General features: G+C 42.1%; 51 protein-coding genes and 1 tRNA gene (2 of these 52 only partly in view). 42 read left to right on the top strand and 10 right to left on the bottom strand.

What is annotated here, in order from left to right; genetic code table 11:
- From CCC71_RS04375 to CCC71_RS04435, 13 genes are all read left to right on the top strand, one after another.
- A protein-coding gene (locus CCC71_RS04375; RefSeq protein ID WP_226974663.1) for a hypothetical protein crosses the window boundary here: on the top strand, positions 1-299 show its 3' end. The gene continues 5,572 nt to the left of window position 1, outside the view; 299 of the gene's 5,871 nt are visible here — the last part of the coding sequence; its start codon lies beyond the left edge, outside the window; it ends in the stop codon at positions 297-299.
- Between the two features lie 150 nt (positions 300-449).
- Positions 450-3,344 (top strand): YadA-like family protein, encoded by a 2,895-nt coding sequence (locus CCC71_RS04380; protein ID WP_296333079.1) that lies wholly within the window; start codon positions 450-452, stop codon positions 3,342-3,344.
- A 625-nt stretch (positions 3,345-3,969) separates the two neighbouring features.
- Positions 3,970-4,620, top strand: a complete 651-nt coding sequence (trmB, locus tag CCC71_RS04385; RefSeq protein ID WP_021840678.1) for a tRNA (guanosine(46)-N7)-methyltransferase TrmB — start codon at positions 3,970-3,972, stop codon at positions 4,618-4,620.
- Between the two features lie 2 nt (positions 4,621-4,622).
- Positions 4,623-5,909 (top strand): FtsW/RodA/SpoVE family cell cycle protein, encoded by a 1,287-nt coding sequence (locus CCC71_RS04390; RefSeq protein WP_296333081.1) that lies wholly within the window; start codon positions 4,623-4,625, stop codon positions 5,907-5,909.
- Positions 5,910-6,079: 170 nt separating this feature from the next.
- On the top strand, positions 6,080-7,360 hold the full coding sequence (gene uraA, locus CCC71_RS04395; protein WP_127059219.1) for a uracil permease: 1,281 nt from the start codon (positions 6,080-6,082) through the stop codon (positions 7,358-7,360).
- 219 nt (positions 7,361-7,579) lie between these two features.
- Positions 7,580-7,654 (top strand) — tRNA-Arg (locus tag CCC71_RS04400).
- 857 nt (positions 7,655-8,511) lie between these two features.
- Complete coding sequence (locus CCC71_RS04405; RefSeq protein WP_021840681.1) at positions 8,512-9,420, top strand: DUF6282 family protein; 909 nt, start codon at positions 8,512-8,514, stop codon at positions 9,418-9,420.
- Positions 9,421-9,473: 53 nt separating this feature from the next.
- Positions 9,474-10,211, top strand: a complete 738-nt coding sequence (locus tag CCC71_RS04410) for a PIG-L deacetylase family protein (protein WP_021840682.1) — start codon at positions 9,474-9,476, stop codon at positions 10,209-10,211.
- A 72-nt stretch (positions 10,212-10,283) separates the two neighbouring features.
- Positions 10,284-10,985: an RraA family protein gene (locus CCC71_RS04415; protein ID WP_247239987.1), complete on the top strand. Its 702-nt coding sequence runs from the start codon at positions 10,284-10,286 to the stop codon at positions 10,983-10,985.
- A 60-nt stretch (positions 10,986-11,045) separates the two neighbouring features.
- On the top strand, positions 11,046-12,527 hold the full coding sequence (locus tag CCC71_RS04420; protein WP_296333084.1) for a DASS family sodium-coupled anion symporter: 1,482 nt from the start codon (positions 11,046-11,048) through the stop codon (positions 12,525-12,527).
- Positions 12,528-12,767: 240 nt separating this feature from the next.
- Positions 12,768-13,214 (top strand): MarR family winged helix-turn-helix transcriptional regulator, encoded by a 447-nt coding sequence (locus CCC71_RS04425; RefSeq protein ID WP_021840685.1) that lies wholly within the window; start codon positions 12,768-12,770, stop codon positions 13,212-13,214.
- A 397-nt stretch (positions 13,215-13,611) separates the two neighbouring features.
- The gene (locus CCC71_RS04430) at positions 13,612-14,904 is read left to right on the top strand and encodes an SLC13 family permease (RefSeq protein ID WP_021840686.1); all 1,293 of its coding nucleotides are present in this window, start codon (positions 13,612-13,614) and stop codon (positions 14,902-14,904) included.
- A 15-nt stretch (positions 14,905-14,919) separates the two neighbouring features.
- Positions 14,920-15,735 (top strand): amidohydrolase family protein, encoded by an 816-nt coding sequence (locus tag CCC71_RS04435; protein WP_226973996.1) that lies wholly within the window; start codon positions 14,920-14,922, stop codon positions 15,733-15,735.
- Between the two features lie 272 nt (positions 15,736-16,007).
- Here CCC71_RS04435 and CCC71_RS04440 read toward each other — a convergent pair whose 3' ends face one another.
- Positions 16,008-16,868 (bottom strand): LysR family transcriptional regulator, encoded by an 861-nt coding sequence (locus CCC71_RS04440; RefSeq protein WP_021840688.1) that lies wholly within the window; start codon positions 16,866-16,868, stop codon positions 16,008-16,010.
- 133 nt (positions 16,869-17,001) lie between these two features.
- On the opposite strand from CCC71_RS04440, the gene CCC71_RS04445 reads away from it, so the two are divergent.
- The 4 genes from CCC71_RS04445 to CCC71_RS04460 all read left to right on the top strand — a co-directional run bounded on the left by CCC71_RS04445 (position 17,002) and on the right by CCC71_RS04460 (position 21,838).
- Positions 17,002-19,317, top strand: coding sequence for a hydratase (locus CCC71_RS04445; protein ID WP_226973998.1), 2,316 nt, complete (start codon positions 17,002-17,004; stop codon positions 19,315-19,317).
- A gap of 252 nt (positions 19,318-19,569) precedes the next feature.
- On the top strand, positions 19,570-20,517 hold the full coding sequence (locus CCC71_RS04450) for an ATP-binding protein (RefSeq protein WP_021840690.1): 948 nt from the start codon (positions 19,570-19,572) through the stop codon (positions 20,515-20,517).
- A gap of 186 nt (positions 20,518-20,703) precedes the next feature.
- Positions 20,704-21,240 (top strand): cyclophilin-like fold protein, encoded by a 537-nt coding sequence (locus CCC71_RS04455; protein ID WP_021840691.1) that lies wholly within the window; start codon positions 20,704-20,706, stop codon positions 21,238-21,240.
- Between the two features lie 85 nt (positions 21,241-21,325).
- Entirely contained in the window at positions 21,326-21,838 is a 513-nt protein-coding gene (locus CCC71_RS04460) for a lecithin retinol acyltransferase family protein (protein ID WP_021840692.1), read from the top strand.
- Between the two features lie 73 nt (positions 21,839-21,911).
- Here CCC71_RS04460 and CCC71_RS04465 read toward each other — a convergent pair whose 3' ends face one another.
- The 3 genes from CCC71_RS04465 to CCC71_RS04475 all read right to left on the bottom strand — a co-directional run bounded on the left by CCC71_RS04465 (position 21,912) and on the right by CCC71_RS04475 (position 23,149).
- Positions 21,912-22,331: a hypothetical protein gene (locus CCC71_RS04465; protein ID WP_295264582.1), complete on the bottom strand. Its 420-nt coding sequence runs from the start codon at positions 22,329-22,331 to the stop codon at positions 21,912-21,914.
- A gap of 129 nt (positions 22,332-22,460) precedes the next feature.
- Complete coding sequence (locus tag CCC71_RS04470; protein WP_295242922.1) at positions 22,461-22,613, bottom strand: metallophosphoesterase; 153 nt, start codon at positions 22,611-22,613, stop codon at positions 22,461-22,463.
- Positions 22,614-22,627: 14 nt separating this feature from the next.
- The gene (locus CCC71_RS04475; RefSeq protein WP_156705148.1) at positions 22,628-23,149 is read right to left on the bottom strand and encodes a metallophosphoesterase; all 522 of its coding nucleotides are present in this window, start codon (positions 23,147-23,149) and stop codon (positions 22,628-22,630) included.
- 131 nt (positions 23,150-23,280) lie between these two features.
- On the opposite strand from CCC71_RS04475, the gene CCC71_RS04480 reads away from it, so the two are divergent.
- Both CCC71_RS04480 and CCC71_RS04485 read left to right on the top strand, forming a co-directional pair.
- Positions 23,281-24,204: a M48 family metalloprotease gene (locus CCC71_RS04480; RefSeq protein WP_226974004.1), complete on the top strand. Its 924-nt coding sequence runs from the start codon at positions 23,281-23,283 to the stop codon at positions 24,202-24,204.
- Positions 24,205-24,388: 184 nt separating this feature from the next.
- On the top strand, positions 24,389-24,988 hold the full coding sequence (locus tag CCC71_RS04485; protein WP_296333089.1) for a LemA family protein: 600 nt from the start codon (positions 24,389-24,391) through the stop codon (positions 24,986-24,988).
- A gap of 546 nt (positions 24,989-25,534) precedes the next feature.
- Here CCC71_RS04485 and CCC71_RS04490 read toward each other — a convergent pair.
- Positions 25,535-26,200 carry a hypothetical protein gene (locus tag CCC71_RS04490; protein WP_226974005.1) on the bottom strand — a complete coding sequence of 222 codons (666 nt, stop codon included), beginning with the start codon at positions 26,198-26,200 and terminating at the stop codon, positions 25,535-25,537.
- Positions 26,201-26,558: 358 nt separating this feature from the next.
- On the opposite strand from CCC71_RS04490, the gene CCC71_RS04495 reads away from it, so the two are divergent.
- On the top strand, positions 26,559-26,765 hold the full coding sequence (locus tag CCC71_RS04495; protein WP_226974006.1) for a hypothetical protein: 207 nt from the start codon (positions 26,559-26,561) through the stop codon (positions 26,763-26,765).
- Between the two features lie 134 nt (positions 26,766-26,899).
- On the opposite strand, the gene CCC71_RS04500 is transcribed toward CCC71_RS04495, so the two are convergent.
- On the bottom strand, positions 26,900-27,289 hold the full coding sequence (locus CCC71_RS04500; protein WP_226974007.1) for a winged helix-turn-helix transcriptional regulator: 390 nt from the start codon (positions 27,287-27,289) through the stop codon (positions 26,900-26,902).
- A gap of 208 nt (positions 27,290-27,497) precedes the next feature.
- Between CCC71_RS04500 and CCC71_RS04505 the strand changes: the two genes are divergently transcribed.
- A complete protein-coding gene (locus CCC71_RS04505) occupies positions 27,498-28,169 on the top strand; it encodes an NAD(P)H-dependent oxidoreductase (RefSeq protein WP_295242929.1) in 672 nt (223 codons plus the stop codon).
- Positions 28,170-28,319: 150 nt separating this feature from the next.
- Here CCC71_RS04505 and CCC71_RS04510 read toward each other — a convergent pair whose 3' ends face one another.
- Complete coding sequence (locus CCC71_RS04510) at positions 28,320-29,060, bottom strand: LysE family translocator (protein WP_226974009.1); 741 nt, start codon at positions 29,058-29,060, stop codon at positions 28,320-28,322.
- Between the two features lie 267 nt (positions 29,061-29,327).
- Between CCC71_RS04510 and CCC71_RS04515 the strand changes: the two genes are divergently transcribed.
- Positions 29,328-30,518 carry a M20 metallopeptidase family protein gene (locus CCC71_RS04515; RefSeq protein WP_226974010.1) on the top strand — a complete coding sequence of 397 codons (1,191 nt, stop codon included), beginning with the start codon at positions 29,328-29,330 and terminating at the stop codon, positions 30,516-30,518.
- A gap of 201 nt (positions 30,519-30,719) precedes the next feature.
- Here the strand turns inward: CCC71_RS04515 and CCC71_RS04520 are convergent, their stop codons facing one another.
- The gene (locus tag CCC71_RS04520; RefSeq protein WP_226974011.1) at positions 30,720-31,688 is read right to left on the bottom strand and encodes a YihY/virulence factor BrkB family protein; all 969 of its coding nucleotides are present in this window, start codon (positions 31,686-31,688) and stop codon (positions 30,720-30,722) included.
- Positions 31,689-32,096: 408 nt separating this feature from the next.
- On the opposite strand from CCC71_RS04520, the gene CCC71_RS04525 reads away from it, so the two are divergent.
- The 18 genes from CCC71_RS04525 (at position 32,097) to CCC71_RS04610 (ending at position 53,757) form a co-directional block, all read left to right on the top strand.
- Complete coding sequence (locus CCC71_RS04525) at positions 32,097-32,792, top strand: helix-turn-helix transcriptional regulator (protein WP_296333093.1); 696 nt, start codon at positions 32,097-32,099, stop codon at positions 32,790-32,792.
- A 128-nt stretch (positions 32,793-32,920) separates the two neighbouring features.
- On the top strand, positions 32,921-34,126 hold the full coding sequence (gene dpaL, locus CCC71_RS04530) for a diaminopropionate ammonia-lyase (RefSeq protein ID WP_226974013.1): 1,206 nt from the start codon (positions 32,921-32,923) through the stop codon (positions 34,124-34,126).
- 99 nt (positions 34,127-34,225) lie between these two features.
- Entirely contained in the window at positions 34,226-35,536 is a 1,311-nt protein-coding gene (locus CCC71_RS04535) for a YgeY family selenium metabolism-linked hydrolase (RefSeq protein ID WP_156705160.1), read from the top strand.
- A 13-nt stretch (positions 35,537-35,549) separates the two neighbouring features.
- Complete coding sequence (ygeW, locus tag CCC71_RS04540; protein WP_226974014.1) at positions 35,550-36,743, top strand: knotted carbamoyltransferase YgeW; 1,194 nt, start codon at positions 35,550-35,552, stop codon at positions 36,741-36,743.
- A gap of 83 nt (positions 36,744-36,826) precedes the next feature.
- Positions 36,827-37,762, top strand: coding sequence for a carbamate kinase (arcC, locus tag CCC71_RS04545; protein ID WP_156705163.1), 936 nt, complete (start codon positions 36,827-36,829; stop codon positions 37,760-37,762).
- A 14-nt stretch (positions 37,763-37,776) separates the two neighbouring features.
- Positions 37,777-39,114: a putative aminohydrolase SsnA gene (gene ssnA, locus CCC71_RS04550; RefSeq protein ID WP_156705165.1), complete on the top strand. Its 1,338-nt coding sequence runs from the start codon at positions 37,777-37,779 to the stop codon at positions 39,112-39,114.
- 138 nt (positions 39,115-39,252) lie between these two features.
- A complete protein-coding gene (locus CCC71_RS04555; protein WP_296333098.1) occupies positions 39,253-40,941 on the top strand; it encodes a selenate reductase in 1,689 nt (562 codons plus the stop codon).
- A gap of 32 nt (positions 40,942-40,973) precedes the next feature.
- Complete coding sequence (locus CCC71_RS10930; protein ID WP_296333100.1) at positions 40,974-41,573, top strand: 2Fe-2S iron-sulfur cluster-binding protein; 600 nt, start codon at positions 40,974-40,976, stop codon at positions 41,571-41,573.
- A 15-nt stretch (positions 41,574-41,588) separates the two neighbouring features.
- Complete coding sequence (locus tag CCC71_RS10935) at positions 41,589-41,957, top strand: hypothetical protein (protein ID WP_296333102.1); 369 nt, start codon at positions 41,589-41,591, stop codon at positions 41,955-41,957.
- Positions 41,903-43,528: a selenium-dependent xanthine dehydrogenase gene (gene xdh, locus CCC71_RS10940; protein ID WP_296333104.1), complete on the top strand. Its 1,626-nt coding sequence runs from the start codon at positions 41,903-41,905 to the stop codon at positions 43,526-43,528. Before CCC71_RS10935 ends, xdh begins: the two co-directional genes overlap by 55 nt.
- 108 nt (positions 43,529-43,636) lie before the next feature.
- Positions 43,637-44,971: a nucleobase:cation symporter-2 family protein gene (locus CCC71_RS04575; RefSeq protein WP_295224020.1), complete on the top strand. Its 1,335-nt coding sequence runs from the start codon at positions 43,637-43,639 to the stop codon at positions 44,969-44,971.
- A gap of 482 nt (positions 44,972-45,453) precedes the next feature.
- On the top strand, positions 45,454-46,788 hold the full coding sequence (locus CCC71_RS04580; protein WP_021841247.1) for a nucleobase:cation symporter-2 family protein: 1,335 nt from the start codon (positions 45,454-45,456) through the stop codon (positions 46,786-46,788).
- Between the two features lie 388 nt (positions 46,789-47,176).
- The gene (locus CCC71_RS04585; protein WP_296333105.1) at positions 47,177-47,614 is read left to right on the top strand and encodes an MOSC domain-containing protein; all 438 of its coding nucleotides are present in this window, start codon (positions 47,177-47,179) and stop codon (positions 47,612-47,614) included.
- 19 nt (positions 47,615-47,633) lie between these two features.
- Positions 47,634-48,698 (top strand): GTP 3',8-cyclase MoaA, encoded by a 1,065-nt coding sequence (locus CCC71_RS04590; protein WP_363307074.1) that lies wholly within the window; start codon positions 47,634-47,636, stop codon positions 48,696-48,698.
- A gap of 114 nt (positions 48,699-48,812) precedes the next feature.
- Complete coding sequence (locus CCC71_RS04595; RefSeq protein ID WP_295223945.1) at positions 48,813-49,997, top strand: aldose epimerase family protein; 1,185 nt, start codon at positions 48,813-48,815, stop codon at positions 49,995-49,997.
- 110 nt (positions 49,998-50,107) lie between these two features.
- Positions 50,108-51,277 carry an iron-containing alcohol dehydrogenase gene (locus tag CCC71_RS04600; protein WP_021841251.1) on the top strand — a complete coding sequence of 390 codons (1,170 nt, stop codon included), beginning with the start codon at positions 50,108-50,110 and terminating at the stop codon, positions 51,275-51,277.
- A gap of 250 nt (positions 51,278-51,527) precedes the next feature.
- Positions 51,528-51,650 (top strand): hypothetical protein, encoded by a 123-nt coding sequence (locus tag CCC71_RS04605; protein ID WP_021841252.1) that lies wholly within the window; start codon positions 51,528-51,530, stop codon positions 51,648-51,650.
- A gap of 277 nt (positions 51,651-51,927) precedes the next feature.
- Complete coding sequence (locus CCC71_RS04610; RefSeq protein ID WP_021841253.1) at positions 51,928-53,757, top strand: carbon starvation CstA family protein; 1,830 nt, start codon at positions 51,928-51,930, stop codon at positions 53,755-53,757.
- A 252-nt stretch (positions 53,758-54,009) separates the two neighbouring features.
- Here CCC71_RS04610 and CCC71_RS04615 read toward each other — a convergent pair whose 3' ends face one another.
- Positions 54,010-54,930, bottom strand: coding sequence for a LytR/AlgR family response regulator transcription factor (locus tag CCC71_RS04615; RefSeq protein ID WP_127059357.1), 921 nt, complete (start codon positions 54,928-54,930; stop codon positions 54,010-54,012).
- A gap of 12 nt (positions 54,931-54,942) precedes the next feature.
- Entirely contained in the window at positions 54,943-56,658 is a 1,716-nt protein-coding gene (locus tag CCC71_RS04620; RefSeq protein ID WP_296333109.1) for a sensor histidine kinase, read from the bottom strand.
- Between the two features lie 227 nt (positions 56,659-56,885).
- On the opposite strand from CCC71_RS04620, the gene CCC71_RS04625 reads away from it, so the two are divergent.
- A complete protein-coding gene (locus CCC71_RS04625; protein ID WP_021841256.1) occupies positions 56,886-57,026 on the top strand; it encodes a hypothetical protein in 141 nt (46 codons plus the stop codon).
- A 230-nt stretch (positions 57,027-57,256) separates the two neighbouring features.
- On the top strand, positions 57,257-57,671 hold the 5' portion of the coding sequence (gene larA, locus CCC71_RS04630) for a nickel-dependent lactate racemase (protein WP_021841257.1). The gene runs 860 nt beyond the window's last position; only the first 415 of its 1,275 coding nucleotides appear in the window; the start codon lies at positions 57,257-57,259; its stop codon lies beyond the right edge, outside the window.

Below are 57,671 nucleotides of genomic sequence, written 5' to 3' on the forward strand. Positions count from 1 at the left end.
TAACAGTAACAGGCGGCATTAGCGATGCAAGTCTACTCACGGACAATAACATTGGTGTCGTTGCTCAAGACAAAGGTGGTTTAACTGTTAAATTAGCGAAAAATCTTGACCTAGCTGACGGTAGTGTACGTATAGGTGGCACAACCGGTGAAGACGGTGCTGTTACCGGTGGCATTTACATCGCTAACCAGAAAGCTGTACCAACGACTAAGGACGGTAAAACTGAAGATGGCTTGTTTATTACCGGTTTAGGTAATACTAAGTGGGATCCTGCGACTAACGGCATCGTAAGTAGCTGAGCTGCTACCGAAGATCAGTTAGAAAAAGCTATTGCTAAAGTATCCTCAGACGTTGGCGGCGCTCACACGGAACTTACTCTCGATGGTAAATCGGCAACAGCCGGTGCTGACGGCAAGTTAGGGGATTACATTGGCGATAACAACCTCACTATGGCTGTTAAAGATGTTAACGGTCAGAAGGTTTACGATCTCAAACTTAGTAACGAAGTCGTTATCGGCACACCTGGCAAGGATGGCAAAGACGGTACTCCTGGTAGCATCGGTTTAGTTGGTCCTCAAGGTCCTGCCGGTGAAGATGGTCAACCGGGTAAGAATGCTTACGGCGAAATCTCCGTGAAGAATGGTGCTGATGGTGTTGATGGCACGAATGGCAAGGACGGTATGACTCGTATCGTTTACGTAGATGAAAACGATAAAGAACATACGGTAGCTACTCTGGAAGACGGCTTGAAATTTGCCGGTGATACAAAAGATGTAACCATCGCTAAGAAAATCAATGAAACTTTAGAAGTTAAAGGTGGCATCAGCGATGCAGGCTTGTTAACAGATAACAACATCGGTGTTGTGGCCAAATCTGATGGTGGTTTAACCGTTAAATTGGCTAAGAACATAGACTTGGCTGACGGTAGTGTACGTATTGGTGGTACAACCGGTGAAGATGGCGTTGTTACCGGTGGTATTTACATCGCTAAGCAGCAAGGCATAGCAACAACTAAAGATGGTGTAACTGATGATGGTTCCTTTATTACAGGCTTAACCAATACTAAATGGGATCCGGCGACTAACGGCATAGTAAGTGGCCGTGCAGCAACCGAAGATCAGTTGAATGCAGCTATTTCCAACGTGGTGACTTCGGTTGGTGGAGCTCACACCGAACTTACTCTCGATGGTAAATCTGCTGAAGCCGGTGCTGATGGTGAGTTAGGCGATTACATTGGCGATAATAACCTCACTATGGCTGTTAAAGACGTTAACGGTCAGAAGGTTTACGACCTTAAATTGAAGAATCAAGTTGTTATCGGGCAACCTGGCAAGGATGGCAAAGACGGTAAACCTGGCAGCATCGGTTTAGTTGGTCCACAAGGCCCTGCCGGTGAAGATGGCCAACCTGGTAAAAACGCGTATGGCGAAATCTCCGTGAAAAACGGTGCTGATGGTGTTGATGGTACTAACGGCAAGGATGGTATGACTCGTATCGTTTATGTTGATGAAAACAATAAAGAGCATACAGTAGCTACTCTGGAAGATGGTTTGAAATTTGCCGGTGATACAGAAAATGTAACTATCGCTAAGAAACTCAATGAAACCTTAGAAGTTAAAGGCGGCATTAGTGATGCAAGTATGCTCACGGATAACAACATCGGTGTTGTTGCTGAAGAAAAAAGTGGTTTAACCGTTAAATTAGCGAAGAACCTTAACTTGAATGACGGTAGTATTCGCATTGGTGGAACGACTGCTGAAGATGGCACTCTTACCGGCGGTATCTACATAGCTAATCAGAAAGCAGTACCAACAACTAAGGATGGTAAGACCGAAGATGGTTTATTCATTACAGGTTTAGCCAATACCGATTGGAATCCGGACGCAAATGGCATTGTTGAAAACCGTGCCGCTACTGAAAAACAACTGAAAGCAGTTGCCGATTCTTCTGCAAGAGTGGATGCAGCTAACTTGTCAGATGATAATGTAGATAGCTGGAAGGCTAAACTAGGTATTACCGACACACTTCTTGGTGAAGCAGGTGCTTGGAAGTTAACAGTAAATGATACTGGTGAACGTTCTATTAAGAAAGACTCTGTAATTAATTTCGTTAACGGTTCTAACGTTCAGATTACCCAAGAAGATAATGACATCAAGGTAGGTCTAGACTCTAAATTCGTAGAGCAAGTTACAAATAATACGAAGAATATCACTAATTTAGACAACCGCGTAACAAAAGTTGAAGGCGATGTAACCAATGTTAAGAAAGACATTACTAAGATTAACAATGACATCACCAATATCAACAAGGATATCACAAATATTAACACTAAGATTGAAACAATCGAGGGTAAAGCAGGCGTAGCCAATGTAGTCGGCGATCCGGAAACCGGTGTTAAGGCTGAAAAAGTTGATGCAAATGATGCTACGAAGGGCGTAAAAGTTAGTCTTGAAGAAAAAATCAAAGTAGGTGGTATTACAATTGACGGCACAACTCCAAGCGAAGGTGAAACGGCAAATCGTACAATTACAGGCTTAACTAACACAACTTGGGATGCTGAAAAGGCTGTCGATAACCGCGCCGCTACGGAAGGTCAGTTGAAGGACTTTGCTAAGAGTATTGCCGGTACGGCCGGAGCTACTACGATTAATGGTGATGATAATATCAACGCTGTTAAAGTGGAAGGCAAAAACGAATACAACTTATCCTTAAACGATGACTTAAAGGTTGGTAACAGCATTGCCGTTAATAACATGACGTACATTTCCAAAGATGGCATCAATGCTAATGATAAGGAAATTAAGAATGTGAAAGCTGTTGAGCTTACAGCGGATGGCACGAACGCTGCTACAACCGGTCAGGTTTACACGGTTCGACAAGAAATGGCAACTGCAATCGGTGGTGTAGCTACAGCCGTTCAGAACAATGCTCGTCAAATCTCCAAATTGGACTCGAAAGTCAATAAATCCGGCGCCGGTGCCGCCGCCTTGGCAGCCTTACATCCATTGGATTATGATCCTGACAACAAATGGAACTTCACGGCCGGTATGGGTACTTACCACGGTTCTAATGCAGTAGCTTTGGGTGCCTTCTATCGTCCGAATGAAAATACATTGTTCAGTATCGGCGGCTCTATGGGCAATGGGGAAAACATGATGAACGTCGGCGTCAGCATGAAGTTCGGTAACTCCAATCCGTATGCGGGCATGAGCAAAGGCCGTTTGATTGAGTATGTTGAAAAACAGACCAGTGAAATCGACGAATTGAAAGCGCAGAACGAAAGTCAGAACGAACGCATTCAAAAACTGGAAGAATTGGTTCAGTCCTTAATGGCTGCCCGATAGTTTAAAGAAGTTAGTTTTTAAAAACTTGGGAATGTGTAAGTAGTTAAAAGATGTTAAGCGAACAAGTGCTTAAAAGATGTTAAGTGTACAAGTAGTTAAGCTTTTTGCAATAGGCAAAGCAAAGTAGTTGGCAGTACCTTTAATGTAAGGGTGTATATAGCATTTACTCTATGGTTAGTGTTAAGGCGGGAGGTGAATCGGAGGAGCCAAAGTAAGTGGTTCCTGCAAATGTAGATTTAGTTAACCGTGGCAGTCATTGGCTGCAGGGGACACTGGTTGACTTTAAAATCTGCAGTAATAACTATTCTTCTCAAACAAATGAGGCTGTATCTAAAATGTGGGTAAATCTACATTTTGATACAGCCTCATTTGTTTTTTAGTTTTTTTTAAAAAAAGAAATCACCGGAAGGACGCAACCCATGATTAGACAAGGCACTCTTCATATTAAGGCAGCAAATGTGATTTTCTGCTATCGGTGATTTCAATTTAATTGTATCACACAACTCTAAAATAATTTAGTCGATTAAGGGAATCATGTTTTTCCCTTGTTCCGTTGAGTATTTTAAAGCAATACTATATAATTAATTAGATAGAGAATTTTAACATAAGTTGTGAAGGAGACAATATGCGATTACGTAGAAAACCTTGGATTGACGAGGCTATTCATGAATATGATTCCCACGTGATTTTAGAAAACCACGAGGCGCACAAAGGTAAGTGGCGAGAGATGTTCGAAGACCCGACAAAACCTTTGTACTTTGAACTTGGCACCGGTAAGGGCCGCTTTATTGCAGGCATGGCAGAAACTCATCCGGAAGCCAATTTTGTAGGCTTTGAAGTGCAGCTCGGCGTTTTATATTACGCGGCTCAGAAGATTTTTGAACGCAATTTGCCAAACGCCAAAGTATCTTTATTTGATATTGCCGGCATTGAAGACGTTGTGGCACCGGAGGAAATCGATCGTTTTTACATCAACTTCTGCGATCCATGGCCGAAAGCACGCCATGCGAAGCGTCGTTTAACATATCGTACGTTTTTAGATAGATATGCTCGTTTACTAAAACCACAGGGCGAAATTCATTTCAAAACAGATAATGAAGGACTCTTTTTGTTCTCCTTAGAAGAATTTAAAGAATGCGGCTGGACGTTAAAAAATGTGACTTACGATTTACACAGCACGGATACGCCGAATGTAATGACTGAATACGAAGAAAAATTTAGCAAAAAAGGACAGCCGATTTTCCGCCTGGAAGCAATTAAACCTGAGGAGGCGTAATTATGGCGCAAAAGGTTAAAAAATTACCTTCGTTCAGTTTGAAAACGCTGTTCCGCAATGATGCGCAGGCCATTATGGTTATGGTAGGCATTTGGATTATTATCGGGAGTCTCAATATCTATAGTGTGACCTCGGTGGATTTAGTGCGTCAAGATTCGTTCTTTTCCAGCAATATTGTAAAACATATCATATATTTAACGCTCGGTTTATTTTTAGGGCGAGGCGTGTATAGGCTGGATTATCGAAGGCTGAAAGACGAAAAGTTCTTAAATATAATTTCCTTGGTTCTTATCGTTTTATTGGTAGCCGTTTTTGCGGGTGTACAAGTTAACGGTGCGTATCGCTGGATTTCCCTGCCTTTTGGCGTATCGATTCAGCCGTCGGAATTTGCTAAATTAGGCGGCATTATTTGGACTTGTAAATATATTGAAGACTGGCGCAAGCGCTATCCTCATGTAGAGCTTTTAGAAAAACACGATTTATACGGGCGGCGATTTGCACCGCCGTTTACCTATCGGCCAACCAAAGCACTTTGGGCGCCGATAGCATTTGCCGGTCTTACGCTGGTAGAACCGGATACAGGGACGGCCATGTTAATTTTGGCATTCCCTTTACTGTTGATGATAATCGGTAAAATGAGCCGAACATCTTTGACTCAACTAAAATATCTCGGGTTCATGGGGATAATTGGTTTTATTGTTTTGATTTGGGTTTCTGATTATCGGCGTGACCGTATTTTAGCGTGGTGGGACCCTTGGGGCCATTCGTTAACCAAGAGCTTCCAAAGCGTACAAAGTCTTGTGGCCATCGGATCTGGTGGGATTTTTGGCCAGGGCCTTGGTGAGGGGACGGCTAAGTACTTCTACTTACCGGAAGCTCATACTGACTTTGCCTTTGCCGTTTGGGCTCAAGAAACAGGCATATTGGGGGCGCTGTTTTTAGCGATTGTCATATTCCTGTTTGTTGTTTACGGTTTGCGTGTGGCGGCTGACGCCCGTGATTTATTCGGAAAACTACTAGCTATCGGCATTACTTGCCTCATTGGGGGGCAGGCCTTTTTCAATATGCTGATGGTTTGTGGCGTTTTGCCGGTTACCGGTGTACCATTGCCATTTGTTTCTTATGGTGGTTCCTCGTTATTGATGAACATTTTTGCGGTGTCTATTTTGCTTAGCATTTCACGCAGCAATGAGCTCGCTAATCGCCAGATTGGGGCACAAGGTGTGGCACCGTCCCTTCGCGAAGAGACGCGTAGTCGTTTCAGACCATCCGCTGGTGGCGTTAAGTAAGGACGCGTAAGATAGCAGAATGAATTCATCGTATACAAGACACTTGATGAATTGAACTTTTATTGATATTAATATCAAACAGGCTGTTTTTAGACTGCGTTTTTAAAACGCAAGTTTATATATTTTATAGTATTAAGGGTTTAAAAGGATTTCAGAAAGGATTTAGAGGAATGAAAGACTTTATTGACGTATCTGAACGGCCGTCAAACGCGGCCATGTTGCCGTTGAGTTTCCAGCATTTATTCGCCATGTTCGGGGCTACCGTTTTGGTACCGTACTTGTTAAAAGCGGATCCGGCAACGGCGTTATTTATGAACGGGATTGGTACCATTTTGTACTTATTTATTTGTAAAGGGAAAATCCCTTCCTATTTGGGCTCCAGTTTTGCGTTTATCGCGCCGGTATTATCCGTTATGGCGGCCGGCATGTCTTATGAAGCGGCACAGGGCGGTTTTATCGCCTTTGGTTTAGCCTTTATAGTATTGTCCTTCATTGTTCGTGCCGTTGGTATCGGCTGGATTGATTTGTTATTCCCACCGGCAGCCATGGGTGCCATTATCGCCGTTATCGGCTTGGAACTCGGTCCGGTAGCTATGGGCATGGCCGGCATCGTTGGTGACAGCTGGCAAACCTTGGGCATGACCCACACACAAGTTGTGACCATTTCCATGTTCTCCTTGATTGTAACTATCTTGGGCACCGTTATTTTCCGTGGTTTCTTCGCGGTAATTCCGGTACTAATCGGCGTTGTGTCCGGTTATGTGTTGGCGGCCATCATGGGTGTAGTCGATTTTTCAAAAGTATCCGAAGCGGCTTGGTTCTCCTTGCCTCATATGACCACACCGGTTTTCAATATTAACGCAATTTTGATGATTATGCCGGCTTTGTTCGTAGTATTTGCGGAACACGTAGGCCACTTGGTGGTAACCAGTAACATCGTAGGTCGCGACCTCATGAAAGATCCGGGCCTGGAACGCTCTTTATTGGGCGACGGTATCGCCAACATTCTGTCCGGTTTCTTTGGTGCGACACCAAATACGACCTATGGTGAAAACATCGGCGTTTTGGCCATTACTCGCGTTTTCAGCGTGTACGTTATCGGCGGGGCGGCTGTGTTAGCGATTATCTTCTCCTTTATCGGCAAAATCGCTGCATTAATCCACGCTATTCCGGTACCGGTTATGGGTGGCGTAAGTATCTTGTTGTTCGGTATCATCGCAGCATCCGGCTTGCGTATGCTCGTTGAACGTAAGGTAGATTATACACGTCCTGATAATTTGATTTTGACGTCTATCGTTATGATCACCGGCCTCAGCGGCGCTCAAGTAACACTTGGCCCGGTTGTCCTTCAAGGCATGGGCCTCGCTACCGTAGTAGCTGTTATTTTAAGCCTTTGCTTTGCAATTCTTCGCAAAACAGGTATCGGTAATAAACAGCTTAAACACGACTAAGTTGAGGTTGTGTTTTGATTGAGCCGTGTATACGGTACGGCTAAGTTATAACTAGATTATAGCTAGATTATAGCTAGATTATGACTTAGCCCGTATTTGACAGTGTATAATCAGCACTGATATAATAATTGGGTAACCTTGAAGGGGTTTGCAATTATGATTCATGATTAAGTATTAGTTTTGATTCGTGACTGTGAAAACATCAGGTTATCCCAATATGCGCCTATAGCTCAGGGGATAGAGCACCGGTCTCCGGAACCGGGTGCGCAGGTTCGAATCCTGCTAGGCGCACCAGATAAATAAAGGCTTCTCGAAATTTCGAGAGGCCTTTTTTCGTGTATTTGATTCAAATATTGAACTCAATAAGGAGCGTGTGAGATAAAAAATACGTATGTGATTTTTGTAAAATGGTAAAAGCATAAAAGTGTGTATTTGCAGATAATATTTTTATCTTGTAAGTATTTGATTTTGATGATCTAGCGGATTTTTGATTAGACTAAATTTTATGGTGGAATGTTGAGTTTTATGAAGAAATTTAAAAAGAAATGCATAGTACTGTCGAGAAGTTTAATAAAACTTTAATTTACTTTGTTTGATATGAGAGGCGAATATTTGAATAAATAATAGGACGAGTCTGTAGCAGAATTCGATTAATAGGTATTTTGCTACAGCTTTTTTGTATATTTTTTTCTGCATAAATATGATTTCTGGGGGGTGATGTTTATGTTGTGCAGAAATGTTGCTTTGTGGATTGATAATTTAGTGCGCCTGTTTTGTTGTGGTATGTAGTGGTTTGTTGGATTTTAGGTGTAGTATATATAGATGCTATAGCAACTAAAATATTTATATGGCAAGAGGATGTTGAAGGCGAAGATATACATATTTCTTAGTGTTATAGGTTTATAAAGAAGAAATATTTAATTTATTGAATTTATAATCTTAAAATATGAATAAAATATCCTTTTCAATCTTATGTGAAAGAGCGAAATAGATGTTATTGCAATTATTTTTATTGACTTTTAGGAATGATTGGTATAGAATGCAGTCATAATGATGTTGCAAGAAACACAAAAGTATTAAATAATTTGCATTCTGGCGTATAAAAAACTATAGCGGGGATGAAATTAATGGTATTTTGAAGGAGGTTAATTATGAGTGATGTAAAAAAAATAATTGAAGGGGCTTATGATTTACACGTTCATTCTGCACCGGATGTGTTACCAAGAAAGATGGATGACTTGGAAATGGCTGAAAGATGCACGAATGGTCCACTGGCGGGATACGTTATAAAAAATCATTGGACTCAAACCGGTGAAAGAGCAAAATTAATAAATAAGCTTTATCCGAAATGTGATGCAATCGGCTCTATTACTTTAAATAGTTCAGTCGGAGGAATAAATGCACCGGCTGTAGAAATGGCGGCTCGAGATAATTGTAAATTGGTTTGGTTTCCTACTTGTGACAGTGAACATGAAATGGCACATCAATTTAATGGAGATCCAAATAAAAAATTAGCCTTCTGGGCGTCTATTGTAATTGAGATGAAGAATGCGGGAATTAAGGTTCCTACGATTAATATCCTTGATGAATTTGGTCAGTTGAAGCCAGAAGTTTATGATGTTTTAGATGTTATAGCTAGATACGATTTGATTTTAGCAACCGGACATATCTCTCATGAAGAAGCTTATAAGCTGGTTCCTGAAGCAGCTAAACGAAATGTTAAAAATATACTTATTACACATGCAACATTTCCAACTACATTTTATTCCGTTGAAGATCAAAAAAAGTTTATTGATTATGGAGCTAAGATTGAACAGTGTTATACAACATGGAAGACGGACAAGGTAGCGTTTGACATAGTGGCAGATCAGATAAGACAAGTAGGGCCAGATAATTGTATTCTTGCCACTGATCTTGGTAATACAAAACTGTGTTATCCAGACGAAGGGTTAGCAGAGTTTGCAGAAAGACTTTTACAAAAAGGTTTTTCTGAGGATGAAATTCGAACTATGGTTGTAATTAATCCAAAAATTTTATTGGGGAAAAATGACATTGAATAAAAGATTGTATTGGGTTTAAGTAAAATGATTAGAGTAATTTAGGAGGAACTATTATGGAAGGCAAGAGAATTTTAGTAGTAAGTGCACATGCAGCAGATTATGTATGGAGATCGGGTGGTACAATTGCAAAATACATTAAACATGGTGCTAATGTGGATGTTGTGGTTTTAAGTTTTGGGGTTAGAGGTGAGAGTGCAGCACAGTGGAAAAAAGAAGGAGCCACGTATGATACTGTAAAGCAGAATCGACTAGAGGAAACAACTAAAGCCGCAGAAATTCTTGGCGTTAAAAATATTGAGTTTTGGGATCTTCCAGATTATCCAATGAGACCGTATCTTACGGAAGATATTCGAAAGAGAATGGTAAAGAAAATTAGAGAAGTTAGACCAGACATCATTATTACGCATGATAAAAAAGGAAAAGACATATTAAATCCTGATCATAATGATGTATCAGAGTTTGTATTTGAATGCTCTATTCATTCAAATTCAAGAGGCGTTATTGTAGATAATCTTCCAACGACTAAACAAATGCGTTTATTTGGGTTTGAACCTCATCAAACTGAACTATCACAATTTGTTCCTGATGAGTTAGTAGATATTACAGAGGTTTATGAACAAAAAGTTGCGGCGATGCAGTGTTTCCAGGCACAGCATCATCTCATTCAGTATTATACAGAAAGAGCAAATCTTCGAGGCAATCATTTAAGAAGAATTTCAGGTAATCAGACTTATAAATATGGAGAGGCATTTTCAAGCTTTTTTCCTATTGCAGGTGATGAATTAGTATAAATTTATATTTCTAAAATAGATTAGATAAAGGGGATAATTCCTGACCGAATTATCAATAAGAGGGATAAAACTATGATTAATGAATGTGCACCATTGTTACCGGAAGATATTATTAAAAGAGCTGAAAAATTAAATGTAGCATTAATTTTGGATGGAGTGAAAGCCGCTAAAATTGATATTCCTAATGGAGGTTGTATGGACGCAGACATCAACCCCTGTGTAAGAGGCGCTACAGTGGTTGGTACGGCTCTTACTGTAGAAGCGGCTGAGGGAAATAACTACCCAATTCATATAGCAAGTTATAATTTTAAAGCAGATGGCTATATCATGGTAATTGATGGTAAAGGGTATAGGGAAAGAGCGTATTTTGGCGATTTAATCATGGGTGCATGTCAAGCAGTGGGATTTAAAGGTATGGTTATTGATGGTTATACAAGAGATCTTGATGGAACTATAGAACTGAAGTTTCCTGTATATAGTAAAGGTTTAATGCCGAGAGGACCAATCAAAAAGGCCGAAGGAAATATCAACACAACTATTACCTGTGCTGGTGTTGTCGTAGAGCCTGGAGATTTAGTATGTGGTGATTTAGATGGTGTATGTGTAATACCTAAAAAATATATAGAAATAGTTTTGAGTGCCGCTGAGGAAAAAGCTATATACGAAGATAATCGGAATAAAACAATTGCAGCGTATAGAGAAGCTAAAAAAAATGGCACAGAATTACCACAACTTGCTCCGCAATGGGTTGTTGAAATGCAGCAAAATAAATAATTAAAATTTTGACTTTCGTATTCCTGGTATTTTCCGTTTATATATGAAGGGAGTATAAGCATGGAAATCGTAACCGAAAAGAAAGTTCCATTTTTTAAAAAAAACGGTATGTTAATAGCGTTATTAGTGTTGGCCGCAATTTTTGCGTTACCTACACCGACTGAATTACCAACGGCAGGGCATAGAATGTTAGGTATTTTGGTTTTTGCAGTTATAATTTGGCTCACTGAAGCCGTATCTTATCCGGTTAGTGCGGCAATTCTTTCATTATTAATGATTATATGTGTAGGGTTTTCCCCTCAAGTCGGCAAGCCTGATGTAATTTATGGTACTGGCAGTGCGTTGAAAATGGCTTTTATGGGGATTTCAGCCAGTGCTACAATTTTAGTTGGTGCAGCATTATTCTTGGCTGCGGCAATGACACAGACCGGACTTGACAAACGAATTGCATTATTTATTTTGTCACGTATCGGAAGTAAGACTAATCGTTTAGTCGCAGGGATGATTTTGGTTGGTATTATACTCGCTTTCTTAGTTCCAAGTACTACTGCTCGTGTAGGATGCATGGTCCCGGTTATATTAGGTATTGTTTCTGCGTTTGGGATGAAGACCGGAAGTAGGCTTGCTGCATTATTAATGGTAGTTACTATTCAAACTGGAAGCATTTGGAATACAGGAATTAAAACTGCGGCAGCACAGAATATGGTTACAATGGGTTTTATTGAAAGACTTTTAAATGGTAATATATCTTGGATGCAGTGGTTCATTGCGGCAGCTCCGTTTGCTATTGTTATGTCTATTATATTGTACTTTATTGCGATGTATATGTTGCCACCTGAACTGGATGAAATCAAGGGTGGCGCCGAAACTATAAAGGCTAAGTTAGAGGAGTTAGGTGCAGTTACGCCTGCCGAAAAGAAACTTTTAGCAATTTCTGCTGGATTGATATTGCTATGGGTAACTGAAGGGTTCTTACATAATTTCGATACAACGACAACAACAATTTTAGCTGTAACTTTAATGCTATTACCTTGGACAGGCATTATGACTTGGAAACAGGCAGAAAGTCATATTTCGTGGGGGACTCTTATGCTTTTAGGTGTGGGAATTAGCATGGGTTCTGCCTTACTTACTACCAAGGCTGCACAATGGTTGGCTAATGAAATCTCAGTCGGAATGGGCTTGGCTGATGCATCTATTTTTGGCGTGTTTGCAGTTATTTCGCTATTTATTATTATTATTCATCTTGGATTTGCATCTGGTTCAGCAATAGCTTCGGCAATGATTCCGATTGTTATCGCTCTTTTACAAGGATTACCACTTGAGGGATTAAATATTGTTGGTTTAACAATGGTATTTCATTTTGTTATTAATTTTGGGTTTATTTTGCCAGTTAATACACCACAGGGGATTCTTGCATTTGCAACAGATACTTTTTCAGCAAAAGATTGTATGAAGGTTGGTATACCATTAACGATTGTAGGGTATATTTTGTTGTTAGTTTTCTCACAAACCTATTGGAAGGTATTGGGCATTTTCTAATACTATAGTTTATTAAACTTGGACAGTCAGGATTATTAAAAGTCAATAGGGGCTGATTAAATAATAGTATAAATTTTTACAATAATACTAGGAGGGTGATGGGCATTTGCTCATCACCTTTTTTGTAATTAACGTATTATATAATATAAAATTAGATTAATCATTTGGCTTTGAGATGATATACTAAATATAAAGAGTTTTTATTTGAGATAAGTCTTTATATTAATAGGAGATTTAAAAGTGGCAAGAGCAAGAGTAAGATTAGCAAGATATATTTCATTGCTATATCGATATAGTCAAGTATATTTTAGTGAACATTTAAAGAAGTATCAGCTAGGAAGTGGCCAATATATTTTCTTTATGGAGGCTATACGAAATGATGGAATTACACAAGAGCAATTGTCTAATAATATAGAAATTGATAAAGCAACTACTGCAAGAGCTGTGGCTAAACTTATTGAAGCCGGATATTTTACTAAAGTAAATAATGCTGAGGATCGTAGAGCTTATAATATTTATGCTACAGATAAAGCTCGTGATATGAGAAAAGATATTGAAAATGTATTAGATGAATGGAATGAAAAGCTTTTTAAAGGATTTACTAAAGATGAACGTAATTTTTATCATTCATTAACGCAACGAATTTATGAAAATATCTCTAAAGATGATTTTTTTAAGAATAGATAGTAATTTGATATTGTATTTTCTTGGTGTGATTGTTATGGAATGTCATTGGAATTCTGATGCGGATACAGATACGTTTTTAATCAAGAAAAATAGAAAAGAATCAGAAAAATTAGGATAAAGAAATATTCTTTAAGTTTAAAAATGTAGCGATTGTACAGAATAGCCTGTATAATCGCTATTTTTTTTTATTTTTAGCAAAGTTAATAGTATGTAATTTTTCTCCTGATATCTAATCATAGTAATGGATGTTTATTTAAGGCATAAAAATAATCTATATTAGATGCAAAGTAATCAGTATTTGTTGTTTATGACTTTAGATTATATACTGTATTTGAAAATGTAATTGCGCGCAACGAATATCAAAGATGGGTATAGGTAATTGATAGGAGGGAATTGTATGGCTAACATTTTAATTTTATGTGCCATTATACTCGCTATTGCATTAGGGTATAGGACTAAAATTAACACAGGTTTTTTTGGGATAGTATTTGCTTATATTATTGGTACATTTTATTTAGGCATTAAGCCTGGCGACATTATCAAAATGTGGCCGATAAGTATATTCTTTGTAATCTTAGCTATTTCTTTATTCTATAACTTTGCAATGACTAATGGGACATTAGAGAAGTTAGCTCAGCACATGCTATATAGAACTCGCAAAGTTCCTAAATTGTTGCCATTTGCTATTTTTATAGCTGCCACTATTTTAGCTGCATTAGGTGCCGGATTCTTTGCAGTAATGGCCTTTTTCACACCAATCACTATGCTTCTATGCAGAAAGACAGGGTTAAGTCCATTAATCGGCGCTTTGGCCGTTAACTATGGAGCTTTATGCGGTAACAATTTTATGATTAGCCCTGGGGGTGTTGTTTTTATTGGCTTAATGAATCAAGCAGGTTATGAAGCTGTATCATATGGATTTGAATTCCAAATCTTTTTAGCCTCATTTGTTGTTCCAATAGTAGTATTGAGTTTGTTAATCTTATTTAATACACGTAAAAAAGGTAATGCTGATGTTGTAGAAATTTCTTTACCGGAAGCATTTAATGCTGTTCAGAAAAAAACATTAGCTTTAGTTGTATCTATGATTGTAGTTGTATTAATTTTCCCTATTTTACACATTATTTTCCCGCAAGTTGGTCTTATAAAAACTCTTGATAAAGCTATTGATGTTGGTTTAGTTGCTGTTGTTTTTGCAGTCCTAGCTTTATTGATGAACTTGGGTGATGAAAAAGAAGTCATAAAAAAAGTGCCGTGGGGTACATTAATCATGATTTGTGGTGTAGGGATGTTAATATCAGTAGCTATAAAAGCCGGAACAGTAAAATTAATTGCGGGATTTGTTACTGATACGATTCCGGCTCCAGTTGTACCTATTGTAATGGCTGCTATTGGTGGATTTATGTCATTCTTTTCAAGTACTATGGGTGTAGTAACTCCGGCATTATTTCCACTTGTTCCTAATTTGGCTGAAGCTTCAGGTATTGATGCGGCTGTATTATTCTCAGCTATCGTTATTGGGGCACAAGCTACTGCAATATCTCCATTTTCTTCGGGTGGCAGCTTAGTATTAAGTACAGTAAGCGAAGAAGAACGAGTAGATATGTTCGGGAAATTAATTTTTAGAGGTGTACCTATTTGTTTGGGTGCTGCTATCATTTATGCATTTATTGTTAATTTAATTATGTGATAGAGAGGTATAGATATGAGAGTTGACACACATGCACATGTATTTGAGCCTAATTTAAATTTAGCGAGTGATAGACGTTATGCACCTACTTATAGTGCATTGGTTGAGGAATTTATTTCTAATTTTGAATCTAAAGGAATGGACAAAGGCGTATTAATTCAACCAAGCTTTTTAGGATTTGATAATACCTATATGGTAAACGCTATAAAGAAATTCCCGGATAAGCTTTATGGTGTAGCTGTTGTCGATACAACAATCACACTTAAAGAACTACAAGCATTGGCAAAAAACAATATTATTGGAATTCGACTTAATCTATACGCTCGTCAAATCCCTAATTTGAAAGAAGGCAAATGGCCTGAAATCCTTAATTATGTAAAAACATTAGGATGGCATGTAGAGTTACATATTGATGCCGTTCAGTTACCTCCATTAATTGATGACTTATTAAATGCCGGTGTAAAAATAGTAGTAGATCATTTTAGTAGACCTACTGCAGAAAATTTATTAGAGGATGAAGGGTTTAAATATTTACTTTCTGTTGGTAATAGCCAACAAATTTGGGTAAAAATTTCTGCCTCATATCGATTAAAAAAAGAATTGTCTTTTGATGAAAATATTAAGTTAGCCGAAGAATTGATGCCAGCCTTAATAGACGCCTTTGGAGCTAAGCGTTTATTATGGGGCAGCGATTGGCCACATACGCAGTTTGAAAAATTGATTTCCTATGAAAAGGTTTGGGATGCATTTTTAAAACTAGTTCCGGAAGAAAAGTTAAGAAATATTATATTGGACGATAGTTTTGCCGATTTAATTAAAGATATTCAATAATTCTATATGGGTATGAAATACACGAAAGGTTTTAGACAACAATATTGCCTTGATTTATTAGTGCTCATATAAAAATAAGCGACTCGAGGATTATTGGCGAGTCGCTTTGTTTTTTTGTTTAAGAAAAGATATCTTAAATTAGTTCCATAAGAAGTAAATCATCTATAAAATTAGAAATAGTTTTAATTTATTGATAATTGAGTTATTTATTATTTGTACATATTGCTAATTAGTTATATAGTAAATTTGTAAAGAGAATATAGGATATAAAATTACAACTTCCAATTCATAATGAAGTCTATAAAAGCTTTGACCGGTGTCATTGATGTATAGTTATTTCGATAGTATAAATTAGTAGTACGGAGTAAAGGATCACCGGATTTAGTAATTAGTGGAGCGGTATAGATACCGGGAACATCTTGGGCACAACTTTCTGTGAGAAGAGTAAATCCTAAGCCTTGGCGAACTAACTTTATGCAAGTATCAATGTCGTCAACTTCGATGGAAGTTTTAGGGGGCGTTTGATAATGACTATACCACCAATCATCTAATGTTTGCTGTAAATTAGGATCGGTTTGATAATGAATATATGAGTGTTGTGGTAAATTTTCAAATGAAAGTTCTGATTTATTGAACAAACATAATGGTTCACTTAAGAGTTCCAGATGATGTTCGCTCCAATCGTGTGCACCACGAACGATAGTAACGTCTAATTCGCCTTCTAAGAATCGTCGATACAAGCGATAGCTTAAGCCGCTGTACATATTGATGTCAATATATGGATAGGCTAGAGAAAAGGCTGACAGAATTTTTGGAATGTGGTATTTGGCAAAAATATTAGAGCAACCAAGACGCAATGTGCCTCTGATTTCAGTGCCGGTAGCACTTAATTGTTTTTTTATAGCTTGGTAGGCTTTGTCAGCCTCTTGCATATAGTTATATAATTGTTCGCCTTCCGAAGTAAAAGCAATACCACGAGGTTGTCGGATAATCAGATTACAATTAAATTCTTTTTCAAGACGTTTAATACGTTCGCTTAAGGCCGGTTGGGTCATAAATAAACGTTTTGCCGTATAAGTAATATTTTTTTCTTCATATAAAGTTTTTAGCAATATAAAGTCTTTTGTATCCATGAAATCCTCCGATAAATATTTATTATATCAATTATATAAGAACCGTCATTGAGATACAAGGTTAATTTATAGTTAATGTTCGATAGTAAAGTATATAAAGCGTTGGAATAAAAAAGAAAGGTTAGGTAGGGACATGAACGCAGTAACATTAATTTCAGATGGCATTTTTTTAGAAAATGGAAACAAGATTGTCACTAAGGAATCCGTTGTAAACCATTCGCGTAGTCAAGAATTTGATGAAACAAAAGCCGCTAAAGAAACCATGGCGTATCGAATCATGATGGCACATCAAACTAGTGAAGGGGATGAGTCTTTACGTATTAAATTTGATGCACTTACATCGCATGATATTACGTATGTGGGGATTATTCAGACTGCAATAGCATCCGGGTTAGATCGTTTTCCTATTCCTTACGTTTTAACTAATTGTCACAATAGTTTAGCTGCCGTTGGCGGAACAATTAATGAAGATGATCATGTATTTGGTTTGTCTGCGGTTAAGCGTTTTGGCGGTATTTATGTGCCACCTCATTTGGCTGTTATTCATCAATATATGCGTGAAACTATGGCAGGATGTGGGAAGATGATATTAGGTTCAGATAGTCATACTCGTTATGGTGCATTAGGAACAATGGCCATCGGCGAAGGCGGTCCGGAGTTAGTTAAACAATTATTAGGCCGTACGTATGATATTCAACGACCAAAAGTAGTTGCCATTTATTTGACAGGTAAGCCACGTCATGGCATTGGACCACAAGATGTTGCTTTAGCTATAGAGAAAGCTGTTTTTAAAAATGGTTTTGTTAAAAATAAAATTATGGAATTCGTAGGACCTGGTATACATAATTTATCCATGGATTTTCGCAATGGTATCGATGTTATGACGACGGAAACGACCTGTCTTACTACAATTTGGTGCACAGATGATACGACTAAAGAATTTTTAACAATTCATGGTCGAGGTTCTGATTATAAATTATTACAGCCGGGTAATATTGCTTATTATGATGGTTTAGTTAAAGTAGAACTCGATAAAGTGGAAAGTATGATTGCTATGCCGTTCCATCCAAGCAACGTATATACAATTAAAGAGTTGAATGAAGGCGGTCAAGATTTATTGCGTCAAATTGAAAAAAATGCAGTAGATCAATTGGATAATAAAGAATTACGTCTTATGTTACCGGAAAAATATCATGAGAATAAACTTCATGTAGATCAAGGAATAATTGTAGGCTGCTCCGGCGGTTTATATGAAAATATTATGGCGGCCGCTAATATTGTAAAGGGAAAAGGTGTTGGACAAGAACGTTTTGCCTTTAGCGTGTATCCATCCAGCCAGCCAATTTACTTAGAACTTATGAGAAATGGTGCTCTAGGTGATTTAATGGAAGCCGGTGCTATTATTCGATCTGCATTCTGCGGTCCTTGTTTTGGTGCTGGTGATACCCCAAATAATGGTGGGCTATCTGCTCGACATGCAACGCGTAATTTTCCTAATCGTGAAGGTTCCAAACCGGGACAGGGACAAATTTCCTCGGTTGCACTGATGGACGCACGATCTATAGCGGCTACAGCAATTAATAAGGGCGCTTTAACAGCAGCCACTGAAGTTGATTATGATGATAATATAGCTTCCTATCATTTTAATGATAAACCATATGTTAATAAGGTTTATCAAGGTTATGGTGATGCGAATACAGCTGAAGAACTTGTATATGGTCCATCAATTAAAGCATGGCCAAAAATTGAAGCATTAACAGATAATATTTTGTTAAAAGTAGCTGCATACATTGATGATCCGGTTACAACCACTGATGAATTAATCCCATCTGGGGAAACCTCCTCTTATCGTTCAAATCCTTATGCACTTTCAGAATTTGCTTTAAGTCGTAAAGTGCCGGAATATGTTGGTCGTGCTAAGACAGTAAGAGACTGGGAAAAAAGCCGTCAAGATGGAGTTATTAATTTGGAATTACAAAATGCTTATCAAATGATTAATGACGCTTTGAATCTTGGTAAATCATTAGATGATTTGTCTAAGTCGACACTTGTAGCAAGCATGATTTATGCCAATAAACCGGGTGATGGATCCGCTCGTGAACAAGCTGCATCTTGTCAGCGTGTATTAGGTGGAGGAGCCAATATTGCCTTAGAATATGCTACTAAACGATATCGTTCAAATGTAATTAATTGGGGGATGTTGCCATTTGTAACAAGTGAAACTGACTCTAGAAAGTTGGCGGTAGGGGATTATGTATTTGTACCTAATGTAAGAGCTATCTTATTAAGTGATAGTGACGACTTTAAGGCTTATGTGATTAATAATGGGAAAAAAGAAGAAATTACATTACACCTAGGCTATTTGAGCAATGAAGAAAAATCTATTATTGCTAAGGGGTGCTTAATTAACTATTATGCAGACTCTAAGTCGAATAATGACAAAGATTAATATTAAGAAGTAATACGAACGGGCTGTAACGAAATGCGAGTAGAAAAATACATTTCGTTACGGCCTGTTTTTGCTAGGTTCTCGCTACTTTTTTATTTTACATAGATTTCATATTCTAAAATACCTAATAATGGAGAGCTGAGAAATATTAATTGACATTGTTAATGAGAATGGTTAGAAATGATTAGAAAGTGATTAGAAAGTTAGAATTTGGTTAGAATATAGATGGGGGAAATCTAAGGAATGAGTAGAATGAGTTTTCAAGAAGAATACGATAGCTTTGAGGATATGCGTTCTATTAATCAGGAGTTAACTTTTGAAGCCACCAAAAAAGAGTTTGATCTTCGAAGGGTTCCATTTGGGCCATCTCAGCTGAAAACTTTAAAACTAGTATCTCCTGATGGATTATATACGAACTTGGGCTTACTCCTATCTGAACAGTGTCCTTATACTATCAAGGCAGCCATATTTCAAGGAACCAATCAAAATATATTTAAAGATCGTAGAGAATTCTCCGGTTCGCTTATGCAACAAATGAATGAAGTTTACGATTATATTGATTTACATAATCAAATCGGTTCAACTTTTGAAAAACTTCGGCGTATCGACACCCGAGATTATCCGGAAGTTGCAGTTCGCGAGGCATTACTTAATACGTTAGTTCACCGAGACTATTCATTTAGTGCCAGTACATTAATCAGTATTTTCGAAGACAGGTTAGAATTTGTTTCTTTGGGTGGTCTGCTCCCCGGGTTAGAGTTAGAAGATGTGACAGCAGGTGTTTCGGTGTGTCGTAATCCGAACCTGGCTAATGTTTTTTACCGTTTAGAACTCATTGAAGCTTATGGCACAGGTATGCAAAAAATTATGGATGCATACGTCGGTGCTCCGTTACAGCCACAACTTCGAGTTACTAATAATACGTTTAAAATTATTCTACCTAATGTCAATACTATGAGAGAAGTGACGGAGAAACCACAGGCGATTAGAGAGACAGTGGTTCCGTTTGGCAGTTCGAATGAGGAAAGAATAATGCATCACTTGGCGGAGAAGCAAGTGATTACTCGCAAAGAAACTCAGGAATTATTGGGTGTTAGTCAATCTACGGCGGGGCGTATTTTGAAATCAATGATAGATAAGGGGCAGATTGTACAGATTGGTGGAAGCCGTAATATACGATATGAATTGGTGAAGAAGTAAATACGTATATTTTTTCATTAGCTACAGCAAGATTTATTGATTTCGCTAAGAAATACATTTTAGGCATAACTAATAATGAGAGATAAGTATTAGAAATATGAACTAAATATAGTTACAATAAAGGTATTAAGAGAATGGAGTATTTGCCTTTTGGATACAGTTTCATTGAGAAAAGAGGGGGCTTTTATGAAAAAAGTTATTGTATTTCTGGCAATGTCACTGATTGTTACCATATTGACGGCCTGTGCCGGCCAGTCGAGCACGGCTAAAGAGGCTGCGAATTCGAATGCTAAAGAAGCTGTAAGCTCGAATGCCAAAGAGGACACGAGTGTTGTGAAAACGCAACAAGCTACACCAAATGTAACGAATCGTAAATTAAAAATGACCGTCGAAGGACAGGAGATTTCTATTGTTCTCTATGATACACCAACGGCCAATGCCCTTTACGAAGCACTTCCTATGACGCTGAGTTTTTCAGATTATAACAGTACCGAGAAAATTGCCTATCCACCTGAAAAGCTGCCGACTAAAGGCGAACCGGATGCAACGGATCCCGATGTAGGTGATTTGTGCTACTTCTCACCATGGGGCAATCTATGCATTTTTTATAAAGACTTTGGAAATTCACCGGGGCTAATTAAATTAGGCCGTGTAGAGTCGGGGATGGAAATTCTATCCGGCATGAAGGGCGATTTTACGGCTACGATTGAGAAGGTGGAATAAGATGAAATATACTAAATTAGGCACAACGGACATTGAAATTTCCAAAATACATATGTAAAGAAATCTAATGGGGAGGTTAGTGATTATGGGAAGAAAAGTTATTCCAGGAGACATTATTTTTTGCGATCGAGGATTTTATTCACATTTTGGGATTTATGTGGGAGAATTAAACGTCATTCATTTTGATAGTAACTTTATTGACAAAGTTACAGGATATAAAGATCCGCGAATTGCTAAGACTGATGTTGAAAAATTTAGGTGTGAGGATAAAATATATACGATTCCGCCACAAGAGTTGTTGTCTGTTATTGATGATTATTGTTCCTTTGAAGATGGTAAATATAATTTTTATTCACCGGAGGAGACTGTAAAAAGAGCATATGGACGTTTAAATGCGCCGAAGAAAGAAAATTATAGTTTGCTGGGCAATAATTGTGAACATTTTGCTATTTGGTGTAAAACAGGAATTCATGATAGCCGCCAAGCACGTAATTATAACCGATTTTCTTCTCATCCGATTACCTGGATTTTTGGCCTAGTAGGGTTGGGGTTAAGTGCCATTAATAAAGAACTTTTCCAAGAGGAAGCGGAATTCTAATTGATACTTAAATAATAAAAAATGAGGTGCAGTTTAACTTGCATCTCATTTTTTGCTATTAAATCAATATTTTTTACGTCCCCAAATCAACAATCTCATCAAACAGCAGTCTGGCTCTATCAATCGGAGAATTTATATCATCGTGATAATGTCCGAAGTACCATTTCTTAAAAGTAAGTTTCGGCTTTAGCTTGGTCAAGAACTCCTGTGTCGGGCAGGTAATGTTGACTTTATTAAAAAGTAAATGACGAATGATATGAATAAATTGTTTGGGTGCCTGATGGGTGATGACGTAATCTACGTTAAAATTGTGCTTTTTCAAGTTTTCAATAGCATAGGATTGTTCTTCAGATGTCGAGTTTTCTTGCTCCCACCATGAAATGCTCGGCGTTCTGTATTGTTTATCCACACTGGCAGCGCCGCCGAAGGTGAAAATAGTTTGGTTTTCCATGGTAAAAATTTCGCCGCGCATGAGGTGGTAGATACCGTCCAAATCATGAACACGGCCGCCCCATTTTTCAATGACAGGATTGCTATATAGTAAGTCAAAATTTTCGTGATTGCCGTCAACAAAGCAAGTTGTAAAAGGGGCATTTCTTAATAAGTCTAATAACTTATCGTCTTAATAGTGCATGTCTAAGGCACGACTGTACCAAGGAATGCCAAAGTCACCGGCGACAATCAAAATATCGTCTTTAGTGCAATCGCTTAATACTTTGATATATTCTTGGATTTGTTCTTTTTCACCATGAAGATCGCCTGTAACAAAAATCATAGGTTAACTCCTTTTTATTCAATCTCAAAAAATTCCCATATTTCATCCAAAGAAACAGGATAGAAGTGATTGGCGTCAACGCCCACATCGTAGCGTCGAATGCCTTCCACTCGATTTCGTTCGTTATACTCGCCCGTTGAGTGGATGTGACCGTGCAACATCATGCTGCCGTGACGATAGCGATTCCACGCTAAAATCGGATAATGCATCAAGGCGATAGGGACTTTTTTATCAGTCAAATATTTATAATCACACATCTCTTTAAAAATTTTGGCATCATATTTCTTATACTTATCATGATTGCCTATGAGGAGCGTCTTTTTACCATTTAGACGACTCAGTAAGGAATTAGCCTCCTGTGGTTCTAGTTTTTGCGTTAAATCCCCTAAGAGATACACCGTATCTTTTTTAGAAACAAGGCTGTTGTAATTGGCGATGAGTGTTTCATTCATTTCTTCAACCGTGTCGAACGGACGATTTCTGTTTTTAATAACTTTTGGATAGCCTAGGTGCAGATCGCTGGTGAAATAAATCATGGTCGTTACTCCTGTCTTGGGGTATAATCTAGATAAGAATAAAGAATATATCGTAAGTTTAGGTATGGTATTGGACGTACCGGTAATACGTTTAAAACATCAGAGGTAGTGCGAATAGAAAGGGATATTGCATGGGAATTCTATTGCTTATAATTACCGGTCTCATTTATGGCTTGGTAGGAACGGTTATTTTGCACTTTATCAATAATATCTTTGCGCTTTTTGGGGAACCGACCATATTGGAACAGCCGTTTATTTTAGATTTTTTGCAAAAATACAATTTACCGACACACAGCTTTGCCGTATCTGGCACTTGGGTGGCACTTTTCTTTTTAGTCGCCATCATCTTATTCCAATTGCCACCGGTGCAGGGCTTGTTTTTAAAATTTAAAGCTATTAGCAAACCGGAAGGTGATTTGAAAAACTATTTAGATGCTTGTTGGCAAGATGTGTGCAATCGCGCCGGCGTTGATGCGGGCCGCTATCGACTGTATGTACAGCACAGCAATCAGATTAATGCCTTTGCCTTAGGCCATGACCGGGTAGTCGTGTTGATGGGCTTGATTAATGAAATGAACTCGGCTGAACTTAAGGGGATTCTGGCGCATGAGCTCAGTCATTTGATTCATCGCGATACCACTTACGGTATGACGTCGGTGGCCATGCTCAATGTGTATAACGCTATCATAATTGCCTTTGAATTAATCGTTTGGATAATTACGATGGTGTATAATATACTTCGCAACATTCCGTTTATCAATATTTTGGCAGTTATCTTTATGGCCTTTATCTTGTTCATTCGTTTTATTGTACGAATCCTGCATAGTATCGCCAATTTCGGCTATGTGCTGTTGGCGCCGTTCGGCTCTCGTGTAGCCGAATATCGTGCCGACCGTTTTGCTCATGAGTTGGGGCTGGGGCAGGAGCTCGCGTCGGCGTTGGCAAAACTGACACGCTACGGCGATACAGAAGGTTTTATCAATCAACTAGTCAGCGATCATCCGCCACTGCGTAAGCGAGTAGCTAAACTGTATGAATTGTCGCAGCAACAATAATTGCTCTTAGGATTTAAAATGAAAGAAATTTTTATTTTATAAATGTATCATTCATCTGCAGTACTTTTTTTGCTATAATTAAATTATACAGTAATATCTACTTTTGATATAGCATTGTGTGGGATATATGCAAGTATTAAGAGTATAGGGATTTGTTGGTAATATAGGGATAAGGAGTGTTACTATGATGAGTTTTTTATTTTGGGTTCTTCTGATTTTTCTTGTTTACTATTTTATTACAAGATACAATCGGTTACAGGGTTTAAACCAAGAAATTAAAGAAGCAAGGTCTAATATTAAAGTAGTGGTAGAACGTAAAGTAGCCATTGTTAATCAGTTTGCCGATTTAGTTAACAGTTATGGTAGCTATGAAAAACTAATTCAACTTAAGGTGTCTGATAATTATACTGAAATGGCTTGTGCTACATCTGAAGCTGTTACTTCGATTAAGGCATTAGCGAATACATATCCTGAATTAAAGTCCAGTACTCATTATTCACAATTCTTAGAAAATATTAGTCAAAATGAGCAGATTTTAACTGAAAAACGTGAAACTTACAACTATGTGGTTAAAGGCTACAATAGCCAGATAGCACAAATTCCAATGGTATTTGTTGCCTCTGCTCTTGGGTTTAAAGAAGCCCCGTATTTTGATCGTAATAATGAAATTGGGATTGATTCTTTTAGTGGTGCAAATACTGAAGCTATTAAAGAATTAGCGATTAAGGGCACAGAAGTTTTAAAAGATAAAACAGAACAAATAAAAGATAAAATCAATAAATAATACTTAAATAAAAAAAGATGTATAAAATGTATAAGTGATTTACATTTTATGCATCTTTTTTGTTGTTTAAGCAAAAATAAAAATGCCGGATTACCTGCTTGGTCCAAAACATTGGGCTTTGGTTTGGTAGCGAAAATCGGTCTCCAAGATTTTAGAATGATTAACCTTTATTGATTAATAGCTTATTGGTAACAGTTAACTTGGGTTTAATGATTAATAGTTTAACGCTAACAATTAATGGTTAATGATTACTGCAGGGATGGTATGTTTGCGGGCTCCCTGCGGACCAAAATTGCATGATGCCAACATACCTTGATAACCGGTCGAAAAAGACACCGGCTTATCCTATATGTTTAATTAATGGTAGAGTTTTAGTTTTACCGGTAAAACCCTGCTCCCAAAAATCCGGCAAACCATATTTAATGTTTTTCGGTAACCCGGCGTATTTCATTTAATAAAAAACACATAATATATAACTTGAATAGTTTGATGACGTACCTCTGATATAACGAAAGTCGCGATATATCAGAGGTATATCATTTTAACTTAGTACGTTACGGTAATTGTCGTCATTTCCGTAGCGTTACCCAAGATAGCGTCGATTTCTTCGAGGTAGTTCTCGATACGCTCCTTGGCGAGCTTCGCTTTTTTCACAATATCGGCCGGATCGTAGAAAACGGCTTCATACTGTTTGCGAAGGGTAGTTTCTCGTTCTTCGCGGGACTTGGCACTGGCGTTATTAACGGTGCCGAACTCTTGTGCCATACGATCTCTTATAGTCCTTTCACATAGATCATTGATAAAATCAAACTGCTCGGTAGCATTAGTTACCTTCTGGCGCAATTCGTTAACGATATAGGACAGTTCATTTGTGTAGTAAGCTTTGCGGGCAATGGCGCCGGCGAAGCTTACTTTTTCGGTACCGGTGTTTTCTTCATCGAGGGTAATGAAGCGTGGCAACTCCACGAAGTTGTTTACATTGGCGTCCATGATGGCCACAGCCAATGCTTCGCGGCGACGGATTTTATCGTTTAACGACTGATAGTTGGCTTTCACTTCGTCTTGCCAGGAATTGAGCGGCAAGCCGTCGATAACAGCCGTTTGAGCCGATTCCGAAGTGACGAACTTTTCGGACATCATGGCTTTGATTTGTTTGTCTAATAACTTCTTCTGACCTAAGGCTTTGCGTAGGCTCATTGTTTCAGTGTTCATGAGGGACCTCCTTAATGATTAATGGATATACATTTCGTTTGATTAGATGGTATCGCATGGGGCGTTTTTTCACAATGGGCATCAAAGTTCAATGGTAGAAGTCAAGATTTTACAGTTAAATTTTTGATGTTTGGAATCTTGTTTTTGTAAAATCCAAAGTTTTACTTATAAAAAATGGTCATGTACGAAGTGGCAAGTAGCGGTTGTTTGTGATGAAAACGGCGTTTTTCATAGCCCTACATAACTGACAGTTATTAGTTATTTGTTTGAAGTTTTCAGGAGGGTTGACATTTGATGTGAGAGGCGTATGATAATAACAGAGAAAAGAGCTAGTTCTAATTTGGAGGAGGAATTAATTATGAGTTATTTATTTAATTTATCAGATTTAGAAAAGAAGTTGTCCTATAACTATGCAGTGATGCAAAATAAGAAAGCAGCTCAAGCCGTTTGCAATTTTGAAATTGAAACGTATGATGACAGTCTTGATTTAGTCAGTGTAGAAGCAATGACTCGGGCGTATAAGAAAGCATTAATGGGTCGAGCTTTTAATCTTACAACTCGTTAACATGAAATATATAAAGTGTTAATAAAGGGTTAATGCAAATAGAAGTTTGAAATGACAGCAAAAATCCCGTAATCGATGGGGCCATCGGTTACGGGATTTTTGTATTCTAATAGTAAGAGTTCTTACACACAGTTTTATTGATTACTTTGAACAGCAGGCATAGTATCAACTTGCCGGGTATTATAAGCCACGCCCCAGTCATACATGGCGTTGATAATGGGTTCCATGGTACGACCTAAGGGGGATAAGGCGTATTCCACATGTGGCGGAATTACCGGAAATACGGTGCGAGTAATAAGACCGTCGGCCTCGAGTTCGCGCAGTTGCAAGGTCAGGCTGCGATGGGTGACGCCTTCGATTAATGTCTTAAGTTCGCTGAATCGTTTGTCGCCGGTAAAAAGATGGTACAAAATAATACCTTTCCACTTACCGCTAATAAGCTCTAACGTCGTGGCTACCGGGCATAGTGTACGCGGGCAAGGTTTTAAATCTTTTTTGTTTGTGTTATTGGCAGTAGCTTTCATTGCGATTCTCCTGGATTTTAATCTATGGTTGTATTTTAATATATTAAATATAAAAAATATACTTAACTTAATTTATATATAGTATATATAAAATTTTGCGTTTTTCAACTATTTTTTTAGATATGCTATACTAAACATGTCGAAAGATAGATGAGATAGATATTCAAAATTTAGTATAAATTATTATTAATTCGAAAGGATGATACCCATGAGCATTTCTGCACAAGACATTTTAAACGCTTACAATTATCGTTACGCAACTAAGAAGTTTGACCCTAATAAAAAGGTATCCGACGCTGATTTTAACACGATTTTGGAAACAGGTCGTTTGTCCCCAAGCTCCTTCGGTTTTGAACCTTGGAAATTCGTTATTATTGAAAAACAGAGCATTAAAGATAAATTATACCCTGTATCTTGGGGCGCTCAGAACAGCTTGAACGGTGCCAGCCATTTTGTAATTATTTTGGCTCGCAAAAAAGCGGATACCGTAGCTGATGCGGACTACATCACACACATCATGAAAGACATCAAACACATGCCGGAAGACGTGCAGAACATGATGCGCGGTGCTTACAGCAACTTCCAGACTAACGATTTCAAATTGATCGATAGCGACCGTGCTATGTTCGACTGGGCCAGCAAACAGACTTACATTGCCTTGGCTAACATGATGACAACGGCTGCTATGCTCGGTGTTGACTCTTGCCCAATCGAAGGCTTCAATATTGAAAAAGTGGAGGAAATTCTTAGCGAAGAAGGCATTCTCGACAAAGAACATTTCGGCGTGTCCGTAATGGTGGGCTTCGGCTATCGTGATGAACAGCCTCATCGTGAAAAAACTCGTCAGCCTATGGAAGATATCGTAACTTGGGTTAAATAAGAGTTTTCAACTAAGAAGTTTTTGGATAATAGAATATAGAACTAAAAATGCTGAGATGACCGTTAAAAGTCACCTCAGCATTTGTTTTTGTTAAACATAAACGACAAAGTATAGCACTATCTATTCCGGAAGCTATGTGAATTTATATTTTTAGAAGACTAATAACAAGCAACCAATACCCAACAATACTACGCCTTGAATACGGTTCAACATACGTTGCGATTTAGGCCCCTGGTTTAAAAAGCCACGGAGTTTACCGGCACAAAGAGCGATGATGGAGAATAAGATGAATGCTTGTAAGCTAAAAACGGCACCGAGGATAGCAATGGCCAGGCCCGGTGATTCATTATTAGGATCCACGAACTGTGGCAAGAACGCGAGGAAGAACAACAGAACTTTCGGATTCAAGATGTTCATAATGAGACCTTTGCGATAGATGGCAAAGGCGGATGACTCACCGTTTGAAGGTTGGCTTGACGATTTATCGCTTGAAGCTTGGCTGGATGTTTCATTGCTTGATACGCTGTTTGTCGTGTCGTTTGTTGTGATGTTTGAACCGGCAACAGTAGCTTGACCGGCGGCTGTTTCAGTCGGTTGCGGTTCCGCAACTTTAGCGGTAAAGGCCCCGTAGGCAAGATAGAAAAGATAGGCGGCACCAACATATTTTAAAGCTGCAAAGGCAATTGGTGAACTTTTAACTAATGCGGCTACCCCTAAAATTACAAGGCATGTATGAAAGACAATGCCCGAGGCGAGACCGGCGGCTAAAATAATGCCGGCTCTGGCACCGTCGGCGATGCTTTTTGCCAAAAGATATAAATTATCCGGACCCGGTGTCATCGTCAAGAGTATGGATGATACCAAGAAATAAGGAAATAAAGACATATCCATAAAAGAAACTCCCCCTCTGTTAAAAATGCATACAATCAGTATAACATATTAGTTTTATTATTTGCCATAGTTGAAAGTATAAAGTTAACAAGTTTTAATGGGCTAAGGTATTTAATGGCTCTAAACTGTGTTAATTTAATGGTTTTAAATGAGTAAAAGAATGGATTTTTAAAATCATAGTAATAAAATAGGAATTTTAACCCGAAAACCTTGACAAACCATTTCCGGTACACTACCATGAAAACAAAGAGATTGGGAGGCGAATGTATGAATTCAACTGAAATAAAAAAATTACAAGAAGAATATACGAAGGATATCATTGCGTGGCGTCGCCATTTGCACCAATATCCGGAAATTAGTTTTGAAGAACAGGAAACGACCAAATATTTAGCCGGAGAACTGGATAAATTGGGCATTCCGTATGTGATAAATCCTGAAAAAAACACCGGCATTGTGGCATGGATTGAAGGTCCTAAAAAGGGTAAAACAATCATGCTTCGCGCCGATATTGATGCCCTTACCGTTGATGAACAGACGGGGTATGACTTCGCGTCCAAACATGACGGCAAGATGCACGCCTGCGGTCATGATGCGCATATGGCCATTTTATTGGGCGCCGCCAAGATGCTGAAAACATTGCAGGACAAAATCCAAGGTAAGGTATTCCTCGTGTTCCAGCCGGCCGAAGAAAGCGGTGAAGGTGCTAAATACATGAAACAGTTCGGTACCTGGTTTGAAGAAACGGATAGTGTCTTCGGCGCTCACATTTGGATTGATCTGCCCGTTGGCAAGATTTCCGTGGAAGCCGGCGAACGCATGGCGGCCGCGCTTGAAATCGGTATCGATATTGAAGGTCAGGGCGGTCATGGGGCACAACCTCATTTGACCGTGGATGCTACCGTTGTGGCTTCAGCCATCGTGATGAATTTGCAGACCATCGTGTCCCGCCACTTCAGTCCGCTCGATTCCGTGGTGCTTACCATCGGCAAGATGACCAGCGGTACGCGCTATAATGTTATTTCCGGCGCCGCACGTTTGGAAGGCACGGCCCGTTACTTCAAACATGCCATCGGTGATGATTTGAAAAAGACGATGACGCACATGGTGAACGAAACAGCCGCTGCTTACGGTGCTAAGGCGAAGGTAACTTTCCGTCAAATGGTACCGCCGACGATTAACGATCCGGCCAGCTCGGAGCTCGCTCATCGCGTAGGTGCTGAACTCGTTGGTGAAGACAATGTGGTCTTGATGGAAAAAACAATGGCCGGCGAAGACTTTGCTTATTATTTGGAAGAAAAACCGGGCTGCTTTGCTTTCTTCGGTATTGCCAATCCTGAAATTGATGCGGTTCATTCCCATCACAGTAACTTCTTCAAAATTGATGAACGAGCATTGCCAATCGGCTCCGCCATGTACGCACAGTATGCGTTGCAGTGGCTGGAAGAACATGCCGAATAATATGACAAAATAGTCTTAACGTTGCCAACAGGTTGCTGAGAAGTAATTTTGACAGTTGCAAGGTCTATGTTAGATTTTGCGAGGTAATCTGTTTTAATAAAACGAATACGGTTTGACTAAATAATAAAAACGCTGTAACCGAAATTAATCGGTCACAGCGTTTTTTGCGTTTTTATAGTTAATGCTACGCTTTGTTCTTTGCTAATTTTTTCTTTTTTCAAGCTCTTTCTGCTCTTTTTCTTCTTGCTCCTCTTTATTGAGTTGCTCGATTTGTTCCATTTTAAGTTTAACCGCTTCCGCTTTTAATTCGGCATCGAAGGAACGGTCGCGCACGATTTCGGCACTGAGCAGGATAACCTGGACGGACCAGTTAATCCACACGAAGAGAATCATGATACCAACCAGTGGACCGTACGTGGAGGAACTGCCCGCAAAATTTGTAACATAGAAACGATAGCCGTAGGTAAGGGCTAACCAAAGAATCGTAGCTAAGAGGCCGCCCGCGAAGGAGCGCTTCCAAGAAATAAGCTTGTTGATGTTTTCCTTGGTAGCTTTAGGCGTGTCCTTGTCAGTTTCTTTGCGCGGTGCGTAGTGATAAAACAAGGTGAGCACCAAAGTGAAAGAAATCAACGGTAATAAGGTGGCCGCCATAGTGGCGAGAGTTATGATTTCTTTAGAAATAAAGATGAAGCGCTGCATTACCTGTAAGAAGGCCGGGCCATACACCGAAAGGATAAGCCCTAAGAGACCGGTTACGGTACCGATAATGGTGAAGAAGAATGCTTTGCTGTACATCTTAATCATGCCTTCTTCCACATGATCGAGGCCGAGCATGGTGTTAAGGGCATTAATTAAGGCACGCGTACCGGCCGACATAGTCCAAAAGGCAGTAATAATACCGATGGAGAACAACGTACCACTCTGATTTTTGGCTAAGTCATCAATTAGGTTTGACAGGGTATGTTGTGAATCCGGCGGTAAGAGTGCCAGAAATTGATCGAGGATATCCATATTTTGACTAAGAAATACGGAAATAGCCGTTAAAGCAATAATTAAGAAGGGCACTATGGAAAGAATAATATAGTACGTTGCTTCCGCGGACAGACGGCCGATATTGTGCTCGCTGTAATCCTTGGCGACGCGCTTTGCCCCATTAATAAATGACTTCATAGTTATTAACTCCTTATGAATAATTTCGTTTTTCGTTGGACCATATATGGCAAAAAGCCAATGTATCTATATATTAGATTTTGTCGATATACTTATTTATAACATATTTTCGAAGAAAATTATAGTGTTTAGATGAAAATAGATAAATTATAAATAACTCTAATTATTTTATTTTTAACAGTTGCATATTTTGAATTGTTATGATACTGTTTAATCATAGGAACAAAACAAATTGTTAGGCTAACAGAAAATTAGTTAGCATAATGATTTTGGAAATGAAGGATGAATAATCAAAATGCCGATGGAAGTTGGTGTTGAGACCATTCAGTTTGCATAGGCATTTGGTTACGACACCAAACAGTTAGTTTGTATGACGCCAAGATGCGTGAAAGGTGAGGAGCGGTTTTTATGAAAAATGAATTGGAAAATTTGAAACAAATTGCTCACGGGTTAGCTCAGCAGTTTGGCGAAACTTGTGAAATTGTAATTCACGACGTACGGACGCCGGAAATGGAAGGTACCGTTGTTTGTATTGAAAACGGCGAAATATCTAACAGAAAGTTAGGTGACGGACCGTCACATGTGGTGCTCGATGCACTTAAGAATGACGGCAAAGATTTGGAAGACCGATACGGTTATTTAACCAAAACTAAAGACGGTCGCGTTTTTCGCTCCAGTACCATGTACATGCGTGATGATAAAGGGCAAATTACGTATGTGTTCTGTATTAATTCAGACATTACCAATTTGATTCATTTGCAACAAATGGTAAATCAATTCACGGAACCGGTGGGGCTCGCGACGAGCACTTCGGCAAGTAAAGAAGCCGACGGGGCTGAACGAATTACGACGAGCGTAACTGATTTGCTGGATGATTTAATTGAGCAGGCGGTGGCTAAGGTAGGTAAGCCGGCGCAGCTCATGACGAAGGCCGAACGGTGCGAAGCTTTGAAGTATCTAAACGATGCGGGCGCCTTTTTAATATCTAAAGCGGCGGACAAAATCGGAGAATACTTCGGCATTTCAAGATTTACTTTATACAGCGATTTAAACGCTGTTAAAGATAAAGAGAAGGAAGAGCAAATTAAAGCGAAAGTTAAATAATGGGGACATAAACATCGGTTACAGCACCGGCTGATTCGCTCACATAAGGGGCTGATAATCAGTCTGACAATTTGTTAGCCGATACACATAGGATGGATTTAGAGGTTAGTAGGTATGGGAGGTATAACATGGATTCATTGAAGTGGCAAGTTAATACATTACCTAAGGGTAATGATGATAATTTAGCTATCATGTCGGTGGCGGAAGCCAAAAAAGCCCGCGCGTTTCATCAGAGTTTTCCACAATATGAAACAACACCGTTAACGCAACTGCCGCAGTTGGCCAGATTCTGGGGCTTGGGAAGCCTTTTTATTAAAGATGAATCATATCGTTTCGGCTTAAATGCCTTTAAGGTATTGGGCGGCTCGTATTCGATGGTCAAATATGTAGCGCAGCAGCTCCATAAAGACGTATTGGATTTGCCGTATAGCGTAATGACATCCGAAGAATTGCACAAACAAATGCCGGAGATTACGTTCTTTACGGCTACCGACGGTAACCATGGTCGCGGGGTAGCTTGGTCAGCTCGTCAATTAGGTCAAAAAGCCGTTGTATTTATGCCAAAAGGGACGACTAAATCCCGCTTGGAGCATATTCAGCGCGAAGGGGCTACGGTAACCATTGAAGATCTCAATTATGATGATTGTGTGCGTAAAGCGGTAGCCGAAGCGGCTAAGGTCAAAAACGGCGTAGTTGTGCAGGATACAGCCTGGGAAGGGTATGAAGAGGTACCAAGCTGGATCATGCAAGGTTACGGCACGATGGCCTTGGAAGCGGGTGAACAATTGGCGACGGCCGGTGCTATGCCGACTCACATTTTTGTTCAAGCCGGGGTAGGATCGTTAGCCGGTGCCGTTACAGGCTATTTTAGAAATTTATATAAAAATGAGGCGCAACAACCGAAAATTATCGTAGTGGAAGCTCAAGCGGCAGATTGCCTATATCAAGGGGCTGTAGCCGGTGACGGTAAACCGCGTATGGTGGGCGGCGATTTGCAGACGATTATGGCCGGTCTTGCTTGCGGCGAGCCGAATACGATAAGTTGGGAAATTTTACGAAATCACGCTGATGTGTTTGTATCCGCACCGGATTGGGTAGCCGAGTGGGGCATGCGCATCAGTGCAGCTCCGATAAAAGGGGATACGCCGATTACATCCGGAGAATCCGGCGCAGCACCGTTGGGGACGGTCGCAGCCATTATGACTTGTCCGGAATATAAGGAATTAAAAGACATCTTAGGTTTGGACGAAACATCGAAGGTATTATGTTTCTCCACCGAAGGCGACACCGATCCGATTCGCTATAAAGACATCGTTTGGTACGGTAAAAAATAAGGGAATCAATTAATTGATTTTGGTGAGAATGCGTAGAAATTAGGTTAATCAATTAAATGATTATAAGTAAGAATGTGTAGGTATTGAGGAGGTTGTATTATGGATTTTGAAGCTATCAAAAAAGCAGCGCAGAGCTATGAAGCGGCTATGACGAAATGTTTGCGTGACATCGTGGCAATTCCCGGTGAAAGTGCTGATGAAAAGGGCCATGCCGATCGCATTGCGGAGGAAATGCGAGCCGTAGGTTTTGATGAAGTGCTGATTGATCCGCAAGGGAACGTGTTGGGCTATATGGGAAGCGGTAAAACGTTAATTGCTTATGATGCTCATATTGATACGGTAGGTATCGGCAATCGTGAAAACTGGACATTTGATCCGTATGAAGGTTTTGAATCGGCCACCGAAATCGGCGGTCGCGGTGTATCGGACCAGTTGGGTGGTATCGTTTCCGCCATTTACGGCGCTAAAATCATGAAAGACTTAGGCCTTTTGAACGATAAATATCGCGTACTCGTAACCGGTACCGTTCAGGAAGAAGACTGTGACGGCCTTTGCTGGGAATACATGATTAAAGAAAGTAAAATTCGCCCTGAATTTGTAGTATCTACGGAACCTACGGACGGCGGTATCTATCGCGGTCAACGAGGACGTATGGAAATCCGCATCGACGTAAAAGGCGTTTCCTGCCACGGCTCCGCACCGGAACGCGGTGACAATGCAATTTATAAAATGGCCGATATTTTACAAGATATCAGAGCCCTTAATGAAAACGATGCGGCCGCTGAAACGAAGATTAAAGGCCTCGTAAAAATGCTCGACAAAGAATATAACGATCAATGGGAAGAAGCGCAATTCCTCGGTCGCGGTACGGTTACCGCTTCGGAAATCTTCTTCACATCCCCAAGTCGTTGCGCCGTAGCTGACTCTTGCGCCGTATCCTTGGACCGCCGCATGACAGCCGGTGAAACTTGGGAAAGCTGCCTCGATGAAATCAGAGCTTTACCGGCCGTACAGAAATACGGCGATGATGTGACCGTATCCATGTACCAATATGATCGTCCATCGTACACAGGACTTGTATATCCGATTGAATGCTATTTCCCAACCTGGGTTATTCCTAAAGACCACAAGGTAACAGTTGCGCTTGAAGAAGCCTATAAAGGCTTATACGGCACGGAACGCATCGGCGACAGCACGACCGTTGAAATGCGTAAAGCACGTCCGTTGACGGATAAATGGACATTCTCCACTAACGGCGTTTCCATTATGGGACGCAACGGCATTCCATGTATTGGTTTCGGTCCGGGCGCAGAAGCACAGGCTCATGCACCGAATGAAAAAACTTGGAAACAGGACCTTGTAACTTGTGCCGCTGTATATGCAGCTTTACCAACTATGTATTGTAAATAAAGGGGATAGTATCATGACAGATTTCAATAAAGTAGTTAGTGAATTAGCCAAATTGGATTGTAAAAATATATTCGGCGAGGATTTTTTCCTTACCTGGGAAAAAAGTGATGATGAATTAAAAGCCGTTTGGGCCGTAGCTGATGCGCTTCGTGCTTTGCGTGAACAGAATATCTCCACGAAAGTGTTTGACAGCGGTCTCGGCATCTCCTTATTCCGCGATAATTCAACCCGTACACGCTTCTCCTTCGCATCCGCTTGTAACCTCTTGGGCCTTGAAGTGCAAGACCTTGATGAAGGTAAATCGCAGATTGCCCATGGTGAAACGGTTCGCGAAACGGCCAACATGGTATCTTTCATGGCCGATGTAATCGGTATTCGCGATGATATGTACATCGGCAAGGGCAATGCGTATATGCATGCCGTGTCTGATGCGGTTAAAGAAGGCTTTGAAGACGGCGTGTTGGAACAGCGTCCGAATCTTGTGAACCTGCAGTGCGATATCGACCATCCGACTCAGGTTATGGCCGATGCAGCTCACATTATTAAAGAGTTCGGCGGTATTGAAAACTTAAAGGGCAAAAAAGTGGCTATGACTTGGGCTTACTCTCCATCTTACGGCAAACCTTTATCCGTACCGCAAGGGGTTATCGGCTTATTCACGCGCCTTGGCATGGAAGTTGTTTTGGCCCATCCGGAAGGCTATGAAGTAATGCCGGAAGTAGAAGAAGTAGCTAAGAAGAATGCAGCGGCATCGGGCGGTTCTTTTAAAAAGACCCACGACATGAAAGAAGCCTTCAAAGACGCTGATATTGTATACCCTAAGAGCTGGGCACCGTTCGCGGCTATGGAAAAACGAACTAAATTATATGGCGATGGCGATTTAGAAGGAATTGATACCTTAGAAAAAGAATTATTACAACAGAATGCTAATTATAAAGATTGGGCTTGCACCGAAGACATGATGAAGCTCACTAAAGACGGCAAAGCCTTATACTTGCACTGCTTACCGGCCGATATTACCGGCGTAAGCTGTGAAACCGGCGAAGTAGACGCCACTGTATTTGACCGCTATCGTGTACCGCTTTATAAAGAAGCAAGCTATAAACCATACGTAATTGCCGCTATGATTTTCCTTAGCAAATTCAAAGACCCTGTACAGAAATTGAAAGATTTACAGGCTAAAGGTAAAGCGCGCATAGATCGTTAATTGGAAGCAAGGTACTGTGGCTATAGCGTTGCAAAACTACCCTATAGCCCGGTGCTAAGGTATAAGTTTCAGAGGTATACAGTATGGCAAAACGGGCAGTTATTGCATTAGGTGGCAATGCATTGGGCAATACGCTACCGGAACAGATGCAAGCAGTTAAAGGGACCTCAAAAATCATCGTTGATTTGGTTGAAATGGGGTACGAAGTTGTTGTCACACACGGCAACGGTCCTCAAGTGGGGATGATAAATAACGCTATGGCTGCATTATCGCGAGAAAATCCGAAACAACCGAATACACCATTATCGGTTTGTGTAGCCATGAGTCAAGCCTATATCGGCTATGACCTTCAGAACGCGCTAAGAGAAGAACTGTTAAATCGCAACATTCGTGACTTAGCAGTGTCCACCATGGTGACGCAGGTACGGGTCGATGAAAATGATCCGGGGTTTAAAAATCCTACGAAGCCGATCGGTCACTTCATGAGTGAAGCAGAAGCGCGCTATGCGGAAGAACATTATGATTACAAATGCGTAGAAGATTCGGGGCGCGGTTGGCGACGGGTAGTCGCTTCGCCGGCACCTATGGAAATTGTGGAACTGGATGCCATTAAGCAACTCGTAGGTCATCAATTGGTGATTTGCTGCGGTGGCGGCGGTATTCCGGTTGTGAAAAAAGACAATCATTTAAGCGGGGCCTCCGCAGTTATTGATAAAGATTGGACCAGCAGCGTCTTGGCACAGGCCATTGATGCGGATGTATTTATAATTTTGACAGCCATTGAAAAAGTAGCCATTCATTTCGGTAAGCCGAATGAACAGTGGCTCGATGAAATGACGGTAGCGGAAGCTAAACAATATGCTGCGGACGGTGAATTCGCCGCCGGTTCCATGCTGCCGAAGGTAGAAGCGGCCATTCAATTTGCTGATAGCAAACCGGGCCGCACAGCCATTATCACCTTATTGGAAAAAGCCAAAGAAGGGCTTGAAGGCAAAACCGGTACACGTATACACCGGTAGAAAGGTGGCTAACTATGTTATTACTTGGCGAAGGTACGGTTATTACAAGAAATCCGGCTCAGCCTATGATTACGCGCGGTGCCGTCGTGATGGACGGCAAGACGATTATCGCGGTGGGCGGTTACGATGAGCTGAAGGCGAAATATCCTGACGCTACCGTAATTAATGCGCATGGCAAGTTGATTATGCCGGCGTTTATTAATGCCCATCATCATATTTACTCCGCTTTGGCACGCGGGCTGGCACTACCGAATTACAATCCCACTAACTTTAACGAGATTTTAGAAGGCATGTGGTTTTATTTAGACAATAATCTAAACAGAAATTCCGTGTGGGCCAGTGCGGTGGCTACCTATATGGCCTGTATTGAAAACGGCGTTACCACGATTTTTGACCATCATGCCAGTTATGGTGAAACGGCCGGCAGCCTCAGTGTTATCGGTGATGTGGCCAAAGAGTTTGGCGTTCGTTCCTGTCTTTGCTACGAAGTGAGCGATCGGAACGGGCAAGAAGCCATGGAAGCAGCCGTAGCGGAAAATGTGCGCTTCGGTAAGACAGTAAAAGAAGCTGAACCGGAGGATATTGAATTAGCGGCTATGTTCGGTCTCCATGCATCGTTTACATTGAGTCCGGCCACGCTTGATTATGTACGGACGCAAAATACGGACGGTTTGGGCTATCATATTCACGTTGCCGAAGGTATAAGCGATGAAGAAGACAGCATCGTTAAATACGGTAAACGGGTTGTCAATCGACTTTATGACGAAGGGATTTTAGGACCGACTACGATTACCGGCCATTGTATTCATATTGATGCGGATGAACTTTCAATTCTTAAAAAGACGGATACTATGGTTGTCCATAATCCGGAAAGTAATATGGGCAATGCCGTAGGGGCACCGGATATTTTGGCCATGACTAAAGCGGGTTTACGTGTAGGTCTCGGCACGGACGGTTACACCAGCGATATGTTGGAATCCTATAAAGCGGCGAATTGCCTCGTTAAATATCGCAGCGGTTTACCAAATCAAGGGTGGGTTGAAATTCCGACCATGCTCTTTGATACGAACCGCAAGATGGCGGAACAGTTTTTCCACATCACCACCGGTATTTTGACACCGGGCGCAGCAGCCGATGTAATTGTGATGGATTATGAACCGCCAACACGCTTAACCGCTGATAATATTAACGGTCACCTCCTATTCGGTGCCAACGGCATGAATGTAGTGACGACAATCAGTAACGGCGTGGTGCGGTACCAAAATCGCCAATGGCAGGGCCTCGATAAACAGGCGTTGCTCGGCGAAGTACGTGAGATAGCCGAAGAACTGTGGCATCAACTAAAGGCTTAAATTGGAAGCGTAATCTTCCGGCAGACATCATAGGCAGAAAGTTATAGCCGACATTATAGGCCTAAACTACAGACATAAATAAGAAGTATAAATTACAGGTGTAATGTATTCGATGTTCGCAAAAAGGAGTGAGTCCTCATGAGCGATATTATGTACCCGGTAAGTTTTGATAAATTAATGAATCATATTCTACAGGAATATGCTCTTCATCAACGTATTTATAATGTAACTAAAATTCACCACTACGAAGGAACCAAGGTGCTGAAGTTGTTTGGCAAAACCTTGGAAAACCCATTGGGACCGGCAGCCGGGCCGCATACCCAGTTAGCGCAGAATATTATTGCCGCCTATGTGGGCGGCGCACGGTTTATCGAATTGAAAACCGTGCAAACCATGTACGGCGAAGAACTTGGTATTCCGAGACCATGCATCTACTCCAATGATGAATCGTACAACGTGGAATGGTCCGCTGAATACAGAGCGGATGAAGCCATGGCGGAATATATTAAAGCCTGGTTTGCCCTCAAATTAATCAGTAAAGAATTTGGTTTGGGGAGTCCGGACGGCTTTATCTTCAATATGAGTGTGGGCTATAATTTAGCGGGCATCAAAGACCCTTTAATCGACGCTTTTATTGAAAACTTAAAAGACGCCGGTAAGACGGAAACCTGGCAGGCTTGCAAAGCATGGACCTTGGCTAATTTAGACAGATTCAAGCAGATTGATGCAGCTTATGTTGAAAACATTAATTCAGATATTTGTCAGTCCATTACCTTATCTACCATGCACGGTTGCCCGGCCAATGAAATTGAAGCCATTTGCAGCTATTTGTTGGAAGAAAAGGGTCTCAACTTATATTTGAAATGTAATCCTACTTTACTCGGCTATGACCGCGTACGCACTTTATTGGACGATGCCGGTTTTGCCTATGTAAAGTTTGATAAACATCAATTTGAAGTGGATCCCACTATGGCTGACGCCGTGCCGATGATAGAGCGCTTACAAGCGTTAGGTCAAAAGTGCGGTAAGCAATTCGGCGTTAAGCTCACCAATACCTTCCCGGTTCAAATTCTTGAAAAAGAACTGCCGGGCGAGCAAATGTATATGGCCGGCAAAGCCTTATTGCCATTGACGATTACCTTGGCGGCCGAGCTGAGCCGAGCATTAGACGGTAAACTCGCTATTTCCTATAGCGGCGGCGCCGACCGCAAGAGCATCGGGGATATTTTTGAAACCGGCATTTGGCCGATTACGGTATGTACCACCTTGCTGCAAGGTGCCGGTTACGATCAGCTTGATGATTTGGCAAAACGCGTAGAAAGTAAAGACTATGATTCTATTACTGCGTTAAATGTACCGGCCATCGAAAAGTTGGCACAAACCGTGGCGCTATCACCGGAATTCCACAAAACCGAGGCTATGCGCATAAAAAGAGCGAAACAGCCCGGTTTTCAGGCGGCTCACAGTGAAGATTACCGGTGCCGCGTAACCTGTGGTACTTGCGTTCGTGTTTGCCCGAACCGGTCTAATGAACTCGTTACGGTGGATGGTCAAAAACTGATTATTCACATTGATGAAGCGTGCAATGAATGCGGTAACTGCGCCTGCAATTGCATCGAACCTTGCCAACCGTACAAAGATCGATTGACCTTCTTTTTAGACAAAGCGCGGTTACAGGCAAGTGAAAATGACGGCTTCTACAAAGCCGGTGAAGAATGGGGGTTCCGTTTTAAGGGGCAGGAAGCCGTGCTTCTGCTTGAAAAATTACCGAGCCCGTTACAGTCGATAGTAAGTGCATTCAGTAAGGAGCTGCCTTATTATCTATAACCCTTCAATGTTGAAGGAGGGAGGCTTACCCTATGTTTAAATTTCAAATTAACGGACAATGGCATGAAACAGCAACGGACAAGACATTGCTTCAATATTTGCGCGATGACCTTCACTTAACGGGGACGAAGGATGGTTGCGCAGCGGGCGCTTGCGGGGCTTGTACAGTCATTGCCGGCGGGAAAAAGGTAAAAGCCTGTGTACTTAAGGTTTCACAGTTGGCGGATAAGCCGGTTGTGACCATCGAAGGCTTGACGGAGCGAGAAAAAGACGTGTATGTATATGCTTTTGGTGAATGCGGTGCCGTGCAGTGCGGTTTTTGTATTCCCGGCATGGTTATGAGCGCCAAAGCATTGTTAGATGAGAATTTAAATCCTACCCGCGACGATGTGAAGTTAGCGATTAACGGTAATATTTGTCGCTGCACGGGGTATGTAAAAATTGAAGACGCCATTTTGTTGGCAGCGAAACTATTTCGTGAAAACAGTCCGATTCCCGAGAGCGACAGATCCGGTAAAATCGGCAGCTTACTCCATCGGGTCGATGCGAAGGAAAAAACCTTGGGCACCGGTTTATACACCGATGACATGGTGTTGCCGGGCATGATTTATGCCAAAGCGGTACGCAGTTAATATCCGCGAGCCGTGGTGGAACATATCGACATTTCCAAGGCCTTAGCCCATCACGATTGCGTAACGGTGCTATTGGCGAAAGACGTGCCTTTTAATAAAACGGGGCATATCATCCAAGATTGGGACGTGCTCATCGCCGAAGGCGATACGACGCGCTATATAGGCGATGCCATTGCCCTTGTGGCGACAGAACATAAGGACACGCTTGATGAAGTGTGCAATTTGGTGGACGTTACCTATACGGAACTGACCCCGATTCTAACGCCGGAAGCGGCTATGGCACCGGATGCACCGCTCATTCACAGTGGTGGCAATATGCATCCCATCAAGTGCTTAATCGCGGTGATGCGTACGCAGCTATTAAAGCGGCTAAATATGTGGTAACCCGTCACTATTCGACGCCGCAAACGGACCATGCGTTCATGGAACCGGAATGTGCCATTGCGGAATCGCGTGAAGACGGCGGACTCAACCTGTATACGGGTGGTCAAAGCGTGTATGATGAGCAACGCGAAGTAAGCCGTATGTTAAAAGTCGATCAAAGTGAAATTCATGTTCACAGCATGCTGGTAGGCGGCGGTTTCGGCGGCAAGGAAGACATGAGCGTGCAGCATCATGCGGCACTCATGGCTTGGCATACCAAGCGGCCGGTGAAAGTGAAGTTTTCACGACAGGAAAGTCTGGACATTCATGTGAAGCGCCATGCTATGGAAATGGATATTACCACGGCCTGTGATGAAGAAGGCAATTTGGTAGCCAGCAAGGTTGTTATTGTGTCAGACGGCGGTGCTTATGCATCCTTGGGCGGTCCGGTTTTACAAAGGGCCTGCACCCACTCGGGCGGACCTTACCACTATGACAACTTCTCGGTGGAAGGTACCTGCTACTATACCAATAATGTACCGGGCGGTGCGTTCCGGGGGTTTGGCGTAACGCAAAGCGTGTTCGGTCAGGAAATTAACATTGATTTACTCGCCGAAATGGTGGGCATGGATCCTTGGGAGTTCCGTTATAAAAACGCAGTTCGCCCCGGTGAATCCTTACCGAATGGGCAATTGGCGGGACCGGAAACGGGGCTCGTTGAATGTTTGGAAGCGGTAAAAGAGGCCTACTATGCTTCACCTAGAACGGGTCTCGCCGTATGTATGAAGAATAGTGGTATCGGCGTAGGCTTGCCGGATACGGGTCGTGTACGCCTTGAAGTACGGGACGGTAAAGTGCGCATTCGTACGTCTGCAGCCTGTATCGGCCAAGGTTTGGGTACCGTAGCCACTCATATTCTCTGCGAAACTACCGGAATTTCGCCGGATGATGTCATCGTTGAGGCGCCGGATACGGATAGAACGCCGGATTCGGGAACTACCACAGCATCGAGACAGACTGTTTTCACCGGCGAGGCAACGCATGTGGCAGCCCAAGAGCTAAAAGCTGTGCTTGATTCGGGGAAAACGTTAAAAGACCTGGAAGGTTGTGAATATTACGGTGAATATCACGGCATTACGGACCCGATGGGCAGTGACAAACCGCATCCGGTAAGTCATGTGGCGTACGGTTATGGCGCCTGCGTGGCCACAATCGATGAGAAAAACTTTGTAAGTAAAATGGACGTAGCCTTTGATGTAGGACGTGTCATTAACCCGAAAGCCTGTGAGGGGCAGGTTGAGGGCGGTACTTTGATGGGCATGGGCTACGGCGTAACAGAAGATTTTAAAATGGATAACGGTCGTGTAGTAACTAAATATGGAACCTTGGGTTTACTCAGAGCGAAACAGCGGCCGGACATTACCGTACATTTTGTTGAAAAGGGTACGCCGGACCAAATGGCGTACGGAGCGAAAGGGATTGGCGAAATTGCCAGCATTCCGATGGCTCCGGCTATATCCAATGCATACCGTCATATTGATAAAGAAGAACGTCGGCGACTTCCTTTGCAACATACAGGCTATAAACGATAGGCAAGGAGTTGAAGGGGTATGACAACGGATAGAACCGAAGTAGTGCAGTCGAACGCTGTAGGCGTCGATGAACTTACGGAAACACTAACGGATGCGGTTGAAGTAACAATGCCGGGTGGCACCAAGCGCGTGAATCCGGTAGATGAAATTTTACCGGTGGGACAGATGTTTGCTTACGGCTTGCAGCACGTACTGGCCATGTATGCCGGTGCGGTAGCCGTGCCGATTATTATCGCCCAAGGATTGGGCCTTTCCACAGAACTTTTGACATGTTTAATCAATGCCGACCTTATGGCGGCCGGCATTGCTACCTTGATTCAAACCTTGGGGGTCTGGAAAATAGGGGCCAGAATCCCAATGATTCAAGGTGTTAGTTTTGCCTCGGTAGCACCGATGTTGGTTATCGGCCGAGAATTCGGCCTTACGGCCATCTTCGGCGCCGTTATCGTGGCCGGCTTAATCGGGTTCTTGATTTCGCCGTATTTCAGTAAATTGATTCGTTTTTTCCCACCCGTTGTAACGGGGACAATTATTACCTTAATCGGTATTTCGCTCTTACCGGTAGCCGTTCGCTGGGCCGGCGGGGGCAATCCGAATTCAGCGGATTTTGCAAGCCTTCACAATCTGGGCTTAGCCATAATTACGTTAGCCATCGTGGTGCTCGTGTACCGTGTATTTAAAGGCTTTATCAGTAATTTATCAATCTTAATCGGTCTCATGGGCGGCACTATGGTGGCGTACTTTATGGGCTATACCGATTTTAGTGCCGTTGGTCACGCTGACTGGGTCGGCATCGTGCCACCACTGTATTTTGGCTTCCCACGGTTTGAATGGTCCGCCATTTTGTCCATGCTGATTGTAATGCTCGTTATTATGGTGGAAACGACTGGTGACTGCATTGCTATCGGTGAAATCGTAGGGCGCAAGATCAATAAACCGCACCTCGCCGCCTGCCTCCGGGCTGATGGTATCTCCACCGCTTTGGCGGGTGTACTTAATACCTTCCCACATTCTGCGTTTGCTCAAAACGTAGGGCTTGTAGCGGTAACGGGCATTAAGAGCCGCTATGTAGTGGCTTGCTCCGGTATTATTCTATTGGTATTGGGCTTATTCCCTAAGATGGGGGCCTTGATTGCGTCCATTCCGAGTGCCGTTCTCGGCGGAGCCGGTCTTGCCATGTTCGGTATGATTATTGCCAGCGGGATTCGCGCCTTAGGTAAAGTATCCTTTGAAGGCAATTATAACTTGATGATTGTAGCAGTCAGCATCAGCGTGGGCATGATTACACTAGTGTATCCGAGCTTTTTTGCCCGCTTCCCTGAATGGGCTCAGACCGTAATGCATAGCGGCATTACCTTGGGCAGCTTGGTAGCCGTGCTTATGAACGTGCTCTCGAACGGCAGCGAAGGACATCCGTCGGATCGGCCGGATAAGATTAAATAGCAATTAGGATTAAATAAGAATTAAAATTAATACAGTATCAAATGTTAAATTTAAAACTCGTTAAATGCTAAATTTGAAAACTCATCAGATGCTAAATTTAAAAATTGAATATTAGATAAAGGCGATTCTGAGTATAGTGCCAAAAAGTTAGCCTTATTAGCTTTAACTTTAATCGGTGCTGTGGGGGAATCGCCTTTTGTCCCTTTACTCTTTTGAAACCGCTATCAAAATTACTTTCATATGAGGTGCTTTGTTTTTTCAAAAAAATAATTTTGACAAAACGGAACAATCATTGTTTAATAAATAGGATAAATATATAGTTTAGATTAAATAAGAATAAATTATTAAACGACAAAAAATAGTTATGAATTTGTTGCGCGGATATTTGTCTTATTGATGGAAACTGTATAAAATATAATTATATAAGAGGGTATATAATTATCAGTAGGTATTAAGCAGGTTGTTAGTATGAGGAGGTTCTCATGAGCGAAGAAACAAAACGGTCATTACATCCCGTGGATGAAATGCTGCCGCCTACGCAACTATTTGCCTATGGTTTGCAGCACGTGTTGGCCATGTACGCCGGTGCCGTAGCCGTACCGATTATTGTGGCTCAGGCCATGCATTTGTCAGCGGAACAGTTAATTCACTTAATTAACGCGGATTTATTTACTTGTGGGATTGCCACACTGATTCAGACCTTGGGCTTTTGGAAAGTGGGCGCTCGAATTCCGATGATTCAAGGCGTTACCTTTGCGTCAGTTACACCGATGATTGTTATCGGTACGCAAGGCGGTATGACGGCTATTTATGGGGCCATAATCGTGGCCGGCCTGTTTACCTTCCTGATAGCGCCGTATTTCAGTCGTTTAATCCGTTTATTCCCGCCGGTGGTAACCGGTACGATTATCACGATTATCGGTATTACTTTATTGCCGGTATCCGTGCGTTGGATTACAGGGTATGGCAAGCCGACATCACCTGAATTTGCCAGTCCTATGAGTTTATTCTTGGCCTTTATTACCTTAGCCATTGTTATTATCGTATATCGTTATTGTAAAGGCTTTTTGAGTAACATCTCCGTGTTGATCGGGCTCATTGGCGGCACCATTATTGCCACTATCATGGGTGTAGCCGATTTCAGCAAAGTAGGCCAAGCAGATTGGGTGGCCTTTATTACACCATTCTCCTTCGGTTATCCGACCTTTGATGTGGGCGCCATCATCTCCATGATTATCGTTATGTTTGTAGTTATGGTAGAAACGACCGGCGACTGCGTAGCTATCGGTGAAATTGTAGGGAAACCGATGGGGCGTAAAGGACTCGCCAGATGTTTGCGGGCCGACGGTTTATCCACAATGCTCGGCGGCATTTTTAACAGTTTCCCATACACGGCGTTTGCGCAGAACGTAGGTCTTTTGGCGGTAACTCGTGTGAAAAGCCGTTTCGTAGTAGCAACGTCCGGTCTTATTCTCGTGGTGCTCGGTTTAGTGCCTAAGATGGCGGCCATTGTTGCGTGCATTCCGAACTCCGTGTTGGGCGGTGCCGGCATTGCCATGTTCGGCATGATTATTGCCAGTGGTATTCGCGCACTTTCCAAAGTAAACTTTGATGGCAACTATAACTTGATGCTCGTAGCCGTAAGTATCGGTATGAGCATGGTAACCTTGACCGAGCCGAACTTCTATCATAACTTCCCAAGCTGGACGTCCGTTATCCTTCATAGCGGTATCACCCTTGGCAGTTTGACCGCCGTTGTGTTGAACCTTATCTTCAACGGCGTGGGTCACGAAGAAGCGGTGGAAGAGGAAGATTAATCGGTTAATTGGCTGAGCAATCATAAAAAGATGATGCTTAAAATCGTCTGAATTTTTGCAAAATAGAGGGACCACATTGATTTGTGGTCCCTTGTTGTTTATTCAACGATACGCGGTATTCAGCATAGCTTCGAACTCGATAGTATTATGTTGAATAAATATGGCATTATTTTGTTAAACAGTATTAAATTCAATTATAGCATGTTATAATAAAGTTTAGAATATTGAAAACAATCAATGCGGGCGTTGCCGGTGCAACATACAAACCGGCGCCTGCGGTGGCATACTAGATATAGATTATTAGAACCGGTGCATGTTTTAGATTTATGGTGGCTATGGTTTTAATGATGATGTATTTTTGTATGCAACAGAAAGGATTTACATATATATGGCAAAGATTATTGCTATTTCCATAAGTGAAAAAAAAGGTCAGAAAAAACACAACATTTCGGAAGCGGAATTGTTGACCGATTTCGGCATGGCCGGCGATGCTCATGCCGGTAAATGGCACCGTCAGATTAGCTTGCTCGGCATTCAGAGTATCGACTTGATGCGCGCCAAGGGAGCCGATGTGAATCCCGGCGATTTTGCTGAAAACATCACCGTGGAAGGCCTCGTTTTATACGAATTGCCGGTGGGCACGAAGCTCAATGTGGGCAACGGTATTGTGCTTGAAGTGACACAAATCGGCAAGGAATGCCATTCCGGTTGTGAAATCCAAAAACAGGTGGGTTCCTGTATTATGCCGATCCAAGGGATTTTTGCCCGTGTGCTTGCAGGCGGCAAGATTCGCGTCGGCGATGAAGTGACCGTCAGTAACAAATAAAGGAGAATTGAATTGTATGGTGCAGGATAATTGGCAACGGACAATTGAATATGTGCGTCTTTCGCTGACCGAAGCCTGCAACTTTTGTTGTCCCTATTGTCGGCCGGAGGCGATTACGCCGGAAACTCAGACGAACTTATTGACGCCCGATGAATGGCTCACTGTTTTGGGGGCGTTTCATCAACTGGGCGTACGAGCCTTGCGTCTTACGGGCGGTGAACCGCTACTCTATCCGCATTTGGACGAATTACTCCAGAAACTGCAGGAGCGTCAGTGGTTTGAAGACGTATCCATGACGACCAACGGCAGCTTGTTGGGGAAACGGGCCAAGGAGCTTCAAAAGCTTGGTCTTAATCGCGTAAACATCAGCCTTGATGCGGTGGATGAGCTTATCTTTGATGTACGAACCGGACGAACCGGTCAATTGCCGGCCGTTATTGAAGGCATTGAAGCGGCCTTGGCAGCGGGTTTCACGTCGGTTAAAATAAATACAGTACTAATGGAACCCATGTCCGACGATATGGTGCGTTCCTTATTGGCGTATATGGAAAAATGGCCGGTCATCTGGCGTTTTATTGAATACATGCCGTTCCAAGGCCAGACATTTAGAGGCCCGACTTTTGAAGAGTGGCAGGCTCAGCTAACCAGAATCTGCGGGGGACCGCTAATTCCGGTTGAAAAGAACGGAGCTAAAAAGGGCGCTAAAAGCAACAACGGTAATGGTGTTGAAGCGGATGAAGTCAAAGACGGTAAAGCGACTGCTGTTAAAAAATCTAAATCGGTAACCGGCTTCGGTCCGGCTACGTATTATGCATTGCCGCAAGGTCCGGTGGTGGGCTTTATTTTCCCAATGAGCCACAGCTATTGCCATGAATGCAACCGCGTGCGACTCACATCGGACGGGCGTTTGCGTCTTTGCTTATTGCGCGATGATGAAGCGGATTTGGTCAGCTTGGTGCGACAGGGTAAGTCCTCCGAAGAATTGGCTGAGCACATTAAAGATGTATTGCAGCTGCGCCGTGAGCAGCACGAAGGGCCGGATATGGCGGCGCCTAAGCGTGCCATGTGGCGCATCGGCGGTTAAGTATAGACTTATAGGGTGTAAAGGACAGTTTAGGCTAAACTATGTGAAGAAAGCGGCAGTTTGGGTTTGACCATAGGGTGAATGGTCAGCTTGAACGGAAAATGAGGTGGTGTAATGAAACGATTTGATTGGGGCACAACGGCTAATGGTGAACCTGTTACTATGTATGAATTGGAATCGGATACAATTAAGCTGCGCGTAATCGACAGAGGGGCCACCATCGTCGACTTTATTGTTAAACCCTTAGATCGCAATATTGTGTTGGGCTATGACTCCTTACAAGGCTATGAAGCGGGCACGTCCTATTTAGGTGCGTCCGTCGGTAGGGTTGCCAATCGAATTGCCGGCGCTCGTTGTGAAATTGACGGCACCGAGTATCATTGGAAGCCGAATAACGGTCCCAACTTATTACACAGTGGTGAAAACAGTTTAAGTTTTGACGTGTGGCATTTAGTGCCGCAAAGCGCTAAGCAGGCCTTTAATTATGATAAAATCACGTTGGCCACGATGTTGCGCAGTGAAGAAGACGGCTTTCCCGGCGACTTGCGAGTACAACTGGATATTATCGTCAATGGGGCGGACGTGAATTTAACGTATCGCTATATGACATCCCGTAATTCCGTAGTTAATATTACGGGGCACAGTTATTTTAATTTGAACGGCACCGATTTAGCGAGCGTGACCAAGAATCGTAATTTTGCCGCTCTGCAGGAGGCACCAGAGGCGTCGACCACTAATGAAGGCCCTAAAGAACAGCCGTTGATAACGAATCACCAATTGCGCTTAGACGCGATTCGTTACATGCCGTTTGGTGAAAACCAAATCCCTACCGGTCATATTGCTTCGGTAGAACGAACACCTTTTGATTTCAGTGTATGGCGTACCTTAGGGAACAATTTGAATGCCTATAAGGAAGAATTGGCGGAATATAGAGGCTATGATCATCAGTATGTTTTGCGCCTGCCTACGACCAGCAAAATGTTTGCGCTACCCGTTAATCACCGTTTCAGCGATAGGGAGGATATGACCAAACACCTGGCTTTGTGTGGGACTATGCACGTAGCTGATTTAGCCCTGGAAGTATATTCCAATGCGCCGGGCTTTCAATTGTACACCGGTAACTGGCTCGATGAGACCGGCCGTGACGGCGTGCATTACGGGCCTTACAGCGGCATGTGCATAGAGCCGCAATTTGCCCCGAATGATGTGAACATGCCTAATTTCGGCGAATCGCTGACAAAAGCGGGGACCATTTATGAGCGGCATATTACCTATAGAGTAGATTTACTCAATGGCTGACAAAAACGATAATATATTTTACAATTAAAGTATGATACTTGACCGGTTGTGCCAAGCACAGCCGGTTTTATTTATATTGATATACCTGTTTACCAAGGAGGTTAAGACCTATGGACGCATTTACATTTCATAATCCGACCAAAATCGTATTTGGCAAGGACTGTGTAGCTCAATTAGAGCAAGATTTGGCAAAATACGGTCAAAACGTGCTGTTAACCTATGGCGGTGGCAGTATTAAACGCAACGGCATCTATGACGACGTCATGGCGCAACTTAAAGCGGCCGGTAAAAACGTCATTGAACTAAGCGGTATTATGTCCAATCCGCGTACTGAAAAAGTGCAGGAAGGGGCTGATTTGTGCCGTGAACATAAGATAGATTTCATCTTGGCGGTAGGCGGCGGATCCGTTATTGATTGCTCCAAATTCATTGCGGCAGTGGCTAAAACAGAGCCCGGCTATGACTGGTGGGAGCACATGTTTATGAAGCGTGAAAACGTAACCGATGCGTTACCGTTTGGTGTTGTGCTTACCATGTCAGCCACAGGCAGTGAAATGAACAATCGCGGCGTTGTGACCAATTGGGAATCGCAGAAGAAAATGGGCGGTTACGGCGATGCGCTGTTCCCTCAGTTCTCCTATTTAGATCCGGTCTACACCTATTCCATGCCGCATAATCAGATGATTAACGGTATTTGCGATATGCTCTCCCATTTGATGGAACAGTACTTCTCCTTGCCGGAAACCAACAACTTGAGCGATGCCCTCATTGAAGCGGCTTTTAAAAACATCATGGCTAACGCAGCTGTTGCCATTAAAAATCCGGAAGACTATGAAGCTCGTTCCAACCTCATGTGGGGTGCAACGTTAGCTTTGAACGGTATTATGGGGCTTGGCAAAAAACAGGATTGGATGGCCCATCAGATTGAACATGCGTTGTCCGCTTTTTACGACATTCCGCATGGTGCGGGCCTCGCCATTGTACATCCAATGTTACTTCGTTATATTTACAAAGATCATTTACCTCGTTTTGTTCGCTTTGCTAAAAATGTATGGGGTCTCAGCGAAGACGAATACGCCAACGAAGCCACCTTGGCCTTGGCCGGTATCGATGCGTTGCGCGCTTATTTCAAATCCATCGGGGCTCCCACAACTCTTACCGAAGTGGGTATTCCGGCTGAAGCGTTGCCTAAGATTGCTGAAAAATCTAACAGATATCCGACATCCTATACCAACTTTACGACGGAAGATATTTTGGCGATTTATCAGAGCGCGTTATGATTAATTTTCGATAATTAATTGATAAGAGCTTTTCAAGTGTTTAAAGAAAATTACAATATATATACCGAAACTTTACATAAATGAACTGTTTGTTCATTGCTATTAATAAATAGAAGTGTTAGTATAACAGTAGCATATGGCTCTTAAGAGCTCTTGGTGATGGCGGCATCACCTACCCGAAAGCGGCACGAAAGTGTCGCTTTTTTGGGATAAATTCAAATCGGATATTATTGGGTAAGGGGAATTAGCTATGACATGGGATGACTACAAAGATTACGTAAAATCGCTTAGTGATGAAGATCGGGAAAATATGGAATTGATAGAAAAGCTGGCTGAGATTGCGACACGCCATTTAAAAGATAAAGGGGAGTAGCGAAAGCAAATTCGCTTGAGCAGATGTAGTATTAAATAGACTTTTTGCGGCAGAAAGTATTTATGGTAAATACAATAGCTGTTTGTAAAAAGATAAAACTCAATAAATTCTATTTCCTTTGAGGCGGTCTTATTTCTATTGACCGCCTCTTTTGTTCCATTCATCGAAAACTCGTTTACGCCTTTTCTAAAATAACATACAATGCTATCAGATAAAGATAGGTTATAAAATATCTTACAGCATAGTTTATTGCATTTATTTTAGGAGGTTTATGTTTATGGAAATGAACGGGCTTTATTTAGTCATTGCTTCGGCCCTCATACTCGTAATTGCCTATCGCTTGTACGGGTCATTCGTGGCGGCTAAAGTATTAACAGTAAATCAATATCGCACAACCCCGGCGGTAGCGATTAATGACGGGGTAGACTATGTACCAACCAACAAATGGGTTACTTTCGGTCAGCACTTTGCAGCGATTGCCGGTGCCGGTCCTTTGGTTGGTCCTGTAATTGCCGCTCAGTTCGGTTACTTACCGGGCGTGCTCTGGATTTTGATTGGTTCCGTATTAGCCGGTGCCGTTCACGACTTCGTGTTGCTTTTTGCATCCGTTCGTTATAACGGTAAATCCATTGCGGATATTGCAAAATCCGAAATTTCCAGCGTTGCCGGTATGGGCACGTTGCTTGCTACTTTGTTCTTGCTCATCATCACGATGGCCGGTATGGCAGCCGTAGTTGCCAACTCCCTTGAAAACTCCCCATGGGGCTTTTTCACAGTAAGTGCTACGATTCCTATCGCCGTATTCATCGGTATTTACCTTCGTTGGATTCGCCCGGGCAAAATTCGTGAAGCCACTGTTATCGGTGTAGCTTTAATCATGGCCGCTGTTGTATACGGTCCTGACATCGCTCATTCTTCTTTGGCCCCTTACTTCACTTGGGATCGTAAATCCATTCAAATCATGTTGGCTGTTTACAGCTTCTTCGCAGCCGCTCTACCGGTTTGGTTATTATTAGCTCCACGTGGTTACTTGTCCACTTACATGAAAGTCGGCACCATCGGTGCATTAGCCTTAGGTATTATTCTTGTTATGCCGGTTCTTCAAATGCCAGCTTTCTCCGACTATGTAAACGGCGGTGGCCCTGTACTTAGCGGTTCCGCAGTTCCATTCGTATTCATCACCATTGCTTGTGGTGCGTTGTCCGGTTTCCATGCGACCGTATCTACCGGTACAACTCCTAAAATGATTACGAATGAAAAAGAAATGCTCCCAATCGGTTACGGTGCGATGCTTACTGAAGCCTTCATCGCTATGATGGCTTTGATTGCAGCAACCAGCTTACATCCAAACGATTACTTTGCAATTAACTCCACTACGGAAACTTTCTCCGCATTGGGTCTTCAAGTTCAAGAATTGCCAATGCTTTCCCAGATGGTAGGGGAAGACTTGATGCACCGTCCGGGCGGCGCTGTATCCTTGGCAGTTGGTATGGCTCACATTTTCTCCAAAATTCCTAACATGTCTCACTTGATGAGCTACTGGTACCACTTCTGTATCATGTTCGAAGCCTTGTTCATCTTGACTTTGATCGATACCGGTACTCGCGTAAGCCGTTATATGGTGCAGGAATTATTGGGTATGGCTTGGCCAAAAATGAAAGACGCTCACTGGTTACCAGGCGTTTACATTGCGTCCTTCCTCGTATGTTTCACTTGGGGTTACCTCGTATTACAAGGTAACATCGGTACCATTTGGCCATTATTCGGCGTATCCAACCAGCTCTTAGCAACTATGGGTCTCGCCATCGGTACAACGGTTATCATGCACCTTGGCCACAAACGCTATGCATGGGTAACGATGATTCCATGTTTCTTCATTGCCATCATCACTGTTATGGCTGACTATCAAAACGTATTCGGCAACTACATTCCGGAAGGTCAGTGGATGCTCGTTGGCGTTAGTGTAGTCATGTTCATCTTGGTAGCAGTCGTTATGGTTGAAGCGGTTCGCAGCTGGATTCGTTTGGCAAAACAGCCGCAAGATTTCCGTACCGAAGCTGATATCGAAGAGGAAACTCTCGAAGATATGGAACCTGAAAACGTTTAATCGAACGTTAATAGGCTAAAAAGTAAACGACTAATAGCTTACAAACATAAATGTACGCCCTTAAATTATGCTGTTAAGCAGATAAAAAATGCCATAGACACGTTGCTCGGTGAAAACCGTAGTAACGATGCCTATGGCATTTGTCGTATATTGTTAAAATGTTTGAAGCTGATTGTTGAGGCTAGCTTATTAATTAAGCATTTGATGCTTTGTCGTATAGTCCAAGTCGTTGTCTTATAGTCCGCGGCTTTCTTAGCTGATGCCCAACAATTCTTTAATCAGTTTAACCTGTGCCTTGCTCACTGGAATATCTACGAGCTCTTGGCCTTTGGCCGTCTGCTGGGGCAAACGTAACCAATAAGTGCCTTTGAACCACGGAATGACTTCCTGCACTTTATTTAAGTTGACGATATAACTGCGGTGAACGCGGAAGAGGGATGTGCCTTTTAAGCGATCCTGTAACTCCGTCAGCGTTTTATTGGAGCCGTATTTACCGGTATCGGTATGAACGTCGAGACGGCCCGATTCACCGGTAATGTAGTTGATGCTGTCGATGTCGATGAGCATGATGTGGGCACCGTCATCAACGGCCAGTTTATTAGTGCGGATAACAGGCTTGATGCTTTGATCGTTTGCGTCGTTCTGCTTTGCACCGGCTACGCTGATAGCTTCGGGAGCACTTTTGGCTCCGGTGGCCGCAACTGATGTAGCATTGTTAGCGGCTGCATGGTTAGCGGTTGTACCATTACTTGCGGCTGCGTTACCGGCGGCTCCGGTGCCGTGTGACTGCGTATGGCCGGTGGCTCCCACCAATTTTTGCACATGCTGAACCGCTTTAGCCAAACGGTCATCTTCAATCGGTTTTACCACATAGTCTAAAGCCTGCAGCTCGAAGGCTTTGAGGGCATATTCATCATAGGCCGTGGCAAAGATGATTTTGCTATCCGGTGAAATGTCGTGAATGACTTGAGCCAGTTCCAAACCGGACAGACCGCGCATATGGATATCAAGGAAGATTAAAGCCGGTTTTTCACGGGTAATTAAAGAAATCGCGGCCGTAGCGTTGTCGGCTTCGCCGATAATATCGATTACATCACTGTGGTTGGTAGTGAGTAAGTACCGCAGCTCGTCGCGAGCCGGCGCTTCATCATCAATAAGGATGGTGCGAATCATAGAATCGCCTTTCTATTCCGTTCGTTCCGGTGTCGGATCGGATTCCGGTTGAACTTTAGGGATGCGGATAACAACGGTGGTGCCTTCTTCAGGAACCGAAGTAATTTCAAGACCGTACGGGGCATCGTAGAGACCGCGCAAGCGGTGATGCACATTGCTAAGTCCGATATGACCTTGTGGCGGATGTTCCAGATAATAATCCGGGTCGCCTTGGAAACCGACGCCGTCATCGGTAACGGTGATTATAATATCCGTGTCCGTCATGGTTCCTTCAATGGCGATGGAACCGCCCACCTCGCGCGGTTGGAGACCGTGCTTGATGGAGTTTTCAATAATCGGTTGCAGCGTTAAGGACGGGATGCCGTAGCTGAAAATAGCGGGGTCCAAATTATGCGTTACGAATAACTTATCGCCGTGGCGGGCAATGGCAATTTCAAGAAAACCGCTGACCTGAGCCCATTCTTTTTCAAACATAATAACGCGGCCCGTATACTGCAAGGTAAAACGGAAAATTTGCGAGAATTTGATGAGCAAACGCCTTGCCAGCTCCGGATTGGTACGAATCAATGAGGAAATGGTATTCAGCGTATTGAACAGAAAATGCGGATTAATCTGGGTATGTAATGCCTGCATTTTCGCTGCCTCGGTCAAACGACGTTGGTAGTCGATTTCCGTCAGCTCCAGCTGGGTTGAAAATAAGTCAGCCAGACCTTGAGCGAAGGCAATATCCGACGAATCCGGATGATAGGACGGCGATGTATAATACATCTTCAACGTACCGATGATACGCGTTTTTATCATGAGCGGTACCACAATGGCACTGCTGAGCGTACAGTTCGGGTGGGTACAACCGATTTCAGCTGGCGAGTAGGCGATATGAATCGTACCGGACGTCAACGAATCGATGGTTACATGCGTCAAATGGTCATTCATGCCGGGCGCATGGTGATTGCTTTCGGCCCCGATATAGGCGAGAACCTGCTTCGTATCCGTAATAGACACCGCGTCGTAGGGGCTGTGCTTTTTAATAATTTGCACAACCGCATTGGCCGAATCCGGATTAAGACCTTTACGGAAATAACGTACCGTTTCGCGGGCGATGGACAAGATATTTTGACTCTGATTCGCCTTTTGCTGCGTCCGTTGGTAGAGGCCTGCTTTGATGATATACATGAAAAGGGCAAGGCCTAACGAGTTGGCAATCGTCATCGGTACAGCGATGCTGTTTACGAGGGCGTATGCTTGGTCATAGGGCTGAGCGACGAGCAAGATGATAAGCATCTGCAGAATCTCGCCGAAGAACCCGATACCGAGGGCAATCGGCCACGGAATGAGCTTGCCTTTGTAGTATTTTTGAAAAAGACCGGCCAAGAACCCTTCGGTGATGGAGGAAATGGCACAGGCAAGGGCCGTAAAACCACCCAACGAATAGCGGTGCAAGCCGGACACGATACCGACGGACGTGCCGAGGTACGGGCCGCCAATGAGACCGGCCGCCATGATACCAATCATGCGCGAGTTGGCAAGGGCATCCTGAATGGGAATCCCGCCGTAGGTGCCGAGGATGGCGATGCTGGAAAAAATGACCGTAAAGGCGATGCGGTCGAACCACGATAGTTTGTTGACCATGAGACGGTCGAAAAGTTTGAGCCTTGAAACGATGAGCCCCAGTATGACGGCATAGCTGATGCGTTTTATCATTTCAAGTAAAAGTATGTCGATAGCCATGAAAAATCCTTTCGTTAATGCAATTTATTGTTATTATTATATCACAGATGCAAAATACTAAAGGATAGCCATAGGGTTATATTAAGATTGCAAAATGGTCATTTTTCGATTGTGAAACGATGACGAATTTAGTAAAATAAAACCATCTAAAACATAGGTGAGATTAGGCAAGATTGAATGATTGATTACCTGTCACAGTGACAGTTTAGTTTGATAGGAGGCATAGTATGTGTTGGTGCGATATCGTATTTAAATCCGGGGCAAACCGTTTAGGTCAGGGTCTCGAAGGTACCCTTCATTTCTTGGCGTTCTGGGTGCTCACACTCAGCTTTGTGCGCTTGGGCGTGTTCTGGATTTTCGGATTATAAAAACGGTTTAACTTAAACTTTGCATAGGCTCAATATATTCATTTCGTTGAAATGATGTATATTGGGCTTATTTTTATGGTCTAAACTTGATTTAATTATTGCAAATTTGATTGACGAGTGATATATTTAACTCGTGATAAGAAAAATGAATATATTTTCAAAAATTATTTGTCACTCATATCACATGGAGGTTTAGGGCGTAGGTTTTATATCTATTAGGGGGCTATAATATGCGCACATTTAAAGTACCATACTCAAAAGACTTCATTTCAATCCAGGTGCCGGAAGCAAATCTCAAAGGCGTTTTAGAATCCGGCTCAGCCGAATATAAGGCTACGGCACCTGAAGAAGCATTAGTGGAACAAGCCTTGGATAATCCGATTGGCAGTGTCAAATTAGAAGACCTGGTTAAAGGGAAAAAGAACATGGTCATCATCACCAGTGACCATACCAGACCGGTACCAAGTAAGATTACCATGCCGATTTTGCTGCGTCGAATCCGTGAGGTGAATCCTGCCATTGATATTACAATTCTCGTGGCTACCGGTTTTCACAGACCCACAACCAAGGAAGAAATGATCGATAAATTCGGTCCGGACATCGTAGCCCATGAAAAGATTGTAAATCATATATCCGGTGATGACT

The organism is Veillonella sp. LMAG:90, from assembly GCF_008679445.1.
Taxonomy (GTDB): domain Bacteria; phylum Bacillota; class Negativicutes; order Veillonellales; family Veillonellaceae; genus Veillonella_A.

Coding starts and splice junctions, on each gene's coding strand:
- CCC71_RS04380 (WP_296333079.1), top strand. CDS start 450: ATGGCTGTTAAAGATGTTAACGGTCAGAAGGTTTACGATCTCAAACTT.
- trmB (WP_021840678.1), top strand. CDS start 3,970: ATGCGATTACGTAGAAAACCTTGGATTGACGAGGCTATTCATGAATAT.
- CCC71_RS04390 (WP_296333081.1), top strand. CDS start 4,623: ATGGCGCAAAAGGTTAAAAAATTACCTTCGTTCAGTTTGAAAACGCTG.
- uraA (WP_127059219.1), top strand. CDS start 6,080: ATGAAAGACTTTATTGACGTATCTGAACGGCCGTCAAACGCGGCCATG.
- CCC71_RS04405 (WP_021840681.1), top strand. CDS start 8,512: ATGAGTGATGTAAAAAAAATAATTGAAGGGGCTTATGATTTACACGTT.
- CCC71_RS04410 (WP_021840682.1), top strand. CDS start 9,474: ATGGAAGGCAAGAGAATTTTAGTAGTAAGTGCACATGCAGCAGATTAT.
- CCC71_RS04415 (WP_247239987.1), top strand. CDS start 10,284: ATGATTAATGAATGTGCACCATTGTTACCGGAAGATATTATTAAAAGA.
- CCC71_RS04420 (WP_296333084.1), top strand. CDS start 11,046: ATGGAAATCGTAACCGAAAAGAAAGTTCCATTTTTTAAAAAAAACGGT.
- CCC71_RS04430 (WP_021840686.1), top strand. CDS start 13,612: ATGGCTAACATTTTAATTTTATGTGCCATTATACTCGCTATTGCATTA.
- CCC71_RS04435 (WP_226973996.1), top strand. CDS start 14,920: ATGAGAGTTGACACACATGCACATGTATTTGAGCCTAATTTAAATTTA.
- CCC71_RS04440 (WP_021840688.1), bottom strand. CDS start 16,868: ATGGATACAAAAGACTTTATATTGCTAAAAACTTTATATGAAGAAAAA.
- CCC71_RS04445 (WP_226973998.1), top strand. CDS start 17,002: ATGAACGCAGTAACATTAATTTCAGATGGCATTTTTTTAGAAAATGGA.
- CCC71_RS04450 (WP_021840690.1), top strand. CDS start 19,570: ATGAGTTTTCAAGAAGAATACGATAGCTTTGAGGATATGCGTTCTATT.
- CCC71_RS04455 (WP_021840691.1), top strand. CDS start 20,704: ATGAAAAAAGTTATTGTATTTCTGGCAATGTCACTGATTGTTACCATA.
- CCC71_RS04460 (WP_021840692.1), top strand. CDS start 21,326: ATGGGAAGAAAAGTTATTCCAGGAGACATTATTTTTTGCGATCGAGGA.
- CCC71_RS04470 (WP_295242922.1), bottom strand. CDS start 22,613: ATGATTTTTGTTACAGGCGATCTTCATGGTGAAAAAGAACAAATCCAA.
- CCC71_RS04475 (WP_156705148.1), bottom strand. CDS start 23,149: ATGATTTATTTCACCAGCGATCTGCACCTAGGCTATCCAAAAGTTATT.
- CCC71_RS04480 (WP_226974004.1), top strand. CDS start 23,281: ATGGGAATTCTATTGCTTATAATTACCGGTCTCATTTATGGCTTGGTA.
- CCC71_RS04485 (WP_296333089.1), top strand. CDS start 24,389: ATGATGAGTTTTTTATTTTGGGTTCTTCTGATTTTTCTTGTTTACTAT.
- CCC71_RS04490 (WP_226974005.1), bottom strand. CDS start 26,200: ATGAACACTGAAACAATGAGCCTACGCAAAGCCTTAGGTCAGAAGAAG.
- CCC71_RS04495 (WP_226974006.1), top strand. CDS start 26,559: ATGAGTTATTTATTTAATTTATCAGATTTAGAAAAGAAGTTGTCCTAT.
- CCC71_RS04500 (WP_226974007.1), bottom strand. CDS start 27,289: ATGAAAGCTACTGCCAATAACACAAACAAAAAAGATTTAAAACCTTGC.
- CCC71_RS04505 (WP_295242929.1), top strand. CDS start 27,498: ATGAGCATTTCTGCACAAGACATTTTAAACGCTTACAATTATCGTTAC.
- CCC71_RS04510 (WP_226974009.1), bottom strand. CDS start 29,060: ATGGATATGTCTTTATTTCCTTATTTCTTGGTATCATCCATACTCTTG.
- CCC71_RS04515 (WP_226974010.1), top strand. CDS start 29,328: ATGAATTCAACTGAAATAAAAAAATTACAAGAAGAATATACGAAGGAT.
- CCC71_RS04520 (WP_226974011.1), bottom strand. CDS start 31,688: ATGAAGTCATTTATTAATGGGGCAAAGCGCGTCGCCAAGGATTACAGC.
- CCC71_RS04525 (WP_296333093.1), top strand. CDS start 32,097: ATGAAAAATGAATTGGAAAATTTGAAACAAATTGCTCACGGGTTAGCT.
- dpaL (WP_226974013.1), top strand. CDS start 32,921: ATGGATTCATTGAAGTGGCAAGTTAATACATTACCTAAGGGTAATGAT.
- CCC71_RS04535 (WP_156705160.1), top strand. CDS start 34,226: ATGGATTTTGAAGCTATCAAAAAAGCAGCGCAGAGCTATGAAGCGGCT.
- ygeW (WP_226974014.1), top strand. CDS start 35,550: ATGACAGATTTCAATAAAGTAGTTAGTGAATTAGCCAAATTGGATTGT.
- arcC (WP_156705163.1), top strand. CDS start 36,827: ATGGCAAAACGGGCAGTTATTGCATTAGGTGGCAATGCATTGGGCAAT.
- ssnA (WP_156705165.1), top strand. CDS start 37,777: ATGTTATTACTTGGCGAAGGTACGGTTATTACAAGAAATCCGGCTCAG.
- CCC71_RS04555 (WP_296333098.1), top strand. CDS start 39,253: ATGAGCGATATTATGTACCCGGTAAGTTTTGATAAATTAATGAATCAT.
- CCC71_RS10930 (WP_296333100.1), top strand. CDS start 40,974: ATGTTTAAATTTCAAATTAACGGACAATGGCATGAAACAGCAACGGAC.
- CCC71_RS04575 (WP_295224020.1), top strand. CDS start 43,637: ATGCCGGGTGGCACCAAGCGCGTGAATCCGGTAGATGAAATTTTACCG.
- CCC71_RS04580 (WP_021841247.1), top strand. CDS start 45,454: ATGAGCGAAGAAACAAAACGGTCATTACATCCCGTGGATGAAATGCTG.
- CCC71_RS04585 (WP_296333105.1), top strand. CDS start 47,177: ATGGCAAAGATTATTGCTATTTCCATAAGTGAAAAAAAAGGTCAGAAA.
- CCC71_RS04595 (WP_295223945.1), top strand. CDS start 48,813: ATGAAACGATTTGATTGGGGCACAACGGCTAATGGTGAACCTGTTACT.
- CCC71_RS04600 (WP_021841251.1), top strand. CDS start 50,108: ATGGACGCATTTACATTTCATAATCCGACCAAAATCGTATTTGGCAAG.
- CCC71_RS04605 (WP_021841252.1), top strand. CDS start 51,528: ATGACATGGGATGACTACAAAGATTACGTAAAATCGCTTAGTGATGAA.
- CCC71_RS04610 (WP_021841253.1), top strand. CDS start 51,928: ATGGAAATGAACGGGCTTTATTTAGTCATTGCTTCGGCCCTCATACTC.
- CCC71_RS04615 (WP_127059357.1), bottom strand. CDS start 54,930: ATGATTCGCACCATCCTTATTGATGATGAAGCGCCGGCTCGCGACGAG.
- CCC71_RS04620 (WP_296333109.1), bottom strand. CDS start 56,658: ATGGCTATCGACATACTTTTACTTGAAATGATAAAACGCATCAGCTAT.
- CCC71_RS04625 (WP_021841256.1), top strand. CDS start 56,886: ATGTGTTGGTGCGATATCGTATTTAAATCCGGGGCAAACCGTTTAGGT.